55 protein-coding genes and 2 pseudogenes (1 of these 57 running past the window's edge) are annotated in these 55,616 nt (G+C 73.1%); 22 read left to right on the forward strand and 35 right to left on the reverse strand.

The window, feature by feature from the left end; all coding sequences use genetic code 11:
• The first annotated feature begins 174 nt into the window (after positions 1-174).
• Positions 175-580: pseudogene (locus tag ACFW48_RS11780) on the forward strand (DUF3224 domain-containing protein).
• A gap of 67 nt (positions 581-647) precedes the next feature.
• On the opposite strand, the gene ACFW48_RS11785 reads toward ACFW48_RS11780, so the two are convergent.
• On the reverse strand, positions 648-2,012 hold the full coding sequence (locus ACFW48_RS11785; protein ID WP_386313082.1) for an FAD-dependent oxidoreductase: 1,365 nt from the start codon (positions 2,010-2,012) through the stop codon (positions 648-650).
• A 217-nt stretch (positions 2,013-2,229) separates the two neighbouring features.
• Here ACFW48_RS11785 and ACFW48_RS11790 point away from each other — a divergent pair, with 217 nt between their 5' ends.
• Positions 2,230-3,714, forward strand: a complete 1,485-nt coding sequence (locus ACFW48_RS11790) for an MFS transporter (protein WP_386313948.1) — start codon at positions 2,230-2,232, stop codon at positions 3,712-3,714.
• Positions 3,715-3,751: 37 nt separating this feature from the next.
• On the opposite strand, the gene ACFW48_RS11795 is transcribed toward ACFW48_RS11790, so the two are convergent.
• On the reverse strand, positions 3,752-3,898 hold the full coding sequence (locus ACFW48_RS11795) for a hypothetical protein (protein ID WP_121745416.1): 147 nt from the start codon (positions 3,896-3,898) through the stop codon (positions 3,752-3,754).
• A 157-nt stretch (positions 3,899-4,055) separates the two neighbouring features.
• Between ACFW48_RS11795 and ACFW48_RS11800 the strand changes: the two genes are divergently transcribed.
• Positions 4,056-4,229, forward strand: a complete 174-nt coding sequence (locus ACFW48_RS11800; protein ID WP_073728798.1) for a CsbD family protein — start codon at positions 4,056-4,058, stop codon at positions 4,227-4,229.
• A 336-nt stretch (positions 4,230-4,565) separates the two neighbouring features.
• On the opposite strand, the gene ACFW48_RS11805 is transcribed toward ACFW48_RS11800, so the two are convergent.
• The gene (locus ACFW48_RS11805; protein ID WP_386313085.1) at positions 4,566-7,175 is read right to left on the reverse strand and encodes a SpoIIE family protein phosphatase; all 2,610 of its coding nucleotides are present in this window, start codon (positions 7,173-7,175) and stop codon (positions 4,566-4,568) included.
• 232 nt (positions 7,176-7,407) lie between these two features.
• Positions 7,408-9,954 carry a SpoIIE family protein phosphatase gene (locus ACFW48_RS11810; protein WP_386313087.1) on the reverse strand — a complete coding sequence of 849 codons (2,547 nt, stop codon included), beginning with the start codon at positions 9,952-9,954 and terminating at the stop codon, positions 7,408-7,410.
• A gap of 225 nt (positions 9,955-10,179) precedes the next feature.
• On the opposite strand from ACFW48_RS11810, the gene ACFW48_RS11815 reads away from it, so the two are divergent.
• Positions 10,180-11,529 carry an endo-1,4-beta-xylanase gene (locus tag ACFW48_RS11815; protein WP_386313089.1) on the forward strand — a complete coding sequence of 450 codons (1,350 nt, stop codon included), beginning with the start codon at positions 10,180-10,182 and terminating at the stop codon, positions 11,527-11,529.
• 265 nt (positions 11,530-11,794) lie between these two features.
• Entirely contained in the window at positions 11,795-12,223 is a 429-nt protein-coding gene (locus tag ACFW48_RS11820) for an ATP-binding protein (protein ID WP_386313092.1), read from the forward strand.
• 6 nt (positions 12,224-12,229) lie between these two features.
• Here ACFW48_RS11820 and ACFW48_RS11825 read toward each other — a convergent pair whose 3' ends face one another.
• Positions 12,230-12,595: an STAS domain-containing protein gene (locus tag ACFW48_RS11825; RefSeq protein WP_386313095.1), complete on the reverse strand. Its 366-nt coding sequence runs from the start codon at positions 12,593-12,595 to the stop codon at positions 12,230-12,232.
• Between the two features lie 160 nt (positions 12,596-12,755).
• Between ACFW48_RS11825 and ACFW48_RS11830 the strand changes: the two genes are divergently transcribed.
• Positions 12,756-13,034, forward strand: a complete 279-nt coding sequence (locus tag ACFW48_RS11830; RefSeq protein ID WP_345628937.1) for a hypothetical protein — start codon at positions 12,756-12,758, stop codon at positions 13,032-13,034.
• A 33-nt stretch (positions 13,035-13,067) separates the two neighbouring features.
• Here ACFW48_RS11830 and ACFW48_RS11835 read toward each other — a convergent pair whose 3' ends face one another.
• Together ACFW48_RS11835 and ACFW48_RS11840 are read right to left on the reverse strand one after the other, a co-directional pair.
• Positions 13,068-14,657 (reverse strand): glycerol-3-phosphate dehydrogenase/oxidase, encoded by a 1,590-nt coding sequence (locus ACFW48_RS11835; RefSeq protein WP_386313096.1) that lies wholly within the window; start codon positions 14,655-14,657, stop codon positions 13,068-13,070.
• Positions 14,654-15,271 carry a TetR/AcrR family transcriptional regulator gene (locus ACFW48_RS11840; RefSeq protein WP_386313099.1) on the reverse strand — a complete coding sequence of 206 codons (618 nt, stop codon included), beginning with the start codon at positions 15,269-15,271 and terminating at the stop codon, positions 14,654-14,656. The genes ACFW48_RS11835 and ACFW48_RS11840 overlap by 4 nt, the downstream gene beginning before the upstream one ends.
• Before the next feature lie 94 nt (positions 15,272-15,365).
• Between ACFW48_RS11840 and ACFW48_RS11845 the strand changes: the two genes are divergently transcribed.
• Together ACFW48_RS11845 and ACFW48_RS11850 are read left to right on the forward strand one after the other, a co-directional pair.
• A complete protein-coding gene (locus tag ACFW48_RS11845; RefSeq protein WP_386313102.1) occupies positions 15,366-16,964 on the forward strand; it encodes an FAD-binding oxidoreductase in 1,599 nt (532 codons plus the stop codon).
• 73 nt (positions 16,965-17,037) lie between these two features.
• Complete coding sequence (locus ACFW48_RS11850) at positions 17,038-17,919, forward strand: YegS/Rv2252/BmrU family lipid kinase (protein WP_386313104.1); 882 nt, start codon at positions 17,038-17,040, stop codon at positions 17,917-17,919.
• Between the two features lie 54 nt (positions 17,920-17,973).
• Here ACFW48_RS11850 and ACFW48_RS11855 read toward each other — a convergent pair whose 3' ends face one another.
• The 21 genes from ACFW48_RS11855 to ACFW48_RS11955 all read right to left on the reverse strand — a co-directional run bounded on the left by ACFW48_RS11855 (position 17,974) and on the right by ACFW48_RS11955 (position 35,670).
• On the reverse strand, positions 17,974-20,253 hold the full coding sequence (locus ACFW48_RS11855; RefSeq protein ID WP_386313107.1) for a catalase: 2,280 nt from the start codon (positions 20,251-20,253) through the stop codon (positions 17,974-17,976).
• Between the two features lie 136 nt (positions 20,254-20,389).
• The gene (locus ACFW48_RS11860; protein ID WP_386313110.1) at positions 20,390-20,620 is read right to left on the reverse strand and encodes a hypothetical protein; all 231 of its coding nucleotides are present in this window, start codon (positions 20,618-20,620) and stop codon (positions 20,390-20,392) included.
• Between the two features lie 157 nt (positions 20,621-20,777).
• Positions 20,778-22,673 (reverse strand): DUF2264 domain-containing protein, encoded by a 1,896-nt coding sequence (locus tag ACFW48_RS11865; protein WP_386313112.1) that lies wholly within the window; start codon positions 22,671-22,673, stop codon positions 20,778-20,780.
• Complete coding sequence (locus ACFW48_RS11870) at positions 22,670-23,701, reverse strand: hydroxyacid dehydrogenase (RefSeq protein ID WP_386313115.1); 1,032 nt, start codon at positions 23,699-23,701, stop codon at positions 22,670-22,672. The genes ACFW48_RS11865 and ACFW48_RS11870 overlap by 4 nt, the downstream gene beginning before the upstream one ends.
• Complete coding sequence (locus tag ACFW48_RS11875; RefSeq protein WP_386313117.1) at positions 23,698-24,561, reverse strand: carbohydrate ABC transporter permease; 864 nt, start codon at positions 24,559-24,561, stop codon at positions 23,698-23,700. Before ACFW48_RS11875 ends, ACFW48_RS11870 begins: the two co-directional genes overlap by 4 nt.
• Entirely contained in the window at positions 24,558-25,544 is a 987-nt protein-coding gene (locus tag ACFW48_RS11880; RefSeq protein WP_386313119.1) for a carbohydrate ABC transporter permease, read from the reverse strand. Before ACFW48_RS11880 ends, ACFW48_RS11875 begins: the two co-directional genes overlap by 4 nt.
• A 25-nt stretch (positions 25,545-25,569) precedes the next feature.
• Positions 25,570-26,901: an ABC transporter substrate-binding protein gene (locus ACFW48_RS11885; protein WP_386313122.1), complete on the reverse strand. Its 1,332-nt coding sequence runs from the start codon at positions 26,899-26,901 to the stop codon at positions 25,570-25,572.
• 145 nt (positions 26,902-27,046) lie between these two features.
• A complete protein-coding gene (locus ACFW48_RS11890; RefSeq protein WP_386313124.1) occupies positions 27,047-28,150 on the reverse strand; it encodes a substrate-binding domain-containing protein in 1,104 nt (367 codons plus the stop codon).
• 102 nt (positions 28,151-28,252) lie between these two features.
• Positions 28,253-28,546 (reverse strand): gas vesicle protein K, encoded by a 294-nt coding sequence (locus tag ACFW48_RS11895; RefSeq protein WP_310869532.1) that lies wholly within the window; start codon positions 28,544-28,546, stop codon positions 28,253-28,255.
• Complete coding sequence (locus tag ACFW48_RS11900; protein WP_386313127.1) at positions 28,543-28,791, reverse strand: gas vesicle protein; 249 nt, start codon at positions 28,789-28,791, stop codon at positions 28,543-28,545. The genes ACFW48_RS11895 and ACFW48_RS11900 overlap by 4 nt, the downstream gene beginning before the upstream one ends.
• Positions 28,788-29,729, reverse strand: a complete 942-nt coding sequence (locus tag ACFW48_RS11905; RefSeq protein ID WP_386313129.1) for a GvpL/GvpF family gas vesicle protein — start codon at positions 29,727-29,729, stop codon at positions 28,788-28,790. Before ACFW48_RS11905 ends, ACFW48_RS11900 begins: the two co-directional genes overlap by 4 nt.
• On the reverse strand, positions 29,726-30,070 hold the full coding sequence (locus tag ACFW48_RS11910; RefSeq protein WP_386313132.1) for a gas vesicle protein: 345 nt from the start codon (positions 30,068-30,070) through the stop codon (positions 29,726-29,728). The genes ACFW48_RS11905 and ACFW48_RS11910 overlap by 4 nt, the downstream gene beginning before the upstream one ends.
• Positions 30,071-30,088: 18 nt before the next feature.
• Positions 30,089-30,985, reverse strand: a complete 897-nt coding sequence (locus ACFW48_RS11915) for an SRPBCC family protein (RefSeq protein WP_386313135.1) — start codon at positions 30,983-30,985, stop codon at positions 30,089-30,091.
• Complete coding sequence (locus tag ACFW48_RS11920) at positions 30,982-31,548, reverse strand: hypothetical protein (RefSeq protein WP_386313137.1); 567 nt, start codon at positions 31,546-31,548, stop codon at positions 30,982-30,984. Before ACFW48_RS11920 ends, ACFW48_RS11915 begins: the two co-directional genes overlap by 4 nt.
• Entirely contained in the window at positions 31,545-31,823 is a 279-nt protein-coding gene (locus ACFW48_RS11925) for a gas vesicle protein GvpG (RefSeq protein WP_386313139.1), read from the reverse strand. The genes ACFW48_RS11920 and ACFW48_RS11925 overlap by 4 nt, the downstream gene beginning before the upstream one ends.
• 4 nt (positions 31,824-31,827) lie before the next feature.
• Positions 31,828-32,601, reverse strand: coding sequence for a GvpL/GvpF family gas vesicle protein (locus ACFW48_RS11930; RefSeq protein ID WP_386313142.1), 774 nt, complete (start codon positions 32,599-32,601; stop codon positions 31,828-31,830).
• Positions 32,598-33,107: a gas vesicle structural protein GvpA gene (locus ACFW48_RS11935; protein ID WP_386313144.1), complete on the reverse strand. Its 510-nt coding sequence runs from the start codon at positions 33,105-33,107 to the stop codon at positions 32,598-32,600. Before ACFW48_RS11935 ends, ACFW48_RS11930 begins: the two co-directional genes overlap by 4 nt.
• Positions 33,108-33,143: 36 nt before the next feature.
• Complete coding sequence (gene gvpO, locus ACFW48_RS11940; RefSeq protein WP_386313147.1) at positions 33,144-33,461, reverse strand: gas vesicle protein GvpO; 318 nt, start codon at positions 33,459-33,461, stop codon at positions 33,144-33,146.
• A gap of 112 nt (positions 33,462-33,573) precedes the next feature.
• The gene (locus ACFW48_RS11945) at positions 33,574-34,230 is read right to left on the reverse strand and encodes a class I SAM-dependent methyltransferase (protein WP_386313150.1); all 657 of its coding nucleotides are present in this window, start codon (positions 34,228-34,230) and stop codon (positions 33,574-33,576) included.
• Between the two features lie 178 nt (positions 34,231-34,408).
• Entirely contained in the window at positions 34,409-35,209 is an 801-nt protein-coding gene (locus ACFW48_RS11950; protein ID WP_386313153.1) for an SDR family NAD(P)-dependent oxidoreductase, read from the reverse strand.
• A gap of 11 nt (positions 35,210-35,220) precedes the next feature.
• Complete coding sequence (locus tag ACFW48_RS11955) at positions 35,221-35,670, reverse strand: hypothetical protein (RefSeq protein ID WP_386313156.1); 450 nt, start codon at positions 35,668-35,670, stop codon at positions 35,221-35,223.
• 158 nt (positions 35,671-35,828) lie between these two features.
• Here ACFW48_RS11955 and ACFW48_RS11960 point away from each other — a divergent pair, with 158 nt between their 5' ends.
• The 10 genes from ACFW48_RS11960 to ACFW48_RS12005 all read left to right on the forward strand — a co-directional run bounded on the left by ACFW48_RS11960 (position 35,829) and on the right by ACFW48_RS12005 (position 46,905).
• Positions 35,829-36,266: an ATP-binding cassette domain-containing protein gene (locus ACFW48_RS11960; protein ID WP_386313952.1), complete on the forward strand. Its 438-nt coding sequence runs from the start codon at positions 35,829-35,831 to the stop codon at positions 36,264-36,266.
• Positions 36,267-36,337: 71 nt separating this feature from the next.
• Positions 36,338-38,449, forward strand: coding sequence for a DUF1996 domain-containing protein (locus ACFW48_RS11965; RefSeq protein ID WP_386313159.1), 2,112 nt, complete (start codon positions 36,338-36,340; stop codon positions 38,447-38,449).
• A 234-nt stretch (positions 38,450-38,683) separates the two neighbouring features.
• Positions 38,684-39,355 carry a lytic polysaccharide monooxygenase gene (locus ACFW48_RS11970; RefSeq protein ID WP_386313162.1) on the forward strand — a complete coding sequence of 224 codons (672 nt, stop codon included), beginning with the start codon at positions 38,684-38,686 and terminating at the stop codon, positions 39,353-39,355.
• Positions 39,356-39,492: 137 nt separating this feature from the next.
• Positions 39,493-39,741, forward strand: a complete 249-nt coding sequence (locus ACFW48_RS11975; RefSeq protein WP_386313165.1) for a hypothetical protein — start codon at positions 39,493-39,495, stop codon at positions 39,739-39,741.
• Positions 39,742-39,819: 78 nt separating this feature from the next.
• Positions 39,820-40,206, forward strand: a complete 387-nt coding sequence (locus ACFW48_RS11980; RefSeq protein WP_386313168.1) for a BlaI/MecI/CopY family transcriptional regulator — start codon at positions 39,820-39,822, stop codon at positions 40,204-40,206.
• 6 nt (positions 40,207-40,212) lie between these two features.
• Complete coding sequence (locus tag ACFW48_RS11985) at positions 40,213-41,145, forward strand: M56 family metallopeptidase (protein WP_386313170.1); 933 nt, start codon at positions 40,213-40,215, stop codon at positions 41,143-41,145.
• Positions 41,146-41,628: 483 nt separating this feature from the next.
• Complete coding sequence (locus tag ACFW48_RS11990; RefSeq protein ID WP_386313173.1) at positions 41,629-42,312, forward strand: fasciclin domain-containing protein; 684 nt, start codon at positions 41,629-41,631, stop codon at positions 42,310-42,312.
• Positions 42,313-42,555: 243 nt separating this feature from the next.
• On the forward strand, positions 42,556-43,299 hold the full coding sequence (locus ACFW48_RS11995; protein WP_386313176.1) for a response regulator transcription factor: 744 nt from the start codon (positions 42,556-42,558) through the stop codon (positions 43,297-43,299).
• Positions 43,300-43,423: 124 nt separating this feature from the next.
• A complete protein-coding gene (locus tag ACFW48_RS12000) occupies positions 43,424-45,253 on the forward strand; it encodes a flavin-containing monooxygenase (protein ID WP_386313178.1) in 1,830 nt (609 codons plus the stop codon).
• A complete protein-coding gene (locus tag ACFW48_RS12005) occupies positions 45,250-46,905 on the forward strand; it encodes a hypothetical protein (RefSeq protein ID WP_386313180.1) in 1,656 nt (551 codons plus the stop codon). Before ACFW48_RS12000 ends, ACFW48_RS12005 begins: the two co-directional genes overlap by 4 nt.
• Before the next feature lie 153 nt (positions 46,906-47,058).
• Here ACFW48_RS12005 and ACFW48_RS12010 read toward each other — a convergent pair whose 3' ends face one another.
• Complete coding sequence (locus ACFW48_RS12010; protein ID WP_386313183.1) at positions 47,059-47,511, reverse strand: flavodoxin family protein; 453 nt, start codon at positions 47,509-47,511, stop codon at positions 47,059-47,061.
• Between the two features lie 232 nt (positions 47,512-47,743).
• Here ACFW48_RS12010 and ACFW48_RS12015 point away from each other — a divergent pair, with 232 nt between their 5' ends.
• The gene (locus ACFW48_RS12015) at positions 47,744-48,979 is read left to right on the forward strand and encodes a phosphatidylserine/phosphatidylglycerophosphate/cardiolipin synthase family protein (RefSeq protein WP_386313185.1); all 1,236 of its coding nucleotides are present in this window, start codon (positions 47,744-47,746) and stop codon (positions 48,977-48,979) included.
• Between the two features lie 7 nt (positions 48,980-48,986).
• Here ACFW48_RS12015 and ACFW48_RS12020 read toward each other — a convergent pair whose 3' ends face one another.
• The 3 genes from ACFW48_RS12020 to ACFW48_RS12030 form a co-directional block, all read right to left on the reverse strand.
• Positions 48,987-50,582, reverse strand: a complete 1,596-nt coding sequence (locus tag ACFW48_RS12020) for a hypothetical protein (protein WP_386313187.1) — start codon at positions 50,580-50,582, stop codon at positions 48,987-48,989.
• Positions 50,583-50,746: 164 nt separating this feature from the next.
• On the reverse strand, positions 50,747-51,301 hold the full coding sequence (locus ACFW48_RS12025) for a GNAT family N-acetyltransferase (protein ID WP_386313190.1): 555 nt from the start codon (positions 51,299-51,301) through the stop codon (positions 50,747-50,749).
• A gap of 162 nt (positions 51,302-51,463) precedes the next feature.
• Entirely contained in the window at positions 51,464-51,739 is a 276-nt protein-coding gene (locus ACFW48_RS12030; RefSeq protein WP_386313193.1) for a hypothetical protein, read from the reverse strand.
• A gap of 30 nt (positions 51,740-51,769) precedes the next feature.
• On the opposite strand from ACFW48_RS12030, the pseudogene ACFW48_RS12035 reads away from it, so the two are divergent.
• Positions 51,770-52,290 (forward strand): annotated as a pseudogene (locus tag ACFW48_RS12035) (DUF1365 family protein).
• A 43-nt stretch (positions 52,291-52,333) separates the two neighbouring features.
• On the opposite strand, the gene ACFW48_RS12040 reads toward ACFW48_RS12035, so the two are convergent.
• Together ACFW48_RS12040 and ACFW48_RS12045 are read right to left on the reverse strand one after the other, a co-directional pair.
• Positions 52,334-53,086 (reverse strand): anti-sigma factor domain-containing protein, encoded by a 753-nt coding sequence (locus tag ACFW48_RS12040; protein WP_386313195.1) that lies wholly within the window; start codon positions 53,084-53,086, stop codon positions 52,334-52,336.
• Positions 53,086-53,670: a sigma-70 family RNA polymerase sigma factor gene (locus tag ACFW48_RS12045; RefSeq protein ID WP_386313197.1), complete on the reverse strand. Its 585-nt coding sequence runs from the start codon at positions 53,668-53,670 to the stop codon at positions 53,086-53,088. The genes ACFW48_RS12040 and ACFW48_RS12045 overlap by 1 nt, the downstream gene beginning before the upstream one ends.
• A gap of 309 nt (positions 53,671-53,979) precedes the next feature.
• Between ACFW48_RS12045 and ACFW48_RS12050 the strand changes: the two genes are divergently transcribed.
• On the forward strand, positions 53,980-54,507 hold the full coding sequence (locus ACFW48_RS12050; RefSeq protein ID WP_386313200.1) for a copper chaperone PCu(A)C: 528 nt from the start codon (positions 53,980-53,982) through the stop codon (positions 54,505-54,507).
• A 203-nt stretch (positions 54,508-54,710) separates the two neighbouring features.
• Positions 54,711-55,223, forward strand: a complete 513-nt coding sequence (locus ACFW48_RS12055; protein WP_386313203.1) for a GNAT family N-acetyltransferase — start codon at positions 54,711-54,713, stop codon at positions 55,221-55,223.
• A 329-nt stretch (positions 55,224-55,552) separates the two neighbouring features.
• Here ACFW48_RS12055 and ACFW48_RS12060 read toward each other — a convergent pair whose 3' ends face one another.
• Positions 55,553-55,616: the final stretch of an MDR family MFS transporter gene (locus ACFW48_RS12060; RefSeq protein ID WP_386313955.1), read on the reverse strand. It continues 1,511 nt past the right edge of the window; 64 of the gene's 1,575 nt are visible here — the last part of the coding sequence; the start codon falls outside the window, past its right edge — the gene reads right to left on this strand; its stop codon occupies positions 55,553-55,555.

The raw sequence follows: 55,616 nt of genomic DNA on the forward strand, positions 1-55,616 counted from the left end.
CGCCGCGCGCCGCGCCACCCGGGCGAGGGCCCCCCACCACCGGCGCCGGATCGAGACCGCGGTGGCGGTCGCCCCCCGGCAGCACCCCCCCGGGCCGGGGGCCGGGGGGGCACCCCCCGCGGGCCCCCGGCCGTTGTGACCGCCGCTGTCAGTGGCGGGCGATACGGTCGCCGGATGAAAGCGACCGGAACGTTCTCAGTGAAAGCCTTCACCCCGGCGGACGTGACGCCGGATCCCGCCGTGACCACCGGGCTCGGTGGGGGTGGCGACGATGGAGAAGCGGTTCGAGGGGGAGGTCGCCGGCCGCTCGGCGACCGTGTTCACCGCCGCCTTCGACCAGCAGACCGGTGTCGGGACCTATCTGGCCATGGAGTCCTTCGAGGGCACGCTGAACGGCCGGGACGGCGCGTTCAACTTCGTGCACTCGGCGACGACGACCGGCAGTGACCGCTCCGCCGAGTTCTTCACCGTCGTACCGTCCAGCGGCACCGGGGAACTGGCCGGCATCTCGGGGGCCGGCGGACTGGCGGTCGACGCCGACGGCACGCACCGGGTCTGGTTCGAGTACGAGCTCGGCTGAACCCGACCCGGGACGACCGGTGCCGGGGCCTGGACCGGCCCCGGCACGCGCGTCACGACGGCACGGCTCAGGCGCCGCTCTCCCGGAGCATGTCCTCGCGCTCGACGAGCTTCACGCGCTCGCGGCCCTGCGGCTCGCCCAGTGCCTTCTCCGCGGCGTCGAGCTTGTACCAGCCGTCCCAGGTGGTGAAGCGGACGTTCCGCTCGGCGAGGAAGGCGTCCACGGCCTCCGGAGCGGGCGAGGCGGGCGTCTGCAGCCGACCGTTCGCGAAGTCGTCCAGCAGGTTGGACACCGTCTCGTTGGCGTCGCCCTTGGTGTGACCGATCAGGCCGACCGGGCCGCGCCGGATCCAGCCGGTGACGTACGTCGACTGCAGGTGCTCGCCGGACTCCTGGATCACCCGGCCGCCCTCGTCCGGGACCGTGCCCGAGTCGATGTCCCAGGGCAGCTTGGGCAGTTGGTCGGACAGGTAGCCGACGGCCCGGTAGACCGCCTGGACGTCCCAGTCCTTGAACTCGCCAGTGCCCTTGACGTTGCCGGTGCCGTCCAGCTCGGTGCGCTCGGTGCGCAGGCCGACGACCTTGCCGTCCTCCCCGAGGATTTCGGAGGGCGACTCGAAGAAGTGCAGGAACAGCTTGTGCGGCCGGTCGCCGACGTCGCGGATCGCCCAGTTCTCCAGGGTCTTGGCGACCATGTCGGCCTGCTTGTTGCCGCGCCGGGTGGCGATCGAGCCGTCGTCGTAGTCGATGTCCTCGGGGTCGACGATGACCTCGATGTTGGGGGAGTGGTCCAGCTCCCGCAGCTCCATCGGGCTGAACTTCGCCTGCGCCGGGCCGCGGCGGCCGAAGACGTGGACCTCCAGCGCCTTGTTGGCCTTGAGGCCCTCGTAGACGTTCGGCGGGATCTCGGTCGGCAGCAGCTCGTCCGCCGTCTTGGCGAGGACGCGCGCGATGTCCAGGGCGACGTTGCCGACACCGAGGACGGCGACCTTCTCCGCCTCCAGCGGCCAGGTGCGCGGGAAGTCGGGGTGGCCGTCGTACCAGGCGACGAAGTCGGCGGCCCCGTACGAGCCGTCGAGCTCGATGCCGGGGACGGAGAGCGCCCGGTCCGCCGTGGCCCCCGTGGCGAAGATCACACCGTCGTAGAAGGCGCGCAGATCGTCCAGGCTGACGTCGGTCGGGTAGTCCACGTTGCCGAAGAGGCGGATCTGCGGCTTGTCGAGCACCTGGTGCAGGGCCGTGATGATGCCCTTGATCCGCGGGTGGTCGGGGGCGACGCCGTAACGGATCAGTCCGAACGGGGCGGGCATGCGCTCGAAGATGTCTATGGACACACCGGGGTCGGCGGCCACTTCGGACTTGAGCAGGGCGTCGGCGGCGTAGATCCCGGCCGGGCCCGATCCGACGATGGCTACCCGCAGAGGGCGGGGCATGTTCAGGTTCCCTTCGAGCGGTGATAGATCGACTCGTGGGGAAGCCTAAGCTAAGGCAAGCCTAAGTCGGTACGCGGGTCCGGTCTATGAGGGCATAAGGGCGGCTTATGGGCTCTCATGGTCCGGCTTTGTGGTCCGACTCTGTGGCCCGGGTTTGAACCCCCGGTCACGGGTGACGCAGGCGTGGGGCGCGGTCACCGCGACCCGCGTCCACCTCATGAGGGGAGTCTGCGTGCACCGTCCGGACGACCACCCGGACCCGAACCGCTGGCGGGCCCTCTGGGTGACCCTGGTCGCCGGTTTCATGACCCTGCTGGACGTGACCATCGTCGCGGTCGCCCTGCCGTCCATGCAGCGGGGGCTGCACGCCTCCGCGGCGTCCGTGCAGTGGGTCGTGTCCGGCTACGCCCTCGCGTTCGCCCTCACCCTGGTGACGGCGGGCCGGATCGGCGACGCGTTCGGCAGGCGCCGTGTCTTCCTCGTCGCGCTGGCCGCCTTCGTGCTCTTCAGCGCCGCCGCCGGGGCGGCACCGGGCATCGAACTGCTGGTGGTCGCCCGGCTCGCCCAGGGAGTCGCCGCGGGCTGCGTCGCGCCGCAGAACTCGGCACTGATCCAGCAGATGTTCCGGGGCGCCGAACGCGGGCGCGCGTTCGGTCTGTTCGGTGCCACCGTGGGTGTCTCCAGCGCCGTGGGACCGGTCGTCGGCGGTCTGATCCTGGCGCTGGCCGGCCCCGAGGGCTGGCGGTGGATCTTCTACGTCAACGTGCCGGTCGGCGCTCTCGCCCTCCTGCTCGGCTTCCGTCTGCTGCCCCGGGTGGCCCCCGGGGGCCGGGGGCGGCTGGATCCGGTGGGCGTGCTGCTCCTCGGCGCCGGAATCCTGGCCCTGATGCTGCCGCTCGTGCTCGCCGAGGGCGGCGGAGTGGGCAGGGTGTGGTGGCTCTTCCCGGCGGGACTGCTCGTCCTGTTCGCCTTCGCGCGGTGGGAGCGCCGCGTCGCCCGCCGCGACGGGCAACCGCTGCTGGAGCCCGGCCTGCTCACCGAGACCCGCGGCTACGTCACGGGCGCGGCTCTGGCCGCGTTGTACTTCGTCGGGTTCAGCGGGGTGTGGCTCGTGTTCGCGCTCTTCTTCCAGAACGGGCTGGGCTTCTCGCCCCTCATGTCCGGTCTGGCGGTGACCCCGTTCGCCGTGGGCTCCGCCGCCGCGGCGGCCGTGGCGGGGCGGCTGGTCGACCGGCTGGGGCGGCTGCTGACCGTCTGGGGTCTCGTCGCCGTCATGCTGGGACTCGGCACGACCGCGCTGGTGCTCTGGCTCGCACCCTCCGACCGGGCCGCCTGGATCGCGGCCCCGGCCCTGCTCGTCGGCGGGCTCGGCAGTGGCTGTGTGATCTCCCCGAACATCACGATGACGCTGCGGGACGTCCCGGTGCGGATGGCGGGCGCCGCCGGGGGCGCGCTGCAGACGGGACAGCGCCTCGGCGGCGCCGTGGGCACCGCCGCGCTGCCGGGGCTGTTCTACCTGACGCTCAACGCCACCCACGGCGACTACCACGAGGCCGTGGCCCTGTCGGTCGGCTCGGGGGTCGCCGCCATGCTGTGCGCGCTGACCGTCGCGGTCCTCGACTGGCGACGGGACCGCTCCGAGAACGCCGGACGCTGCCCGCCGGAGACGTCCCACAGCCACACCCACGCGGGTCAGGGCTGAGACGCTCCCGACACGACGGCGAACCGGCCCGGCGCGCTCAGCGGCGCTTGCCGAACTTCCGGAGCATCTGTTGGGCCTGCGCGCGGCGGCGGGGGTCCGAGGCGGCCCGGCGTACCTGCTCCGTCGCCCGGCGGCCCTGCGGGCTGCGCGCGAAGCGCTTGATCCGGTCCAGCATTCCGGCCATGACGTTCCTCCGAGTCGACGAGTGACGTGCTTGTCCGTCCTCCTACCCCGCGGCCCCGCGCTCACCCCGGCGGCCGTCGCCGGGTTTGACCCGGCGGTCACGGGCGACCCGCAGTGCAGGACATCGGAAGCGAATGAACGCCGTGAGGTGAGCAACTGTGGCCGGCAATCAGAAGTCCAAGGCCAAGATGGAACAGGCCAAGGGGAAGGCCAAGGAAGCGGCCGGCCGGGCCGTCGGCAACGAGAGGATGACGGCCGAGGGCCGCGCCGAGCAGTCCAAGGGCGACGCCCGGCAGGCCAAGGAGAAGGGCAAGGACACGTTCCGGCACTGACACCGGGACCGGCACCGACACCGGAACCGATGGCGGCACACGGGCCGCGGAACCCGGCACACGGCCGGTTCCGCGGCCTACGTCGTGCCCGGCGTCGCGGCCAGCCGGCGTGGTGGGCGTCCCCGTACACGTGCCAGGCCGGCGGCGGGTCGAGGTCGAGGTCGCCCGCGGTACAGCCGCGGCTGTCCTCGACGTGCTCGCACTGCGCCTTCCGGTCGAGCGAGGGGTTCTCCGCGCTCGACACCGACCGCATGGCGATCTCCTTCTTCGCCGGGCACCCACCATGCGCGAATCGGTACGGACCGGCGAAGTGGCCGAGGTCGGCGTCCGCGCCCGTCAGGGCACCGGCTGCTCCGCCCAGATGACCTTGCCACCCGGCGTGTAGCGGGTGCCCCAGCGCTCCGCGAGCTGCGCGACGAGGAACAGCCCGCGCCCGCCCTCGTCCGTCATGGCCGCGTAGCGCAGGTGGGGTGAGGTGCTGCTGCTGTCGAACACCTCGCAGATCAGGCTGCGGTCGCGCAGCACCCGGACATGGACGGTCTCGCCGCCGTAGCGGATCGCGTTGGTGACCAGCTCGCTCAGGATCAGCTCCGTCGTGAACGTCAGCTCGTCCAGCCCCCACTCGGCCAGCCGTCGGGTGACCTGGGCGCGTACCTCGCCGACCGCCGCCGGGTCGTTCGGCACCTGCCACTCGGCGACCCGGTCCGGACCGAGCGCGCGGGTGCGGGCGACGAGCAGGGCGATGTCGTCGCCCGGCCGGTCCGGGAGACGGGCGTCCAGGACGGTCCGGCAGGTCTCCTCGGGCGACTCGCCGGCCGTCTCCAGCGCCTGGCGCAGGTGTTCGAGGCCGACGTCGATGTCGTGCTCCCGGTCCTCGACGAGCCCGTCGGTGTACAGGACCAGGCGGCTGCCCTCCGCCAGGCGCAGCTCGGTCGTCTCGAACGGAAGGCCGCCCAGGCCCAGCGGGGGACCGGCGGGCACCTCGGGGAACTCCACACCTCCGTCCGGCCGGATCAGCGCGGGCGGGGGGTGGCCCGCCCGCGCGATCACACAGGAACTGGAGACCGGGTCGTAGATCGCGTAGAGGCAGGTCGCGCCGGTGACCGGGGCGGTGCCGTCGTCGGCCGCCTCGTCCTGGTCGATGCGGCCGACCAGCTCGTCCAGCAGACCGAGCAGCTCGTCGGGCGGCAGGTCGAGGGCGGTGAAGTTGTGCACCGCCGTCCGCAGCCGCCCCATGGTGGCCGCGGCGTGCAGTCCGTGTCCGACGACGTCGCCGACCACGAGCGCCACCCGGGCCCCCGACAGCGGCAGCACGTCGAACCAGTCCCCGCCGACCCCGGCCTGCGCGGGCAGGTACCGGTAGGCGATGTCCAGGGCGTTCTGCTCGGGCATCCTGCGGGGCAGCAGACTGCGCTGGAGGGTCACCGCCATGCTGTGTTCGCGGGTGTAGCGGCGCGCGTTGTCGATGGAGACCGCGGCGCGCGCGACCAGTTCCTCGGCGAGGACCAGCTCGTCCTCGTCGAAGGGCTCGGGCTTCTCCGAACGCCAGAAGCTGACCACCCCGAGCACCAGGGTGCCCGCGCGCAGCGGTGCGGTGATCAGGGAGTGGACGCCGTACTCCACCACCTGCGCCGAGCGTTCGAGGTCCTGCGCCTGCCAGCCCCGGGCCTCGCCGAGGCGGGGCTCCAGCACGGGCCGGCCGGTCTGCAGGGAGCGGCCCTGCGGAGAGGAGGTGACGAAGCGGATCTGCCGCCCCACGGGGTAGAGCGGGACCTCTTCACGGATGCCGCCGAGCGCGGCGCGGCGCAGCGGGGTCACGCCTCCCGGCTGGCCGCCGGCCAGCACGGTGTCGAACAGGTCCACGCTGACGTAGTCCGCGAACCGGGGTACGGCCAGCTCCGCCAGCTCCTCGGCGGTACGGGTGACGTCCAGGCTCGTGCCGATGCCCACGCCGGCGGCGTACAGGATGTCCAGGCGTTCCCGGGCGGTCTCGGCCCGGCCGGACAGGGCGCGCAGCTCCGTGGAGTCGCGGAGCGTGGCGACGCTGCCTGCCGGGCCGCCCCGTACGTCCGTGGGCCGCTGGTTGACCGCCAACAACCGGTCCTTGACCAGGTGCACCTCGTCGGTGGCGACCCGTCCGGAGGCCAGCAGCTCCGCCGTGTCGTCCGGGAGCCCGAGGCCGAGGACGTGCCGTCCCTCCGCGTCGTCGGGCAGGTCGAGCAGGCGCTGTGCCTCGTCGTTGGCGAGCAGCAGTCCGCCCTCGCCGCCGACGATGAGCACGCCCTCCCGGACGCTGTGCAGAACCGCGTCGTGGTGTTCGTACATCCGGGTCATCTCGTGCGGTCCCAGGCCGTGCGTCTGCCGCAGCAGCCGCCGGCTGACGAGCGCCGTGCCCGCCGTCGCCAGGGCCAGTCCGACGCCCGCCACGATCAGCACCAGCGGCAGCTGCCGTTCGGCCGCCCCGCCCACGTTCTCCGTCGTGATGCCGGCCGAGACCAGGCCCACGACCGTCCCGTCGGGCGCCTCGACGGGCACGACGGCCTGGACCAGCGGGCCGATGGTCCCCTCGATCTCCTCCGTCACCGTCTCCCCGGCCAGCGCGGGTGCGGTGTTCCCCACGAACTCCTTGCCGATGCGGTCGGGTTTGGGATGGGTGTAGCGGATGCCGTCGGTGTTCATGACGACGATGAAGTCGACGCCCGTCGCCCTGCGCGCCGCCTCGGCCCGGGGCTGGAGCACCGCCGTGGGGTCGGGACTGCGCAGGGCCTCGCGGATGCCGGGGGAGTTGGCGAACGTCGCGGCCACGGCGACGGACCGGTTGCGGGCCTCGACCGTGCTGTCGTGACGTACCTGGAGCACCAGCGCGACGGCCGCGGCCACCACGAGCAGCAGCACGATGACCACGTTCATGGCGAAGACCTGGCCGGCGACGCTGCGTCCGGACATGGCCGAGCGCAGTGCCGCGGCACGCCGCCGCCGTCCCGCGTCCGCCCCCCGCCGTGACCGGTCCGCGTCTCGCCGGTACCGGGCGAGCGGGCCGCTGGGACGACGGGGTGACCGCTCTCCCGATCGACCCATCAGTCGGACCATGTGCCCATGTCTACACTGCCGGGCCCGAGGAGGCGAGGGGCGCCCCCGGTGACGGAGTGGCCCACCGGGCCCGGGCGTGGAGCGGTCCTCACCGCGGACTTCCGGGCCGGTGGCGGCGCGTGGCGAGCAGCAGGGCGATGTCGTCGGGGCGGTCCGTGGCGTGCCGGGCGGCGACGACGATCCGGTCGGCGACGCCCGCCAGCGAACGGCTTCCCGGCCGTGCGGCGGGCGCACCGGCCCTGGCCAGGGCCAGCCGCAGGGCGGTGATGCCGTCGTCGATGTCGGTGCCGGGCCGCTCCACCAGCCCGTCCGTGTAGAGGGCGAGGACGGCACCGGGCTCGACGCGGAACTCCGTCAGCGGGTACGGCGCGCCGGGGTCCACACCGAGCACCACCCCGCCGGGCAGGTCCAGTGCCTCGGTGCGTCCGTCCGGGTGGCGCAGGAGCGGCGGCGGGTGCCCCGCGCGGGCCGCGCACGCCCGTCCGGTGGCCGGGTCGAGCCGGATGTAGCAGCAGCTCGCGAACAGCCCCGGGTCCAGATCGGTCAGCAGGTGGTTGACGCCGCTCAGCACCTCGTCGGGCGGACGGTCGCCGAGGGCGAAGGCGCGCACGGCGCTGCGCAGTTGCCCCATCGTGGCCGCCGCCTGCACGCCGTGCCCCTGCACGTCGCCGATGACCAGGGCCATGCCGTCCCCCGAGGCGACGACGTCGTACCAGTCGCCGCCCACGTCCATGCCCTGGGTCCCCGGCAGATAGCGCCCCGCGGTCTCCAGCAGGGGATGCGCGGGCAGCCGGCGGGGCAGCAGGGCCCGCTGGAGTCCGCGGGCGAGCGCGGTCTCGGTCTCGTAGCGCCGGGCCTTCTCCATGGCGTGGGCGATCACGCCGGCGAGGGCGGTGAGGACCGCGCGTTCCTCGGTGCCGAAGCCGCGGGCCCGGTCGAAGCCGAGGATGCAGGAGCCGACCGGGCGCCCGGAGGCGATCAGCGGCAGGAAGGCGCGGGCGCCCTCGGTGGCGTCCAGCGGGATGCCCGGGTACGCGGCGGCCAGCGCCTGCATCGAGTCGAAGAAGAGCGGCCGGCCGCTGGTCAGCGTCTCGACCCCGGGCAGCCGGGCATCCAGGGCCACTCCCTCGAAGGGCGCGAGGAAGCCCGGCGGGAAGCCGGTCTCCCACGCCAGGTACAGATGCCGGTCCTGGAGCAGGTAGATGGCGAGTCGCCGGCCGCCGAACGCCGGGAGCAGTTCGCGCACGACCACGGCGGAGACCTGGCGGGCGGTGACCGCCTCGGTCAGGGCCACGGCCAGGACGATGGGGCGGTACACGGGTGCCGTGGCGGCCACGGCAGGGCCGGTGCCGGACGCCGTCTCCGGTGCGCCGTGCTCGGGCGTGAGGCAGGCGGACGCGTCGGCCACCCGGTTGGCGGGGCGGAGCGTGCCCGTCAGGAGGTCCGGCCCGGGATGCACGGAGACGGCGAGCCAGTCCCCCTCGTAGGGCTGCGGCGCGGTCCGCAGGCTGCCGTCGGGCGGGCGCCGGACATGGAAGTGGACCGGCTCGGGGGACAGCAGGGCACCGCGGAGATGATCCTCGTAGGCCACCTGGTCCAGCCAGGGCACGGCCTCCCACAGGGAGTGGCCGAGCAGCCGCGCCCGTGGCCGCCCCAGCAGCGCGGCGGCGCGCGGATTGGCGTAGACGATCGTGCCCAGCCGGTCCACGCAGAACACGCCGTCCGGAAGCAGGTCGGCCGCGGCGTCGGCCACGGCGCCGGCGGACGTGTCGCGTACGACGCCGCGCACCGGGCCGTCGGCGGGCGGCGCGGCCTGTGGTTTCCACAGTTCCACCAGGAGCAGCGCACCGTCGGCGGCACGCACGTACAGGGGCAGCGGAGGCGGCCGGCCGGCGGCCGTCTGGCGCAGCGCCGCGGCGATCCGGTGCCCCTCGTCGGGGGCCAGGGCGTCGGTGAGTGTGCCGAGTGAGGCGGTGGCGGGTCCGTCGGTGGCCGCGGTCACGCCGAGCAGGGCGCACAGCGGCTCGTCGACGGTGACGGCACCGGTGGCCGGGTCCCAGGCGAAACTTCCGGTGCGCGGCGCGTGCCGTTCGGCCGGGGGCGGCCGCAGGCACAGCGGGTCGCCGTCCCACGCGACCGGCGGGGCGTCCCGGTCCTCGTCCAGCCGTTCCAGGGCCGACCCGAGTTCCTGCGCCAGCCGCTCCATCCGGTCGAGGCCGTCCAGCGCCTCGGCGGTGTCGGAGGCGGAGGGACGCAGGACCGTCAGGACGCCGTACGTCCGCGCCGCGCCGGCGACGGGCACGTACAGGGACCCGAACGGGAACGGCAGGCCTGCCGCGAACTGCGGATACCGGCGCATCGTCTCCGTGGCGTTGGGCAGCACCACCCGGACGCCCAGCCGGTAGGCGTCGGCGACCGGGAACGGGCTGTCGGCGTGCAGTCGCCACCAGGGCCGGAAGAGCGGCCCGGGCAGTCCGGCGAGGACGGCCAGCCGCAGCAGGCCGGGGGTGCGGGAGCGCAGGTAGACGCCCCCCGCGTGGCCGCCGGTCGCGCTGATGGCCTGGGCGCAGGCGTCGATCAGCAGCGCCGTCAGCCGCCCGGGCATGCGGTCTGCGTCCTCGGCGCCTGCACTCATCGGCCCCACCTCGTCCGTGCGCCGTCACGCGGGCGACACAGCAAGAATGCGCCACGACACCCGGGTCGCGCACGCGGTCGGGCCGCGCGGGTGACCGCGACGGGCGTTGACCTCGCGGACGGCAGTCCGTAACCTCCTCCGCGACATTCGGAAATAAATCCGAAACTTTCGGAGTTTCCTGCCCTTCCGAACGGCTCCGCACACCGATTCAAGGAACGGGATGACATGCGCATGACTCTGCTACGTCTGTCGAGAGCGGCCACCGCCGGTCTCGTCGCCGCCGCGGCGCTGACGGCCGCGACCCACTCCGCCGACGCCGCCCGAGCCGCCGACACGCTCGGATCCGCGGCGGCAGGCCAGGGCCGCTACTTCGGCACCGCCGTCGCGGCGAGCCACCTCGACGAGGCCGACTACGTCTCCACGCTGAACCGCGAGTTCACCTCGGCGACACCCGAGAACGAGATGAAGTGGGACGCCACCGAGCCCAGCCGGGGCAACTTCACCTTCGGCGCCGCCGACCAGGTCGTGGACCACGCCCGGAGCCAGGGCATGGACGTCCGCGGCCACACCCTCGTCTGGCACTCGCAGCTGCCCTCCTGGGTGGGCGGCCTCGGCGCGGCCGATCTGCGCACCGCCATGAACAACCACATCAACGGCGTGATGGGCCACTACAAGGGCCAGATCCACAGCTGGGACGTCGTCAACGAGGCCTTCCAGGACGGCGGCAGCGGCGCCCGGCGCAGCTCGCCCTTCCAGGACAAGCTGGGCAACGGCTTCATAGAGGAGGCGTTCCGCACCGCCCGCGCCGCCGACCCGGCCGCCAAGCTCTGCTACAACGACTACAACACCGACGGCGTCAACGCGAAGAGCAATGCCGTCTACGACATGGTCAAGGACTTCAAGTCCCGTGGCGTGCCCATCGACTGCGTCGGTTTCCAGGGCCACTTCAACAGTGCCTCCCCGGTCCCCTCCGACTTCCAGGCCAACCTCCAGCGCTTCGCCGACCTCGGCGTCGACGTGCAGATCACCGAACTCGACATCGAGGGCTCCGGCACGGCGCAGGCCAACAGCTACGCCAACGTGGTCGAGGCATGTCTCGCCGTGGACCGCTGTACCGGCATCACCGTCTGGGGCGTCACCGACAAGTACTCGTGGCGCAGTGGCGGCACCCCGCTGCTCTTCGACGGCGACTACCAGGAGAAGCCCGCCTACGGCGCCGTCCTGACCGCCCTGGGCGGTGACGGCGGCGGCGACCCGGGCAACGGCACGGCGAGCTGCACCGCCACGTACACCAGGACCGCCGACTGGAGCAGCGGCTACAACGGCCAGGTCACCATCACCGCGGGCGGCGAACCGATCGCCTCCTGGACGACGACCGTCACCTTCGCCTCGCCGCAGCAGGTCCAGGCCACCTGGAACGCCACGCCGACCTGGGACGGCGGCGGCAACGTCATGACGGCGCGGCCGAGTTGGAACGGCTCCCTGGCGGCCGGCGCGTCGACCAGCTTCGGGTTCACCGTGTCGAAGAACGGGAGCGACGCCACACCCGCGGTCGGAGCCTGCACCGCCTCCTGATCGGGGCCTGTCCGGCGCACCGGGGCGCCCCGAAGTCCACGAGGGCTCGGGGTGACCCGGTGCGCCTCGTCACGAGACCCGGCCGTGCCCGTCGCCGACCGGGACGGCGCCCTTTCCGGCGCACTCGGCCCGAGCCTGTCCGAAAAACGGCGCGTCCGGCGGAAGTTGGGGCAAAGAGATCGTGAAAACCGCCCGGGTGCGTATCGTGAAGGAACAGGGGCATGCGCTCCCCTACTCGGCCCCGGACCGGACGGTGAGGCTCTGTATGACTCCGGCGCACAGACCCGATGCCGCGGACGCCTCGGTCGTGTCCACGGCGGTGGAGTTCAGGGGCGGATCGGCGATGATCCCGGCCTCCCGGGACGTCGTGCACGGCTTCGTCGCGGGACTGGGCGACAAGGGGGTGGACCTGGCCGACAGCTTCCTGGACGCCGCCCGCCTGGTCGCCAGCGAGCTGGTGACGAACGCGCTCCGTCACGCGCCCGGTCCCTGCCGCCTGGAACTGACCCTGCTGGACGACGGAGTGGAGATCGCGGTGTCGGACACGGGGGACGGGTTCCCCACGTTCCTGCCCCGCGATCCCCTGCGGGTCGGCCGGCACGGTCTGGAGATCGTGACGCGCCTGTGCGACGAGGTCATCACCAAGCCGCACGCGACGGGGAAGACGGTGTACGCGCGCCTGCCGCTGCGCTGATCCGCGTCAGGCCGCGAGGGCCTGCTCGACGGTCGGGTAGCAGGCGATGAGTGTGTCCACGCCCACGAGTCGCAGCACGCGCTCGACGGCGTGCTGCGGTGCGGCGAGCCGCAACCAGACGCCGCGGGACTCGGCGGCCCGGTGCGCGGAGATGAGCACGTTTATGCCGCTGGAGTCCAGGAAGACCACCTCGCCGAAGTCGACCACCGTGCCCGGCGCCGTCTGCACACAGGACAGCAGGACGTCGCGGAGCTGACTGCTGCCGTCGAGATCGACTTCTCCGGCGAGCAGGACGAGGCTGACGCCGTCGCCCGTGGTGGTACGGGTGATCAGCAGCCGCTCCGGTACTGCCGCTCCCTCGATGTCCGCCACGCTTCCCTCACTTCTCGCATATGCCCGGCCGTCCTCGGTGGCTCGATGTTATGGCTCTTGGGGGTCCGCGTGGGCGACTTGCGCAGACCGGCGGCGCCCGGACCGCCGGTCAAGGTCTCGACGCGCGCGATGGCGCTCCTCTGACTACGGTCGAGATGTGGTGGCTCACACATTCGAAGAGCTCGTGCACAAGCGTCGCGCGGCGGACCTGGCCCGGCACCGGGTCGAGGAGCTGCGGGACTCGTACGGGCCTCCCACGCAGCATCAGTGGACCCAACGGCAGTCCCACACGTACGAGACCGCCGTACGGGCCTGGCGCGACCTGGACCGGGACGCGCAGTCCGCGATGACGGAGTACGTCAAGGAGGGGGGTCAGTCCCGGCACAAGTTGGAGGCGAAGGTTCGCAAGGCCGTCCAGGACGGAGGGCAGGGCACCTGACCGGTCCCCGGCGGGTCCGGCACCGGACCGGTTTCAGCCCCGCCGGGCGGCCGTGACCTCGTCGACGAGGCCGCGTGCGGCCTCCAGCGCCGCCGCCCGGTCCTCGGGCACCAGCCCGATGCGGGTGCGGCGGTCGAGCAGGTCGGCCTCGTCCAGGGCCCCCTCGTGGCGCAGCGCCCAGAGCAGTTCGGCCCCGGTGACGGGGTGGTCCGGCAGGACGCGCTCGCCGAGCCGGGGGTCCCGGTCGGCGAGCGCCCGCACGGCCGGTGCCTCGGTGCCGTAGCGCTGCACCAGGCGGCGCGGCGCCCGCAGCGCGGCCAGGGTGTGCGGCGCGGCGGCGCCGACCAGTGGCAGCGCGGCGGTGGGGGACGGGCCGGCGCCGAGGCGGCGGGCGGCGACGGCGGCGTCCACGGCGTCCTCGGCCATGCGCCGGTACGTGGTGAGTTTTCCGCCGACCACGGTGATCACGCCCTCCGACGAGGTGAGCACGGCGTGCCGGCGCGAGACGTCCGCCGTGCGGGCCCCGCCGCCGGGGCGGTCGGCGGACGTGGTGTCCAGCAGGGGGCGCAGGCCCGCGAAGGCGCCCACCACGTCCTCGCGGTGGACCGGCACGTCCAGCACGGAGCCGAGCACGTCGAGCAGGAATCCGACGTCGGTCTCGGGCACCTCGGGCACGTCCGGGATCTCCCCTTCTACGGGCTCGTCGGTCAGTCCGACGTAGACGCGGCCGTCGCCCTGGGGCAGGACCAGGACGAAGCGGTTGGTCTCCCCGGGGATCGGCACGTGCAGGCCGGCGGGCAGCGGCCCGAGCCGGTCGGAGCGCAGGACCAGGTGGGTGCCGCGGGAGGGCCGGACCCGGATGCCGTCCACCAGGTCACCGGCCCACACGCCGGAGGCGTTGACCACCGCGCGGGCGCGGATCACGCCCTCCTCGCCGGTGAGCCCGTCGCGTATCCGGGCGCCGGAAGAGGTCAGCTCCAGGGCCCTCACCCGCGTCAGGATCCGGGCACCGCGCGCGGCGGCGGTCCGGGCCAGCGCGGTCACCAGCCGGGCGTCGTCGGTGAGCCGGCCGTCCCAGGACAGCAGCCCGCCGCGCAGCCGGTCGGAACGCAGCGTCGGCGCGAGGTGGCGGGTCTCCACGGCGGACAGCCGGCGCGGCGCGGGCAGCGTGGCCCGGGCCGTGCGCGCCGCCAGCCGCAGGGTGTCGCCGGCCCGGAACCCGGCCCAGGCCAGCGCGGCCTGCCCACGGGAGACCATGGGCGTCAGCGGCAGCACGAAGGGCTGCGCGCGCACCAGATGGGGCGCGGTGCGCTCCATGAGCACACCGCGCTCCACCGCGCTCTCGTGGGCGACGTCGAGCTGGGCGGAGGCGAGGTAGCGCAGGCCGCCGTGGATGAGTTTGGAACTCCAGCGGGAGGTGCCGAAGGCCAGGTCCTGGGCGTCCACGGCGACGACGCTCAGACCGCGGGCCGCGGCGTCCAGGGCGGCGCCGGCACCGGTCGCGCCGAGACCGACGACCAGGACGTCCACGACGGGGCCGCCGACGGCGTCGGTCAGCTCGCGCGAGCGCCGCCCGGCGGACAGGGAGGCCCCGGCGGCGGGGGTGCTGCTGGTGGGGCTCATGGCGTGAGGGTCCTCTCCAGGATGGTGCGCAGCTCCGCGAGGAAGGCCGCGGGGGCCAGCTCGGCGTCGTCCTCGTCGGTCATGGTCCGCAGCGACAGGGCGAAGGACTGGACGATCAGCAGCACGGAGCGGGCCTGCCGACCGGTGTGGGCCGGGCGCACCGACCCGTCGGCGTGGCCCTCGCCGAGCGCGTCGGCCAGCAGCCCCAGCAGCGCCTCCTGGCTCGCCCCGCGCCGGTCGAGGACGTAGGGCAGGAGCAGTTCGGGATCGACGTCGACGATCTTGCGGAAGAGTGGATGGGCGCGGAACGCCTCGACCCCGGTCACGAGCCCTTCGACGATGCGCGGGCGCGTGCCCAGGCCGGGCCGGGGCTCGGGGATGGCGCCGGTGGCCACCGCGATCCACTCCCGGGTCATCAGGTCGCCGACCAGGGTCCGCACGTCCGGATAGCGCCGGTACAGCGTCATCCGGGAGACGCCGGCGCGGCGGGCGACGTCGGTCATCGTCGTACGGCGGACCCCGACGGCCAGTACGCAGTCGCGCACGGCGTCCAGCACGGCGTCGTTGTCCGAGGTGTTCGGTCGGCCCGAGTTGTTGTGACGGTTAGGCGTCATGTGTAACAGTGTAACGCCAGTGGGGCCGTGCGGACCGCGTCCCGATGGCGTTCCGAAGGCACCTCTCCCGAACCGACCGTGAGGACGACAGGCAATGGACATGCTGTGGAACGGCTGGGGCGACCCGGCCCGGGCGACGCCGCTGCCCGACACGGTGACCGGGCTGCTGCGCGAGCTGCTCGGCGTCAAGCCCCGCGACGCCGCGTCCGTCCCGCTGGAGGAGATCGACGTACCCGAGTCGCCGCTGGACGAGGCCGCCCGCCGTGCGCTGGAGGCCGCCGTGGGCGACCGCGCGGACGACGTGTGCACGGACGCGGAGACCCGGATCCGCCGCACCCGCGGCAAGTCCACCCCCGACCTGCTGCGGATGCGGACCGGCGACACCGCCGGCACCCCGGCCGCCGTCGTCCTGCCGGACAGCCACGGCGAGGTGCTCGCCGTCCTGGAGGCCTGCGCCGCGCACGGTCTCGCCCTCGTCCCCTTCGGCGGCGGCACCTCCGTCGTCGGCGGCCTCGCCCCCGGCCGTGACGGCACCTTCGTCGCCCTCGACCTGCGCCGCATGAACCGCCTGCTCGACCTCGACGAGGTCTCCCGGACCGCCACCCTGCAACCAGGCCTGCGCGCCCCCGAGGCAGAGGCGCTCCTCGCCGAGCACGGTTACACCCTCGGCCACTTCCCCCAGTCCTACGAGTGGGCCACCATCGGCGGCTTCGCCGCGACCCGCTCAAGCGGACAGGCCTCCGCCGGTTACGGACGCTTCGACGAGATGGTCCTGGGCCTCACCCTCGCCGCCCCCGAGGGCACCCTCGACACGGGCCGCGCTCCGCGCTCGGCGGCCGGCCCCGACCTGCGCCAGCTCGTACTGGGCTCGGAGGGCGCCTTCGGTGTCATCACGTCCGTCACCGTGCGAGTGAAGCCCGTGCCGAAGGTCCGCCGCTACGAGGGCTGGCGCTTCGCCTCCTTCGACAAGGGCGCCGCGGCCCTGCGCCGGCTCGCCCAGGACGGCCCGCGCCCGACGGTGCTGCGGCTGTCCGACGAGACGGAGACGCTGATCGGCCTCGCCCAGCCCGACGCCATCGGCGCTTCACTCGCGCAGCAGGACGCCGGATGCCTGGCCGTTGTCGGCTTCGAGGGCACCGAGGAGGACACCGCCCACCGCCGCGACGGCGCCGCCGCCGTACTGCGCGAGAGCGGTGGCACCTTCGCCGGCGAGGAACCGGGGGAGCGCTGGGCCCACGGCCGGTACTCGGCGCCGTACCTGCGCGACTCCCTGCTGGACGCCGGGGCGCTCGCCGAGACCCTGGAGACGGCGACCTACTGGTCGCGCGTCCCCGCGCTGTACGCCGCCGTCCGCGACGCGCTCACCGGCACCCTCACCGAGGCCGGCACCCCGCCCCTGGTCATGTGCCACATCTCCCACGTCTACGAGAACGGCGCCTCCCTGTACTTCACCGTCGTCTCGGCCCAGGGTGACGACGCCCTGGCGCACTGGACTCGCGCCAAGCACGCCGCCAACGAGGCGATCCTCGCCGCGGGCGGCACCATCACCCACCACCACGGGGTCGGCACCGACCACCGCGACTGGTACGTCCGGGAGGCGGGCCCCCTCGGCATCGAGGCACTGCGCGCGGTCAAGCGGAGCCTGGATCCCGCCGGAGTGCTCAGCCCGGGCGTCCTGCTGCCCGACGGCTGAATCCCGCACAGCAGCTCGCTCCGACCGCGTGAGACAACAGTCCGGCACCACCCGTCAGCCCGGAGGCACATCGATGCGACAGTTCACCGCCGTCGTCAACCCCACCGCGGGCGGCGCCACCTCGGCCGCCGCGCTGCTCGGGGTCGCCCGGCTGCTGCGGGAGGCGGGGGCGGAGCTGGAGACGGAGTACAGCCGCAGCCTCGCGCACGCCCGGGATCTCGCCCGGCGGGCCGGGCAGCGCGGCCGGGTGGTGCTCGCCGTCGGCGGCGACGGCATGGCCGGCGGGATCGGCGGCGCCCTCAGCGGCACCGGGGCCCTGCTCGGCCTCGTGCCGGCCGGCCGCGGCAACGACTTCGCCCGCGCGCTGGAGCTGCCCACCGAGCCCGCCGCCCTCGCCGAGGTGCTGCTGCGGGGCGAGCCGCGCCCCGTCGACACCATCGAGGTCACCTCGGCCGTCCACGACCGCACCGTCGTGCTCGGCAGCGTCTACGCCGGGGTCGACGCCCTCGCCAACCACCACGCCAACCAGGCGCGCCTGCTGCGCGGCACCGCCTCCTACTACGCCGGCGCGCTGCGCGCGATCACCACCTGGCGCGCGACGCGCTACCGCGTCACCGTCGACGGCGAGGAGCACGCGTTCACCGGCTACACCGCCGTGGCCGCCAACTCCGGCTACTACGGGTCCAACCGCCTCATCGCGCCCTCCGCCCGGGTGGACGACGGCCTGCTGGAGGTCGTGATGATCCACGACGCGCCGCGGCGGCTCTTCTTCGCCCTCATGAACGAACTCGGCTCGGGCGTCCACGTCCGCAGGCCGCAGGTGCGTGTCCTGCGGGGCCGGGAGGTCCGCATCGAGGCCGACCGGGCGATACCCTACGGCGCCGACGGCGAGGTCGAGGCCGTCGTACCCGTCACGGCGAGAGTGCTTCCCGGTGCGCTGAGAGTCCTGTGCTGAACACGCCGCCGGGCCGGGCGCCGAAGACAGCGACCGGCCCGGCGGGTGGGCGGATCAGCCCCGGGGCGTGGTGAAGCGTTCCCACACCCGGTGGGCGCCCATCAGCTCCGTGACCTGCTCCAGGGCGGCGGTGCCGGACGCCGCGACGACCACGCCGGCGGCGTCGGTGGGCACACCCGACGCGTCGAGCGCGGCCTCGCCGCCCGCCCACACGCCGATCGCCTTGCCGTGCCGGTACGCCTCCGACACCATGAGGCTCACCCGGGGGTCGATCGTCCCCGGCCGCGCGGGCGGCGGAGTGGCCTTGTAGTCCCGCGGGGTGTAGGCGTCGCCGCCCATGTCCGGTGTCCCCGCCACCAGGACGGCGTCGAACTCGACGGACCGTGCGGTGACGTAGCTGCGCTGTACGGTCAGTGCCGCGTCGCCCGCGCCGATGGTGCCGCCGGTCGGCGCCACGACGAGCGGCACCATCCCGGCGTTCAGCACCGCCTCCCGTACGGCCGTCACGCCCTCCAGGTCCGCGCCGCCGGTGACGATGCCGACGACCCGGCCGTCGAGGGGCCAGGTCCGGCCGACCTGGGACAGCGCCGGGCTGGGCTCGACGTCGGCCAGCGGCACGGTCGGTTTCGGGGCGGGCAGGCCGAGGCCCTCGGCGACGCCCGCGCACAACTCCGGGTCGATGTTGGCCAGGACCTGAAGTGTCCGCTCCCTGATGGCCTGTTCGTAGCACTTGCCCAGCTCGAAGGTGTAGGCGCCGATGATGTGCTCGCGCTCCACCGGGCTCATGCTCAGCCAGAAGCGGCGGGGCTGGCTGAAGTGGTCCGCGAACGACTCCGGCGCCTCCCGCACCTTGGTCGCCTCCGGGACCCGGACCGGCGCCTCCACGAAGGCGCTCATGTCCGCCCCGGCGGTGAACGGGCAGCCGCCGTCCAGGGAGTTGGGCCGGTAGGGCGCCACGCCCCGGTGCACGGCCGTCTGGTGCATACCGTCACGCAGCATGTCGTTGACCGGCGCCTGGGGACGGTTGATGGGCAGCTGCGGGAAGTTGGGACCGCCCAGACGCGTGATCTGGGTGTCCAGGTACGAGAACAGCCGCCCCGCGAGCAGCGGGTCGTCGGTGACGTCGATGCCCGGGACGAGGTGGCCGACGTGGAAGGCGATCTGCTCGGTCTCGGCGAAGAAGTTCGACGGGTTCCGGTTCAGCGTCAGCAGCCCGACCGGCTGCACCGGCGCCAGCTCCTCCGGGACGATGTTCGTCGGGTCCAGCAGGTCGATGCCCTCGAAGGTCTGCTCCGGGTTGTCCGGGAAGGTCTGGATGCCCAGCTCCCACTGCGGGTACGCGCCCGCCTCGATCGCGTCGGCGAGGTCCCGGCGGTGGAAGTCCGGGTCGATGCCGTTGATCATCTGCGCCTCGTCCCACACCAGGGAGTGCACGCCAAGCTTTGGCTTCCAGTGGAACTTGACCAGCGTGGTCTCGCCCGCGGCGTTCACCAGCCGGAAGGTGTGGACGCCGAAGCCCTCCATCATCCGGTAGGAGCGCGGGATGCCGCGGTCGCCCATGAAGAAGATGGTGTGGTGGGTCGCCTCGGTGTGCAGCGACACGAAGTCCCAGAAGGTGTCGTGCGCGCTCTGCGCCTGCGGGATCTCCCGGTCGGGGTGCGGCTTCGCGGCGTGCACGACGTCCGGGAACTTGATGGCGTCCTGGATGAAGAAGACCGGGATGTTGTTGCCGACCAGGTCGAAGACGCCCTCACTGGTGTAGAACTTCGTCGCGAAACCCCGGGTGTCCCGCACCGTGTCCGACGACCCCCGCGAGCCGACCACCGTGGAGAACCGCGTGAACACCGGTGTCTCCACGTCCGCGGCGAGGAACCCCGCCTTGGTCACGGAGGCCGCCGTGCCGTAGCTCTGGAAGACCCCGTGCGCGCCCGCGCCCCGGGCGTGCACCACGCGCTCCGGGATGCGCTCGTGGTCGAAGTGCATGACCTTCTCGCGCAGGTGATGGTCCTGCAGCAGCACGGGCCCGCGCGGCCCGGCCTTCAGCGAGTGGTCCGTGTCGTACAGCCGCGTGCCCTGAGCGTTCGTCAGATAGCTGCCGGACTGCGCCACCCGGGCCTGGTCGGCTCCCGTGGGCTGACCGGTCGGCGACACGGTGTCCGGGCCGGTCTGGTCCGGCTTCGGGGGCAGCGGCTCCCGGGGCTCGGTGGGTTCGGCGACGGGGGGCGACTCGGGGCCGGGCTTGCCGGGAATCCCCTCTGCCGGTCCGCCACCCTCGCCCTGCAGGCTCTCGGTGACCTTGTGGGCTACCCGCTTGAGGGGGTTGGCCTCGCTCATCAGCCTCTTCTCCGTTCTGGGCGGGCCGCTGCACGCGGCCGGTCGTGTTCGAGTACCGACTGCCGTGGTGGGCCGTGACCGCGTACCCAGCGAGCGGGACTCAAGGCATGGGCGCGAGGGAACGGAGGCGGCCGTCTCAGGTGACGGTCTCCCCGTCGTGCGTGCCGCCCTGACAGCGCTTCGTGAAGGAGCCCGTCCCCGACGACCCGTCCACCGAGATGATGATCACTCCGCCGCCCTGGATGCACTCGGTCGGCGTCACGTCGACCGGTACGTGCTCGGCGCGGGGTACGGCGGCCTGCGCCGGAGCGGCGCACAGTACCGACACGGCCAGGGCCGCGATCACGGTCCACGACGACTTGCGCATGGGGGGCTCCTTCTCACCGGTGCCGTACCAGCGTCACCGGGCCGGGGGCGACGCGCCACCGGAGGCGCGCGCACGGGGGAGGGCCCACGGGGGAGGGCCCCGGCCCGGTGAGGTACCGGTCGGGGCCCTCGCGGGCCGTGGCTCGCCCCGGGACGCCCTAGCTCACCTCGTGCGTCACCCCCACCGGTTCGAACGAGACCCGGGTGCGCCCGCCGCCGTCCGCCCAGACCACCTCGACGCCGGTGTCATCGGCCACGACCTCCGTGACCGCCTCCGCGAGCGGACCGGGACCGGGCTCCCCCGTGAGCGCGGCCAGGCAGGCGTGCAGGGAGGTGCCGCCCGCGTCGCCGGACAGCCGGGGCAGCTCGGCCCACGGAGCGTAGGCGGTGCCCTGCGGGGCGCGGACGGTCTCCGGCTCGGGGCGCCAGCCGTGCAGGCCGTGCAGCGCCGAGACCAGGGGCTCCTCCGGGCCGGTGGCCCACCCGGTGTGTGTGAGGCGGGCCTTGCCGGGTGCCCCGACCACCCGGTGCACCCGCAGCTCGTACGGCCCCCGTGCCACCGTCACGCTCTCCACCCGCAGTCCCGGCACCATCGGGGGCCCGCCGGCGAAGGCGGGCCGGTGCCAGGACGCCGCCCAGCCCCAGCCGTCGCCGTGTCCCGCGCCGAGCGGGTGGACGCGGCGCCGCACGCTGCGCCGGCCGTTCACTTCCACCGAGAGGTGGTTGTCCGCGATGTTCCCGGACGCCGTGGGACCCGTTCGGGTGGAGTAGGCCTGCCGCCCGTAGTGCGGGTCGTCCTCGGCGGCCGACTCGCCCTCGTGCGGCCGGACATGGTCGCTGCCGTGGTTGTGCAGCCGTACGATCCCGTCGCCGCGCGTCGACTGCACCAGCAGCCCAGGCGCGGGCAGGGCCAGCACCCGGTCGGCCTCCTCCACCGGCGCGGCCTCCTCCGTGGCCGTCCACAGCGGGTGGCCGGCGGGGGCGAGGAGGGACACGAACGCCTTGGACGCCCAGTAGGGGGAGGCGGGACCGGAGTAGGTCTGGAGGGTGGCCTCGTGCGGGCCGTGCCAGCCCAGGCTCAGCAGCCCGTCGTCGGTCAGCGCGCCGCGTTCCATGAAGTAGCGCAGACTGCCGCTCGCCAGCCGCCGCGAGGCGCCCGGCGTCAGCGGCGTGTGCCCGGTGACCGCGCCCAGACCCACGGCGGCACCGGCGGCGAACCGGTACGACAGCGAACGGCCGTAGTGCAGCGGCGCCCCGTCCCCGCCGAACATCAGACCGAAGCCTTCGAGGTGCGCGCGCAGCCGGTCGCCGTACCGGGCGGCCTGCCCGGTGTCGCCGGAGAGGTGGGCGTCCAGCACCGGGTACAGGTGCAGCGCCCAGCCGTTGTAGTGGTCGAAGGCGCGTCCGTCGCCGTCGGCGTACCAGCCCTCGCCCCGGTACCAGCCCTCCATCAGCTCCAGCGCCCGCTCCCGGGCCGCGGCCGTCTGGGCGTCACCGCGGCCGACCGACTCCAGGAACCCGGCGACCGTGTACGGGAACAGGTACCAGTTGTTCGGCGCCGGCACGTGCCGCAGCGCCCCGCGCAGCCACTCCTCCACCCGGTCCTGGACCCCGGCGTCGAGGTTCTTCCACAGCCAGGGCGCGGTGAGCCGCAGCCCGAGCGCGACCGACGCCGACTCGACCATGGGCTGGCCCTGCACGTCGTGGTCGAGGATCAGCGGCCAGGACTCGGTGTCGTCGCGGCCGGGGGTGAGGGTGCCCGAGGCCAGGCCGCGCGCGTAGCGCTCCAGCCAGCCGTGCGGGTCCTCGCCGTCGGCGCCCGCGACGCGGAAGGCCGCCGCGAGGAACGTCCGGGCGAACCCCTCCAGCCCGTCGGAGCGCGCGCCCGAGCGCGAAGGGCGCCCCGGCAGGTCGAGCAGGGCGCGGCCCGGGGTGCTCCAGCGCCACGCGGCCCACAGCAGCCCGTCCGCGACGGCCTCCCAGTGCGCCCGGGTGTAACCGGTGTACGGGCTCAGCGCACGGTCCTCGGTGGGCAGTTCGAACGGGATGCTCATGCCAGGAACGCCAGCCTTTCGCGTCGTACGGGGTGGAGGAAGCCGGCACCGGACGCCCAGCGGGTCGTCTCGGCGAGCGCGAGGTCGGCCAGGCGGCGCCACTCGTTGCCCTCGGAACCGGCGAGGTGCGGGGTGATCAGCGCGTTCTCGCACTCCCACAGCGGGTGGTCCGGCGGCAGCACCTCGGGGTCGGTGACGTCCAGCACCGCCCGGATCCGGCCCGCCAGCACCGCGTCGGTGAGCGCCTCCTGCTCGACGACCGCACCGCGGGAGGTGTTGATCAGCACCGCGTCGGCCGGCATGGCGTCGATCAGGGCACGGCTCACCAGCCCGCGCGTCGTGGGCAGCAGCGGGGTGTGCACGCTGACGGTGTCGCAGCGCGCGAACAGCTCCGGCAGCTCGACGCGTTCGACGCCCAGTTCGGCGGCGTCCGCGTCGCTGACGTACGGGTCGTGCAGGAGGACCTCGATGTCGTGCGGCCGCAGCAGCTCGACGACCCGGCGGCCGATCAGCGAGGCCGACAGGATGCCCACCGTGCGGCGGTAGTTGCCGACGCCGCGCGGGGTGCGCAGCCAGTTGCCGCGCGTCCGGGACACCCGGTAGTCGCGGGCCCGCTCCAGCACCCGCTTGCCGGTGAGCAGAATCATGCCGAGCGTGTACTCCGCCACGGGCAGCGCGTTGGCCGCGGCGGCCGAGGAGACCTCGATCCCCCGCTCCCAGCACGCGTCGGTGACATGCCCGCGGACACTGCCGGCCGTGTGCACCACGGCCCGCAGCCGCGGCGCCGCCCGCAGCACCTCCGCGTCCAGCCGGGGGCAGCCCCAGCCGGTGATCAGCAGGTCCACGTCGGCCAGCACGGATCCGGCCCGCGGTGCGGTGAGGTCGTCCAGCACCGGGAACGGCGCCAGCTCGCAGACCCGGCGGAACGCGCCGAGGGTCTGGGGGTCGAGGACGGCCGAGGCGGCGTCCGGGGACATGGCCACGGCGGCACGGGGCCGGAAGCCGGGTCCTGGGGCGTACAGGGTCACTTGACGGCTCCGGCGGTCAGCCCGCTCCGCCAGAAGCGCTGGAGCAGGACGAAGGCGAGGATGAGCGGCAGTACGGCCAGCAGTGAACCCATGATCACCACGGGGTAGTACTCCGGCGAGACGGACGCCGCGCTGTTCCACTGGTACAGGCCGAGACTGACGGGATACAGGTCCTGGTCGGACAGCATCACCATGGGCAGGAAGAAGTTGTTCCAGATCGCGGTGAGCTGGAAGAGGAAGACGGTGATCAGGCCGGGACCGAGCATCCTGAGCGCCACCCGGGCGTACGTGGTCAGCTCGCCCGCCCCGTCCACGCGAGCCGCCTCCAGCACCTCGTCGGGCACGTAGCCCCGCGCGAAGATACGGCCGAGGTAGACGCCGAACGGGTTGAACAGCACCGGGATGAACACCGCCCAGAAGGTGTTGACCAGGCCGGCCTCGGAGGCCATCAGGTACAGCGGCAGCGCGAGGACCGTCTGCGGCACCATGACCGCCGCCAGCACCAGGCCGAACAGCTTCTCCTTGTGCCGGAAGCGGTACTTGTCGAAGGCGTAGCCGCAGGCCACGCTCACCAGCGCGCCGACGGCGGCGCCGAGCACCGCGTACAGCAGGCTGTTGACGTACCAGCGGCCGTACAGCCCGCCGTCCATGGCGAACAGGTCCGTGAGGTTCTGTCCGAAGGAGAAGTCGCTCAGGGACAGCAGGTCGCTGCTGAACAGCGCGTCCCGGGTCTTCGTGGAGGCGAGCACCAGCCACAGCACCGGCAGCAGCGTGTAGAGGACGGAGATCGCGACGACCACGTTGACCGTCGCCCGGCCCAGCAGCCTCGGGCGGAGCAGGGAGCTGTCGGTGGCACTCATCGGGCCTCCTCGGAGTCGGCGCGGCTGGTGAAGCGGGTGACGCCGTAGGACAGGGCGATGGTGCACACCAGCAGGACCACCGAGGCGGCCGCCGCGAGGCTGTAGTTGTTGCGGGTGAAGGCCGCGTCGTAGATGTACATGCTCGGCGAGAAACGGGAGCTGACCATGGGGGAGGACTGGTTGAGCAGCATCGGCTCCGTGAAGAGCTGGAGCGCCCAGATCAGGGTGAAGATGGCGACCATGACGATCGAGGCACGCACCAGCGGCGTCTTCACCTGGAGCGCCGTGCGCACCGGTCCCGCACCGTCGACCACGGACGCCTCGATCACCTCGCGGGGCACGGCCTGCAGGGCGGCGTAGAAGACCACCATGTTGTAGCCGAGGTTGCTCCACAGGGCGATGTTCACGATGGACGGGATGACCGTGTGCACGCCGAGAAAGTCGATCGTGATGTCGCCCTGGGCGAAGAGTTCGATGACCGGGCTGATGCCGGGCGTGTACAGGTACAGCCAGATCAGCGCGGCGATGATGCCGGGCACCGCGTGCGGCAGGAACAGGCCGAGTTGGGCGAAGGCGCGCAGCCGGACCACCCCGGAGTCCAGCAGCAGGGCGAGGGCGAGCGCGCCGACGACCATCAGCGGGATGTAGATCAGGCAGTACAGCGCGACCGTGCCGAGCCCGCCGAGGAAGGTGGGGTCGGTGAGCACGGCAGCGTAGGACCGCAGTCCGACGAAGACCTGGCGCTCGGGGCCGAAGCCGAGGCCGGGCTGGTCGTCACTGAAGAAGCTCAGGTAGACGGCCGTGCCGACGGGGATCAGGAAGACGGTGACCAGCAGGGCGAAGAACGGCGTCATCAGGACGCCGGCGGCGGTCAGTTGCCGCCGCCTTGCCGCTCTGCGGGCGCGCAGGCCGGATACGGAGGGCGCCGGGGCGGTGGCGCGGGACGCGCCGGCCGGCACCCGGGGCTGGGTGGTCGTGGTCATGGGGTGTCACCTGCCTTTCGTCGGCTCAGGTGCTGTGCTGGGTGGTGGACAGGCCGAGGGCCTTGAGATCGGGCATGGTGCCCTCCTGCGCGGTGCGCAGTGACTCGACGAGGGAGCCCTGGCCGGCGCCGACGCGGGCGAAGGAGTCCTGCATGACCTTCTGGGTGGCGCTCATCCGCGGCCCCCACAGCCACTGCTCGCCGATCTTCTCGGCCTCCCGCTCGAACAGGGTGTAGACGTCCTGCCCGCCGTAGTACGACCGGTCGAAGGCGTCGCGCCCCACCGAGACCAGGCCGGGAGCGGCCGGGTACTGGCTGCTGGTGCCGCTGGAGAGCCGGGCGCGCAGGGCGTCGGGGTGGGACACCTGCCACTCGATGAACTCCATCGCGGCCTCGGGGTGGCGGCTGTCCTTGGTGACCGCGAAGGTGGAACCGCCGTGCGTGCCGGCGGCCGGGCTGCCGGTGTCCCACTGCGGCAGCGGGGCGATCCGCCACTGGCCCTTCTGCCCGGGCCGCGCGTTCATCTGGGCGCCGGCGTCCCAGGCGCCGGTGAGCCGGGTGAGGACCAGCCCGTTGCCGATCTGCGCGTCGGCCTGCCTGCTCTCGACGGCGTTCACGAAGACGTCGTGCCGGTCGATGAGTCCCTGCCAGTAGTCCGCGACCCGCCGGGAGGGCGCGTCGGCGAGGGAGACGTTCCAGGCGCCGCGCGAGGTGTCGAACCACTGGGCGCCCGCCTGCCAGGCATAGCAGGCGAACTGCGTCATCCCGTCGGTGGGGAACAGCACCAGCCGCCGGTCGGGCGCCTCGCGGCGCACGGTCGCGGCCTGCTCGGCGAACTCGTCCCAGGTGCGCGCGACCCTCAGCCCGTAATGGTCGAACAGGTCGGCGCGGTAGTGCATCACCATGGGCTCGACGTCCAGCGGCACGCTGAACACCCGGCCCTCGAAGGTGGTCAGCCCGAGCGCCTGCGGCAGCAGCTTGCGGCGCAGGCCGTCGCTGACGAGGTCGGTGATGTCGCGGGCGACGCCGTCGATGGCGTACCCCGGCACCTGTGGATACTCGATGGTGGCGACGTCGGGGGCGTTGCCGGCCCGGGCGGCGTTGCTGAGCTTGGCGTAGCCGCCCTGCCCTCCGGAGGGGATCTGCTGGAACTCCACCCGGATGTTCCGGTGCGTGCGGTTGAAGGCGTCGACCACCTCCTGACTGCCGCGCAGGGCGGACCAGAAGGTGACGCGCGTGGTGGTGCTCGTGCGGGCCGACGAGGCGCCGTTCCCCCCGCTGCAGGCGCTCACGGCTCCTGTCAGGGGTACGGCGGCCATCGCGGCGAGCACGGACCGACGGCTGGGTCGTCCGGGCATGGCGCCTCCCGCGGCTCCTGCGGTCCGCGTGGGTGCGGACACGACTGTTCGGGACACGGGAATCCTGAACGCTCCGACTCAAACGGTCAATAGATCGATCAAAAGAAAATAAAGCGATCAAACGCTCACGCGATCGGGCGGCCGGTCAGGCGGTCGGGCGGGTCGGTCGGGCGGTCGACCCGCGCACCGTCAGCCGCGGCAACAACTCCACCCGTCGGCCCGGCCGGCTGCCGGGCGCCTCGGACAGCCGCTGGAGCAGCAGCTCCGCGGCCGTGCGCCCGACCTCGGTCTTCGGCGGAGACACGGCCGTCAGCGGCGGCGAGCCCAGCCCGGCCACGACATCGTCGTACGCCACGACCGAGCAGTCCTCCGGCACGCGTACCGCTTCCTCCGCCAGCCGCTGGACGATCATCAGCGCGTCCACGTCGCCGTGCAGCACCATGGCCGTCGCGCCCACCTTGCGCATCAGCGCCGGCAACTCGGCCGTCTCGTCCGCCGAGTACGGCCCGTCGGCCCCGGCCTCCGGCGCGACGAGCGTCCACGCCCACTGCTCCACCAGCGGATGCGCCTCGGCGATCTCGGCGAAGGCGGCACGCAGCGAGCGCGCGGTGGGACTGTCGTGGCGCGTGGCGAACACGATGCGCCGGTGACCGAGCCCCACCAGGTGCTCCACGGCCAGATGCGCGCCGTACCAGTGGTCCGAGCACACCGAGTCCAGCGCGTGCAGCGCGCTGCCGCGCCACGGGCGGCGTTCCATCAGCACCGTCGGCACCCCGAGCGCGGCGAGCCACTCGTGGTCGGCCTCCTCCTCGGCCCGGCCGCGCCAGCGGGGGGCGATCAGCAGCCCGTGCGCCCCGTCCGCCAGTGCCCGCTCCACCAGCGGGCGTTCGGCACCGGACGCCTGCGGCGCGAGGTGCAGGGCCATGCGCACCCCGGCGTCCTCCAGGACGGTGCGGGCACCGTGCAGCGCCTCGGTGAGGTACGAGTGCCGCACCGGGACCACCACGGCCACCCGGTCCCCGGCCGCCGCCCCGGCCACGTCGGAGGGTGCCTCCTCGGCGGCCAGGGTGGACCGGACGACACCGTGCCCGCGGCTCAGCCTGCCCTCCCGCGTCAGCTCCTCCACGTCACGGCGCACCGTCACCACGGACACCTGCAACTCGTCGGCGAGATCGCGCACCCGCGCGGTACCGCGCGCCTGGACCGCCGCCAGAATCCGCTGGCGCCTGAGATCGACCGGCTCCCGCATCAGGTCTCCCCACCCGAGAATGTTCGTTTGAGCGATTCGCCGTCATCATAGCGATCGCTTGTCCCGGGTGGGTGCCCCGCCGTCCCGCCCGGCGGGCGGCCGCTACGGTTCCGGGTCCGCCAGGAGCGGTCCCAGCGGGCCCAGATCGAGGTTCAGGTCACTGCGGCTCAGGCCGTGCTGCGCGCACAGGTCGTCCATGCGCTCGTCGAGCAGCATGAGCGCCGTGCCGAGCCGGTCCTCCTGCTCCGTGCTCAGCGTGCCCTCGTCGAAGCGGCGCACGGCCTGGCGTTCCATGAGCTGGCGCAGCAGCTCCACGACGGTGAGGACCAGGGCGGCCAGGTCGTTCGTGACCCGTTCGGGGTCCAGGTCGAGGGCGTGTGCCCGGGGCGCGGTCACAGCGGCCCGCTGTCCGGCCAGGGGGCAGGCACCCGCTCGTTCACCGACGACAGCAGGGCGTGCAGGGAGATCCGCACCAGCGGCACGTCCGCGATCGCCAGGACCAGGTCGCCGCTGACGACGACACCGGTCGCCAGCACCCGGTCGAGGAGGTCGACCAGGGGCACCCCGACCGGTGCGTACGGCTCCGGTCCGCCCCAGGGCACGGGGGCCGGGCCCGGCGTGCGGGTGTCCAGGGAGGTCATGAGCGGGTCTCCTGCTCCATGGGGCGCTGTTCCGCGCGATCCGGTGCGGTGCGGTGCGGTTCCGTGGGGCGCGGCTCCGTGGCGTCCGGGTCCGTGGCGTCCGAGGCCATGACGTCGGGGGCCGCGTCCCAGCGGGCGAAGGAGTACGGGATCCACGGGCCCGAGGCGCTGACCTCGACGGCCGTGTGCCGGCTGTCGGCGGCGAGCCGGGCCAGGGCGCGCTCGAAGGCGGCGGTGTCCGCGTCCTCCACCAGGTAGGCGGCATTGAGCAGTTGCGGGGCACGCCGGCCCGTCAGCCGCTCGCTCTGCGGGCGGTGCCGCGTCGCGTCGACGGCGTACCGCCGCAGCTCCGTGTCGACGGCGTCCGCCTCGGCCAGGGCCCTCCCGTGCGCGTTCTGCCGGTCGCGTCGCCGCGCGCTGGCCCGGCTGAGGTAGGCACGCCCACGCGTTGCCGTGCCGGTACCGGAGTCGGCAGGGGCGCCGGCAGCGGCGGCGGCGTTCGTCGCACCGTCGGAGGCGTGCACCTTCACCGCCCATTCCGTACGGCCCCGGAGACGGTCGAGCAGCGCGCCCAGTACCGCTTCCCGGGCGGCGACGGCCTGCTCCGCGCTCCGGTCGCCGCGGTACAGGGTCGCCATCGGCAGCGGAACGACCGGGCCCCGCCGGGCCGCGGCCTCGACGCCCCGGTGATGGGCACGGGCGCAGCGTTCCAGGTCGTCGGGCCGGTTGAGCCGCTCCGCCAGCGCCTCCTCGTCGAACAACGCCGCGGGGACGTCCTGGACGACCAGGCACAGGCGGCCCGCGCGCAGCACGCGCAGCGGACCGCCCTCCTCGTGGCCGGTCGCCGCGGCCGACGTGGCGAGGTCCGGCGGAGTGCGGGTGACGGCGAACGCGCAGACCAGGACGGGGGCCGCCGGTCCGGCCGGGGGCGCGTTCACCGGGCGGCTCCCGGCGTCTCCTCGGCGGCCCCCTCCAGAGCGTCGAGCCGGGCCCGCAACCGCTCGTTCTCCTCGGCGAGCGCGTCCCGCGCGGCCCTGGACGAAAGCGCCGGGTCGGTCTCCCACCAGTCGATGCCCGCCTTCTTCGCGGTGTCCACCGAGGCGATGAACAGGCGCAGGCGGATGGTGAGCAGTTCGATGTCGAGCAGGTCGATCTTGATGTCGCCGGCGATGACGATGCCCTTGTCGAGGACCCGTTCGAGCAGGTCGGCGAGGTTGCCGGTGACAGGCGCGTAGGGCTGTGTCTCCGGGCTCGCGAACCGGTGGTCGACGTCTGTCACCGCACACTCCCGGCGGCGTCAGCGATGCGGGCGGGCGCGTTCGTCGTCCTCATACGCCTCTTCCTCGTCGTCGTACTCACCTTCCTCGTCCTCGTCGTCGTAGTCGGAGCCTTCGTCGCCGTCCTCGTACTCGGCGTCCTCGTCCTCCTCCTCGTCGTCCTCGTACTCGGCGTCGTCGTCGGAGGCGTTCTCCTCCTCCAGCGCTTCCTCGTGGCTGCGCACGACCTCGCCGTCGCGGATCTCGCCGCGCCAGCCCTCCACCTCCTCGTCGCCCATCAGGGTCACCTGGCGCGCGAAGTGCTTCAGATCAAGGCGCAGCCGCCGCCCCTGGGCGCGCCAGAGGTTGCCGGTCTTCTCGAAGAAGCCCGCCGCGTAGTACTCGACGACCACGACGACCCGGGTGAGCCGGGGCGCCAGTTCGTGGAAGGTGACCGCCCCGCGGGTACTGCCCTTGGCGCCCTCGGAGGTCCAGACGATCCGTTCGTCGGGAACCTGTTCCTGGACGGTCGCCTTCCAACTGCGGCTCGAAGGGCCGACCTTGACGTTCCAGTCGGACGTCACCTCGTCGTTGGCGCTGACGCTGCGGACTCCCTTGGTGAAGCCACTGAAGTCCTGGAGCCGCGTCCACTGGTCGTAGACGGTGCGCAGGGGGACGCCGATGTCGACGGTCTCCATGATGTGCGTCGCCTTGACACTGCCGCCGCTGCTCCCGGAACCGCCCAGACCGCCGGAACCACTCCTGCTGCCGGAACCACCGCCCTCGGCGGATTCGGTCAGACGGTCCGTCAGGCCGCCGATCCGTTCGCCCGCCTTGCCGACGAGGCTGTGCCCCGTGGCGGAGAGGTAGCCGCCGAGAGCGTCCTTGAGATCGCCGAAAGGTGAGGGTCCGCCGTCGCCCTGCCGGTCGGGGGTCATCCGCGCCCACCTCCGTGCCGGCCCGAGCTCATGCTCCTCTTCGTCGGCACGGTCTTCTTGGTCGTCTTCTTCGCGGTCTTCTTCGCAGCCGTCGGGGGAGGCGTTGCCTTGCGCGGGGGAGCCTTCTTGGCCGTCTTCCGGGGCGGCGCCGACGCGGCCCGCCGGGCCTCCGCCCGGTCCTCCTCGTCGAAGTAGGCCTCCTCGTCCGGGCCGTCGTCCTCGTAGTCGTAGTCGCCGTCGTTCCGTCGGCCCGCGCCGGTGAGCGCGTCGGTACGGTCGCGAAGGGTGTCCGCGAGACCGGTGAGTCTGCGGTTCGCCGCGGCGGTGACGGCGGTGCGCCCGGCGGTCAGCAGCTCGCCGCGTACCTGGTCCGTCAGCTCCTGGAGCTGCGGTGTCCGCTGGAGGCCGGCCAGGCCCTGGGACAGCACCTGGCCGGGGGACAGGCCGACGCGCCGGCCCATGAGGTACGAGCCGACCACGAAGGCGAGTTTCGCCTTCTTGGTGCGGCCCAGGAGATACCCGCCCGCCACGGCCGCCGCCATGGCCGCCTTGCTGTCGCTCATACGTGCCTTCTCTGCGCTCGTTCCATGGTTGTGGTGCGGCCGGTGGGCCGGTACGGCCGTTCGAGGAGGGTGAGCAGGCGCTCCTCCTCCCGCTCGAAGGCCGCCTCGTCGATGGCGCCCTCGTCCAGGGCTCGGTTGAGTGCGGCCAGACGCGCCTGGACGGCACGCGGGTCGTGGGCCTGGCGCCGGGCCTCCTGGAGCAGGTGGTCGGCGATCCACGCCGTGCCGCGCACCGGGGCGAGGGGCAGCAGCAGGAGACCGCTCACGATGCCCACCGCGTCACCGCCCGGCCGGCGCGGGACGGGGGTCGACGAAGCTGTAGCACGGCAGGGGCCCGGTCACGCTGAGTGCCAGCCGGTCCCCGCAGTCCCGTGCCCGTACGTCGACCGCCTGCCGGAACCGCCGCTCGTCGGTGGCGCGCAGCAGGAACGACGCGCTCAGCACCTGTTCGTCGTCGGTCGCACCCTGCACCGTGCGGACGGCCAGCGGCGTCAGGTGGTCGAGGACCTCCCGGGCCGCGCGCCGTGCCTCGCGGCGGACCCCGCGGGCGATCGCCTCACCCAGCCGGACGTTGGCCTCGTAGTCCGGACGGCGCCGCGTCCGCAGGGCCAGGTTCCGCAGGCTCTCGTCCCGGCGCACCAGATCGGCGAAGTGGCCGGGCACGACCGTTCCCTTGACGTTGAGTTCGACGCACCCTCGGACCTCGTCGAGCTGCCGTGACAAGTGGGCGGCGTCGGCACGCAGTTGGGAGAGCAGGGCATCCGGCCGGGGACTGAGCACCGCGAACCGCATGGGCAGCAGCGGTCCCTGCTCCGCCAGTGCGTCCAGTACGGCCTGGTGGGCCAACAGGTCACGGCGTCGGGGCCGGAGCCGTGGGGGCGCGGCCGACACCGCCGCGCACAGGCCGGACTCGGTCAGCAGCCGTACGGGGGCGCCGTCGACGCCGGGGAAGCGGGGAGTACGGACCCCGGCGGGGGTGATGCCGTAGACGTACAGGGCCTCCGGGGTGGAGGCGGTGGTGCCGGTGGTGCCGGCGGTGGCGGGCGCGGTCATTCGTCCTCCGTCTCCGTGCGCCGGCGGCTGCGCGGGCGGTCGTCCTCTTCGCGGGGGCGCGCGGTCGGTCGGCCACGTGACCGCTGTGGGCTCCGGCCGCGTGCCGCGCGCTCGCGGCTGTGCTCGCGGGGGAGGGCCTCCTCCTCTTCCGCCGCCTCCTCCTCGGGCGTGAGGACGTCCCGCACCTTGTCGGTCAGTGAGCGCGCCGTCCGCTTGGCGCCCGCCCTGCCTATGGTCTTGGCGACCGGCCCGCCGAACAGCTCGGGAACGGTCTTGGAGCGCACGTCGTGCTCCAGGTCCAGGCGGTTGCACGCCTCGGCGAACCGCAGGTACGTGTCGACGCTCGCGACCACGATGCGGGCGTCCACCTTGAGGATCTCGATGCCGACCAGCGAGACGCGCACGAAGACGTCGATCACCATGCCGCGGTCGAGGATGAGTTCGAGGACGTCGTAGAGGGTGCCGGCGCGAGGCGCGCAGACGACCTCGTCGTCGTAGGTGATCATGCGGTGGTCCTTCCGGGTGCGGGCCGCACGGCCCGGTCACTGGTCCTGGGCACCGCGCCGGTAGCGGGCGACCCTGCGGTACCGGAGCAGGTCGCCCGCCGAATCCAGCTCGACCTCGTAGGTGGCGAGCAGGCTGGTGGTGTCGGGGATACGGGCCACCTCCAGCACGTCCACGTTGACGATCCAGCCGTCGTCCTCGCTCCGGCACACCGCGGAGACCCCCTCCAGGCGGTGCCGGATCAGCTCGGACAGGGCGTCCGCGGCGCGCTGGGCGGCGTCCCGAGCGCCCCGCACGGCACGCTCGCGCGTCCTCGTGGAAGTCGTGCCGCGCCGCCGCTCGCCAGGTTCTGTCATGCTGCCCACTCTGGCCGCGGACCCGGGGCAGCGCGTGCGCAGTTACCCCATCCGGGGCTACGGGGGGCCGACGCTCACGACCGCGACGGCGTACCACCCGCGGGTGGCCGCGTCAGGTGCTCGGTGAGATGGCGGCCCGGCGCCGGCAGTGCAGGAACAGGTGCGGCTCCGGCCGCGCGTCCGGGTGGGCCGGCGTGAACAGGGACGCCTCCCGCGCCAGCACCTCCAGGCCGGCCTCCTCGGCCACGGCGGTGAGCCCCTGCGCGGTGAAGCTGGACACGCGCACCGGCTGACCCATGAAGGTGGCGTCGACGCCGTCCACGTCCAACGGCACGGTGGCCAGCACCATGTACCCCTCCGGCCTCAGCGCCCGTACCAGCAGCCGGACCAGGTCCGCCTGCTCCCGCCGGTCCAGCTGGAGCAGCGAGAAGTACACGCAGACCGCGTCGAACGAGCCGTCCGCGAGCGGTACGTCACGGACGTCGGCGCACTGGAAGGCCGCGGTCGGCACCTGCCGCGTCGCCAGGTCCACCATCACGGGGGAGACGTCGACGCCCAGCACGTCGTGCCCGGCGCCCGCGAGGGTCTCGGCGGTGGGCCGGCCCGTGCCGCTGCCCACGTCCAGCACCTTGCTGCCCGGCGCGAGCCGTCCGAGCAGCCACTCCAGCGAGCGCCGGTGCGTCTTCGAGCCGGCGAACGCCTTCTCGTACTCGGCGCCCAGCGCGTCGAACGCGGCGGCTGCTCGCGGCCGTTGCTGCTCGTCGGTCACGACGGTCCCTTCGGTGGGTGAGCCGGTGCCGTGCGCATCGTTCCACCGGGAGCGAGCCGCCGACAAGGGCCCGCCGGGCGACCGGCCGCCTCCCCCCCCGGCCCTACCGGCCTCCCCACGTCCTACCGGCCTCCCCACGTCCTACCGTCCGCCCGCCGTTCTGCCGGCCCCACCCGTCCTACCGGCCGTCGCCGTCCGGCGCCGTCCCCGGCTCCGCTATCCGGCGGTGTACGGCGGCCTTGACGCGGTCCGGCAGCACCTTGTCGGCCATGCCCTGCGCCTTGGTCTTCGCCGAGCCGGTGACCAGTTTCCCGCGGCCCTTCATGACCGCGTCGTACGCCTGCCGGGCGACCTGCGCGGGGTCGTCCTTGTCCATGGTGCCGACCTTGGTGTCCTGCATCCCGGCCCGCCGGAAGAAGTCGGTCTCCGTCGGGCCCGGCATGAAGGAGGTGACGGTGACCCCGGTGTCCTCGACCTCCTCCTGCAACGCCTGGGCGAAGGACTGCACGAAAGACTTCGAGGCGTTGTACACCGACTGGAAGGAGCCCGGCATCGTCGCCGCCACCGACGACGTGAACATCAGCCGGCCCACGCCGCGCGCCACCATGTCCCGCAGCAGCGGCTTGGCGAGCCGCACGGTCGACGTCACGTTGAGGTCGATGACGGACTGGTCGTCGGTCGGGTCGGTGTCGACGAAGGCGCCGCCCTGCCCCACACCCGCGTTGAGCGCCGCGACGTCCACGGTGAGCCCGGTCAGGGCGGCGACCAGCCGGTCCACGCCCTCGGCGGTGCGGAGATCCGCACGCACGGCCCGTACCTCGGCGCCGGTCTCCCGCAGCCGCTGGGCGGCGTGCTCCAGCCGGTCGTCCTCGGCGTTGACCACGAGGTCGTGGCCGTGTTCTGCGAACAGGGCGGCGAGTTCGTACCCGATTCCGCTGGACGCCCCGGTGACCAGGGCGAGCGGCCTGCTGCCGGCCATGGTTCCTCCGTTCAGCGAAGTGCCTGGTAGACCGATGCCGTGGTGAAGCCGTACACCACATGCGACACGATGTCCGACACCCATGACGGCCGGTCCCACGAGGCCGGGTCGGTCACTCCGAGCACCGTGGCCGGCAGATCGCTGCCCGCCATGGCGGCCGCTCCGAGCAGCGGACCGGCCACCCAGTCGGGCAGCGCGCCGCGCCCGCGCCGCAGCAGCCCGTAGGCCGCCCCGACCCCGAGGCCGGTGACGTAGCCGAGGAGGGCTCCGGCGGCCTGCTCACGGTTGGTCGTGGTCTCCTCGTCGCCCAGATCGACGCCGGCCCGGTTGACGAACCGGTCCGCGGCCTGGGCCGGCATGCCACTGGACCCCCGGCCGCGCAGCAGCATGTCGCCGTACGTGGTGAGGTTCAGCGCGACGGTGCCGGCCGCTCCGGCGACGAGGCCTTTGGTCAGTGACATCCGGTGACTCCCTCGGCGTGGGCGCTGGCGCGCGGGTGTGTACGGCGGGCCCCGGGTTCCCCGAACCCCGGCTCCTAACAGAGCCTCCCGTGCCGCATCGGACCGATCCCCCGGTCCCCTCAGCCCTTGTGTCCGCCCCCCTTCGGCGGTGACAGCAACTGTTCGCGCGGCAGGGTCAGGGCTCGGCGAGCGGGAGGAGGCCGACGCGCGGCCCCCGGCAGCTGTCGGGTGGTCAGCGGCAGCCGCTCGCCATCGCGCGGGCGCTCGCCGTGCAGCCCCGCGTGCTCGTGCTGGTCGAGGCCGTGCCAGCCCCGGACGTGTCGATCCAGGCCCAGATCCTCCCACTCCTCGACTTCGCGTGCGTGCCGTCCGTGCGGGAGCAGGCGGTCTCCGTCCCCGCGCCCAAGGGGCGGCTGGTCGTGGTGGGCCTGACCGACAAGCCGCTCACGGTCACCGACGGGACTCGCTTCAGCTACCTCCAGCAGCGCGTCCTCGGCCACTACGGCTCCGACATGCCGGTGGCGCTGCCCCAGCTCCTGCGGGTGGAGACGAAGGAGGGCGACCCGGTCCGGCTTGATCCTGCGCCCGTGAGGTGAGGGACTCCTGAGAATCCGCGAGGCGTTTGAACGCTCCGGCTCCCGACTCCGTATGGAGCCGGGGGCATTTCATGTCCGAGTCCGCCACGACACAGGAGCACGCCTTGGGACACAACAGGCGCAGACGCCCGACCGGGGCGCGCCGCGCGACCTTCGGGGCATTCGCGCTGATACTGGGAGGCGGCGGCCTGGTGGCCGTGAATGTGTTCGCCTCCGCGACCGAAGCCGGCGACACAGCCGTTCCCCTGGGCGGTTCCGGCGTGGCGGCCACCGTCGACTGCCCCGACCTGAGCGAGCGGCTGACGACGGTGCCGGAGCAGGCGAGGCCGGACGTCGACACGGAACTCGCCCGGCTCGACGAGCAGATCGCCGCGGCCTACCGGCAACTCCAGGAAGCCGCCCGCACCGCGGACGACGCCAAGCTCGACGAGGGCGCCATCCTCGACCCCTTGAAGAAGGAGCGGGCCGGGACGATCGAGCGCATCGCCGCCGTCATCGGCAAGGCCGGCAAACGCCCCGAGGGCCTGGACACCCTGGCGGAGTGCACGCTGCGCCGCACCGAGGTCGCCACGACGGACGCACCTGGCGGCAGCCCCGACCAGCAGCGGCAGCAGCAGAACGGCAAGGGCGAAGAACCCGGGAACACCGGAAACACCGGAAACACCGGGGACGACGGGGACGACGGACAGACCGGTGACGGGCAGCAGCCCGGCAACGGTGGACAGGCGGGCAACGGCCCCGTGGCCGCGGACTACGCCGACATCAACTCCGTCCGGCCGAACGTCGTGCAGGCGCCCCGGCAGAAGAACGCCTCGACCGGCTCCTTCGCCACCAGCTGCGGCGTCAACGCCGAGGGACTGTTCAACTCGGACAACCTGATCGCCGCCCCCGGCGTCAGCAACGGAGCCCACCACTTCCACGACTACGTCGGCAACCAGGCCAACGACGCCTTCTCCAGCGACGAGGACCTGGCCGCCGCCGGCACGAGCTGCGCCGACCAGGGAGACAAGTCCTCGTACTACTGGCCCGTGCTCAGGCTCCAGAACGGCACCGTCGAACAGGACGCCGAGTCACCCGGCGGCGGCATCGAGGGCAACGCCGGCGAGATCGTCACGCCCGCCGAGGTGACACTGAGGTTCGAGGGCAACGAGCGCGGCGAGGTCACGGAGATGCCGCGGTTGCTGCGCATCATCACCGGTGACGCGAAGGCGTTCGTCAACGGCGACACCAACGCGAACGCCTCCTGGAGCTGCACCGGTTTCGAGGACCGGCAGCTGAAGGACAAGTACCCGCTCTGTCCGTCCGGCAGTGACGTGGTGCGCACCTTCACCTTCCAGAGTTGCTGGGACGGCCGCAACATCGACAGCGCCAACCACCGCACCCACGTGGCCTTCGCCGCCGCCGACGGCACCTGTCCCGACGGGTTCCGGGCCATCCCGCGACTGGTCCAGCGCGTCGTGTACGACGTGGACGCGCCCAGCCTCCAGGACGGCGGCAGGACCGTTCCGCTGTTCGCCGTGGACTCCTTTCCCGAGCAGCTGCACAAGCCGGTCACGGACCACAGCGACTTCATCAACGTCTTCGACGAGGACCTGATGCGGGAGATGGCCGACTGCATCAACAGCGGCCGCGAGTGCGGTCCGGACACGCCCCCGGGATCGGAGCCCGGCCAGGGCGAGAACCCGCAGGAGCAGCCGACCGAGAACCCTACGAAGGATCCGCAGGAGCAGCCGACCGAGAACCCTGACGCCTCCGACCCCCCGGCCGAGCGGACCGCCACAGCCTCGGCACCCGCGGTCCCCGGGCAGGACGGCCGGGACGACGGAGAGAGCGAAGGGAAGGGCGGAGGGAGCGGTGCCGGGCGGAACGACGGGCAGGCGTCCGCGCCCCCAGCCCAGGAACGGGACGACGACGCCTCCCCGCGCGCCGAGCCCAGGGCCGCCACGACACCCGCCGACGACACACCGGACGACGCGAGCGGCGCCGCGCCCGCACCCGGGGCGACGCAGGGTACGGGCGGCGGTGAGGACGCCGCGGCCGGGTCGGCGACCGAACCGCAGGCGACGCGCGGCGGCCTCGCGGAGACGGGATCCGGCCTGGGCCTGTGGCCCGCGGCCGCCGGAGGCGTCCTCTTCGCCGGTGGCTGTGTGCTGCTGATCCGCTCCAGGCGGCGCTCCATGTGACACCGGCATGACGCCGTCGTGACGGCGGGCGGGGGCAGGGCCAGGCCTTGTCCGCCCGCCGCACGACCGCATCGAACGCGCCATCGCCGGGCGGGAACTGGCGCATTTCAACTATTGCCATTCCGTTTGCCCGGGCGCAGCCTGTTCTCCAAAAGGCATTGGGAGCGCTCCCAATGGTGGCGCTTCCGATCCTCGACCCTCCATCGCTGTCCCCCCACGCGAAAGAAGGACGTCGTGACTTGTCATGATCGCAACAAGGGAATCCGGCGTGCGTCGACCGTGGCCCTCGGCACCCTGACCGCGGCACTGCTCGCCCTGATCCCCTGGAGTGGCACCGCCGTCGCCCACGGCTCGGTCGTCGACCCCGCCTCCCGGAACTACGGCTGCTGGCAGCGCTGGGGCGGCGACTTCCAGAACCCCGCCATGGCGCAGGAAGACCCCATGTGCTGGCAGGCCTGGCAGGACAACCCCAACGCGATGTGGAACTGGAACGGCCTGTACCGCAACGGCTCCGCGGGCAACTTCGAGGCGGTCGTTCCCGACGGCCAGCTGTGCAGCGGCGGCCGGACCGAGGGCGGGCGCTACAACTCCCTGGACACCGTGGGCGCCTGGCAGACCACGGACGTCACCGACAACTTCACCGTCAAGCTGTACGACCAGGCCAGCCACGGCGCCGACTACTTCAAGGTCTACGTCACCCGGCAGGGCTTCGACCCCGCCACGCAGGCCCTCGGCTGGGACGACCTCCAACTGGTCGCGAGCACCGGCAGCTACGCCCCCAGCCAGAACTACGAGATCCCGGTGAGCACCTCGGGCCTGAGCGGCCGGCACGTCGTCTACACGATCTGGCAGGCGTCGCACATGGACCAGACGTACTTCCTGTGCAGCGACGTCGACTTCGGCTGATCCGCGCCATCCCCGCCCCCCACCCCCGCCGGGCGCAAACGCGTCCGGCGGGGACACCGGTCGGTGCGACCGTCCCGCGAAGTACTTCGTGGCCGTCCCGGAGTGCGGTACACGTCCCCGCATGGACGCATGGACGCATGGACCCCATGGACTACTACGACCTCGGCACCCACGGTCGTCCGGCGGCCGAAGCGGTCTACCGGGCCGACCTGGGCCCGGACGACACCCTGCCCCGCGCCCTGCGGCACCCCGGCAACGCCCGCGCGCGCCGCTTCCACGCCCGCCAGGGCTGGACCGACGAGGGCCCGTTCGACTACGCCGCGCAAGGTCCCGACGGGCCCCTCCCCGTCCCGTGCCACCGGTACGCCAGACGCCTGGGCGGCTGACGGGGCCGGCGCGTCTATACGATGTCGGCTCGGACAGACATCGGACAGGCGTGGGACTGCGGCGGAAGGAGACGGGCCGTGACCGATCACCGGCGTCCGCGGCGGCGGGGGCAGGGCGAGCTGGAGGCGCTGGTGCTGTCGGCGCTGCGCGAGGCGGACGGCCCCGCGACGGCCGGCTGGGTGCAGGAGCGACTGGGCGGCGACCTCGCCTACACCACGGTGATCACGATCCTGACCCGGCTGCTGGAGAAGGGCGCGGTCGGCCGCGAGCGCGCGGGCCGTTCCTTCACCTGGACACCGGCCTCGGACCAGGCGGGCCTGGCCGCGCGGAAGATGCGCAAGGTCCTGGACGGCGAGAGCGACCGGGAAGCGGTGCTGGCCAGCTTCGTCACCGGCCTCGACCCGGAGGACGAGCGGCTGTTGCGCGAACTGCTCGCTCACGCACGCGACGCGGGGGACGGCTGACGCCGCATGGGGGTATTCGTCTTTCTGCCGCTGGTCCTGCCGCTGACGGCATGGCCGATCGCCCGGCTGGCGGAACAGCACCTGCACCCGCGCACCGCGACCCGGCTGCTCACCGCCGTGGCCGCGGTGATGGCCCTGTGCAGCACGGTGTGCCTGGCCCTGGTGATGGTGGTCGGCACCGCGCAGCTGCCGGGCAACCCCCTGCCGGACGGCTGGTCCGACCCGGAGGTGCGGGCGGCGGTGCCGTACGACGAGGTCGTGGGCAAGGCGGCGATCCCCGCGCTGTGCGCGGTGGTCGCGGCCTCGGCACGAGCCCTGTGGCGGCACGGCAGGGTCCGTCGCCGTGCCCACCGCGCGCTGGCCGGCCTGCCGGGCACCGGGGTGGCCGTGCTGCCGGACGACGTGCCCTACGCGTACGCGCTGCCCGGCGGACGCCGGGACCGGGTGGTGGTGACCACGGCCCTGCTCGACTGCCTCGCACCGGCCGAGCGGCGCGCGCTGTTCGCCCATGAGCGGGCTCACCTGACCGGCCGGCACCATCGCTTCCTGCTCGCCGTCCGGCTCGCCGCCCTGGCCAACCCGTTCCTGCGGCCCCTGCGTACCGCCGTCTCCTACACGGCGGAGCGGTGGGCGGACGAGGCGGCCGCGCGGGCGGTCGGCAGCCGCCGCGCGGTGGCGACCGCGATCGGCAAGGCGGCCCTCGTCTCCCGGGGCACCCCGGTCGCCACCCTCGCCGGTCTGGCGGCGCCCGGCCCGGTACCACGCAGGGTGGCGGCCCTGCTGGGCCCCGCTCCCGCGGTCCGCACCTGGCCCTCGGTCTTCACCTCGGTGGGCCTGGCGGCATGGGCCGCGGCCGCCGGAACCGCCGTGTCGGCGATGTCGTCCGCGAACGCCGCCGTCACCATGTTCCTCATCCTCCGCGCCGCGACGCCCCTCTGAGCGTCCTTCGCGCCGCGACGCCCCTCTGAGCGTCCTTCGCGCCGCGACGCCCCTCTGAGCGTCCTTCGCCGCTGAAGAAGACCCCAGGTCGCAGGCGTACTTGCGAAATATCTTCGCTCGATCGGGTGGTCGGCCAATCCAGAGCCGGACCGGCTCCGGATTCCCCATGTGAGGGAAGAACCGAGGACACACCGATACCGATACCGGCCCGCCCGCCCGCGCACCCTGCCGTCCATACGCGCGGGGCGGCTCGACCCCCACACGCCCGCGCCGGGCCCCCGGCCGAGCGGGGCCACCCCCGCGGCGAGCGCGGGACCTTCGAGCGTGTTCGCCGCGACGAGTGATGCCGACCGGGACCGGCGCGGGTCCGACGACTGACGACGAGCGGGGCCGCGCACCCCTTCGACCGACCACCACTTCACCGCCGTAACGGCAATCCGCACCAACGCAGCCTTCGTGCTGCCCCTTTATCCGGGAGAACCCATGAACGCCCGTATTCGCCGCTCCGCCGTCGCCGTCGCCGCGGCCGCCATCCTGCCCCTGGCCCTGGTCGCCTGCTCCGACGACGGCGACAGCGGCTCGTCGGACTCCGCCCAGGCGGCCTCCTCGGCCCCCGCGGCAGCCGACGACCAGTCCGCCGACGCCGACGCCGACGCCGACGCGGACGCCGGCGGCGACACGGTCGGCACGGACGAGCCGTTCGGTCCGGCGTGTTCGTCGGTGCCGAAGGACGGTGCCGGTTCCTTCGACGGCATGGCCAAGGCCCCGGTCGCCACCGCCGCCTCGAACAACCCGGCGCTGTCCACGCTGGTGACGGCGGTGAAGAAGGCCGGTCTGGTCGACACGCTGAACAACGCCGAGAACATCACGGTGTTCGCGCCGACCAACGACGCCTTCGCCAAGATCCCGAAGGCGGACCTGGACAAGGTCCTGGGCGACAAGGCGATGCTCACCGACATCCTGACCTACCACGTCGTGGGCCAGAAGCTCGCCCCCACGGTCCTGGAGAACGGCTCCTTCGAGACGCTGCAGAAGTCCAAGCTGACGACGTCCGGCTCGGACGAGTCCTACACGGTCAACGACTCGGCCAAGGTCGTCTGCGGCAACGTCAAGACCGCCAACGCCAACGTGTACATCATCGACACCGTCCTGATGCCCAAGAGCTGACGGGCGAGCGGGCGGACGGTGCCGGGGGCGGTCGGGCAGAGGGCCGCCCCCGGCACCGTGCGGTGGGTCGCCATCCCGGCCCGCACCGTCCTCGAACCCGAGGAGGCCCCGGTGGGCGTGGTGACCTCCCTGATCGGCGGGGCCCCCGAGCCGGCCCCGGCTCGTCGGGGTGGCCGAGAACGACCGCTGGCCGAGAACGACCGTATTGCTTGAGTAACGCAAGCGACGGCTAAAATGGCGCGCATGCCCAAGCCGCCGTTCGCCCCCGCGGCCCCGGCCGACCCGTACGCGCGCGAGTCCCGCGGCGGGGGATCCGCACGCCGTGCGGGCGTGCCGCACGTCCTGCTCACCGTCGGTGACGACCGCACCGCGGAGCTGCTGCGGAGTACGCTGCGGCTGGCGGGCTACCGGGTCGTCCTGGCGCGGGGCGGCGCCCAGGCCATGGCCCGACTGACCGAGCGGTGCTTCGATCTGGTCGTCCTCGACGTGACGCTGCCGGACCTGCACCGGCTCGGGGGCCGGACCGGCAGCCTCGCCGAGCCCGTCCGTCCGCCCGTGCTCCTGCTCGCCGGCGGCGAGTTCCTCGGCAGCATGCGGTCCGGCGCCGGGGGCGGACCGGTGCAGACGGCGGAGATCCTCGCCACCGCAGAGCGGCTGGTCCGGGCCGCCGAGCCGGCCGGACCGGCCCCCGCCCTGCGCTACGACGATCTGGTCCTGGACGAGGCGTCCCGCCGGGCGCGGCGCGGACGGCGCCCCATCGCGCTCACCCCCAGCGAGTACCGCCTGCTGCGCTGCCTCCTCCAGCACGCGGAACGGGTGCTGTCCAAGGAGCAGCTCGGCCGTCACGTGTGGTCCGACCTGCCGACCTCCGGCGCCGTGGAACGGCTCGTCTCGCGGCTGCGCCGCAAGGTCGACGAGGAGGGAGACACGCTGATCCACACCCGCCGGGGATTCGGCTACTGGCTGGGGCGGCCCGCCCGTCTCTGACCGTCCCCGACCCTGTGACGTGCACCACGTCCGGTCGTCGACGGCCGACTGTCAGGGAGTTGTCCGACTGGTTCGCTTGACTGTGCGCGACCGGCACCGCCCGCAGAGAGGAACCAGGACGCGCATGTCCGCCCCCCACGCCTCACCCCTCACTCCCGGCCCCCACGAGCTGGGCTTCGACCCGGAAGCCCTGCGTGCCAAGTACCGCGCGGAGCGCGACCGCAGGGTCCGCCCGGACGGCAACTCCCAGTACCGGCGCACCACCGGCGCCTTCGACTCCTTCGACACCGACCCCCACGCCGACCCCGAGTACACCAGGCCGCCCCTGGCCGACCGCGTCGAGGCACTCGTCATCGGCGGCGGATTCGGCGGTCTGCTCGCCGGGTCGCGGCTGCGTCAGGCCGGCGTGGGCTCGATCCGGGTGATCGAGCAGGGCGGCGACTTCGGCGGTACCTGGTACTGGAACCGCTACCCGGGCATCCACTGCGACATCGAGTCGTACGTCTATCTGCCCCTGCTGGAGGAGATCGGCTACGTCCCGAAGTGGAAGTACGCGCCGGGGGAGGAGATCCGGCAGCACGCGCAGGCGATCGCACGGCACTTCGGCCTCTACGACGACGCCTGCTTCCAGACCCGGGCCACCGGCCTGCACTGGGACGAGACCGAGGCGGAGTGGACCGTCACCACCGACCGCGGCGACCGGATCAGGGCCCGCTGGGTGGTGGTCGCCAGCGGCACCCTCAGCCAGGCCAAACTCCCCGGCATTCCCGGCATCGAGACGTTCAAGGGCCACGTCTTCCACACCAGCCGCTGGGACTACGACTACACCGGCGGGGACGCGAGCGGCGGCCTGCACGGCCTCGCGGACAAGCGTGTCGCCCTCGTCGGCACCGGCGCCACGGCCATCCAGGCGGTCCCGCACCTCGGAGCGGACGCCCAGCACCTGTACGTGTTCCAGCGCACGCCCTCCTCTGTCGACGTCCGGGGCAACGGCCCCACCGACCCGGAGTGGGCGAAGTCCCTGGAGCCGGGCTGGCAGCGGCGCCGCCGGGACAACTTCCTGGAGATCGTCACCGGCGTCGGGACGGACGAGGACATGGTCGGCGACGCCTGGACCAGTACCGCCCGCCTCCAGCAGAAGCTGATCCCGACCGACGGCTACGCGGACCTCCCGCCCGAGGAACGCGAACTCGCCTACGAGATCGCCGACTTCCAGAAGATGAACGAGCTGCGGGACCGTGTGGACGCCGTCGTCCAGGACCCGGCGACGGCCGAGAGGCTCAAGCCCTGGTACCGCTACATGTGCAAGCGGCCCACCTTCAGCGACCACTACCTCCAGACCTTCAACCGCCCTAACGTCACCCTCGTCGACACCGCCGACAGCCACGGCGTGGAGCGGATCACCGAGCACGCCGTCGTGACCGGGGGAGTGGAGTACGAGGTCGACTGCGTCATCTTCTCCACCGGATTCGAGACCGGGGTCTCCGGCGTCCTGTCCGGCAGGCTCCCGGTGTACGGCAGGGGAGGCGTGCCGCTGCTGGAGGCCTGGAAGAGCGGCCCGAAGACGCTCCACGGCTTCTACAGCCACGGCTTCCCCAACTTGTTCCAGCTCGGACCGCTGCAGAACGCCAGCGCGGTCAACTACGTCCACATCCTCGACGAACAGGCCACCCACGTCGCCGAGATCGTCGCGCAGGCCCGGGGGCGCCGCGCCCGGTACGTCGAACCGACCGCCGAGGCCCAGGACGCCTGGGTCGCCACCATCCGCGAGAAGGCGGCCGACCTGTACGCCTTCCAGGCCGAGTGCACCCCCGGCTACTACAACAACGAGGGCAGGCCACGGGAGCACAGCCAGGCGTACGGCGACGGCCCGGTCGCCTTCCACGAACTCCTCCGCCGCTGGCGCGCGGACGGCGGCATGGCCGAGGTCATCGTCGAGGACGGGCAGCGGTGACGGCCGCGCCCAGCCGCTTCGACCCGACCGGCCACCACCGCGTCACCAGCCCGCGCCGGCGGGTGAGCCGCCTCAACCGGCCCAACCGGCTCTGGGGTTCCAACGGTGTCGCGTTCGGCCCCGACGGTCGGCTGTACGTCGCCCAGTTCCTCGCCGGGCAGATCAGCGCCGTCGACCCCGCGACCGGCGACGTCGACGTGGTCGTGCCGATGGACGGCCCGATCCAGTCGCCGGACGACCTCGCCTTCGGCGCGGACGGTTCGATGTACGTCGCCGACCTGGTGCCCGGCCGGGTGTGGCGCCGCGACCCCGCCGGCGAGTACAGCCTCGTCTCCGCGGCCGTGACCAACCCCAACGGCATCACCTGCGTCGGCGACCGGCTCTTCGTCAACGAGATGAAACCCGACGGCCGCCTCCTGGAACTCTTCCCCGACGGTGGCGACCCGGCCGTGCTCACCGGCGGACTCGCGCTCGGCAACGCCATGCAGCTCGGCCCGGACGGTCACCTGTACTACCCGCACATGATCACGAACCAGGTCTGGCGCATCCCGCCCGACGGCGGCGTGCCCGAGGTGGTCGCCGAGAACGTGCACGAACCGGTCGCCGTCCGCTTCGACCAGGGCGGCGTCCTCCACGTCCTCTCCCGGGGCGTGGAGGGCATCGTGACCCGTGTCGACCTGCACGGCACCGGCTCCCGCACCCTCGTCACCAGCGGACTGACCGGTCTGGACAACGCCGCGTTCGACGCGGAGAACCGCATGTTCGTCTCCAGCTACGCCAGCGGCGGCGTCACCGAGCTGCACCCCGACGGCCGGACCCGCGACATCGTGCCGCGCGGACTCGACGGACCGTACGGCGTCACGATCGACCTGGGCGGCACGGTGCACGCGGCCGACCACTACCGGGTGGCGAGCCCGGAGCCGTCCGGCGAAGGCACCGGCGGTGACGTGACGACCCTCGCCCTGCTCACCTTCGCCCACGGCGTCACCGCCGACGGCGACCTGCTGCACCTCACCTCGCAGTACGGCACCGTCGTCACGTACGACCCCGCGCGCCGGAGTTCCCGGACACGTGCGACCGGGCTCGACCGGCCCCTCGGCATCGCGGTCGGGCCGGACGGCTCCCTCGTCGTCGCGGAGGCGGGGGCAGGCCGGGTCGTGGCCATCGACTCCGGGGACGCGGTCACCGTGGTGGCGGAAGGGCTCGACCACCCGGTCGACGTGGCGTTCGACGAGGCGGGCCGCTGCTACGTGAGCGACGAACGGGCCGGATCGGTGCTCCGCGTCGACCATGGCGACGGCGACGGCGGCGAAGGCCGGACGGTGACCCTCGCGACCCTCGCGGACGGGCTGGGCGCACCGCAGGGCCTGGCAGCCCTCGGCGACGACCTGTTCACGGTGGAGACCGCCCACCGCACGCTCCGGGCCATCTCGCTCACCACCAAAGAGACCCGCGTCGAGGCGGAGCACCTGCCCGTGGGACCGCCCCCGGGCGTCGCCCCCCGCATCGAGCCCGCGCTGTTCGCGGGCGGCATGCCGGGCCTGGCGCCCCGCTTCGCCGGACTCGCCGCGGCCCCGGACGGCTCACTCCTGCTGTCGGCCAACGGGGAGGGGACGGTCCTGCGCCTGTCTCGGGCGCCGGCCGACGACTGACGGGGGCGGGGCGCGTCAGCGTCCCTGCCCGCCTCCCCGCGTCCGGGGCCTTCGACCCGCTCCGAGGCCCGCCCCGGCCGCCCGCCCGTGGCCGCCCGCCCCCGGCCGCCGTGCGCGACGGACGGGCGAACCGCAGGACAGGCGCCGGGCCGGTCAGTCCATCAGCCCGGCGGCGAGCGTGGCCCCCAGTTCCCAGCAGGCCTCCAGATCGTCCTTGCCGGGCCCACCGGCCACGCTCACCGCCGGCGCCGCGCGCTGCCAGGCGAGGCCCGTCGTGACCGACTCGATGGCGCGCACCGCGCCGGTGGTGTCGCTGCCGCCGTGCACGTAGTAGCCGAAGGGCCGGCCCCGGGTCTGGTCCAGGCAGGGGTAGTAGACCTGGTCGAAGAAGTGCTTCAGGGCCCCGGACATGTAGCCGAGGTTCGCCGGGGTGCCCAGCAGGTATCCGTCGGCCTCCAGCACGTCGACGGCGGTGGCCGCCAGCGCCGCGCGCCGGACCACCCGCACCCCCTCGATCTCCGGCGCGGTCGCCCCGGACACGACGGCTTCCAGCATCGCCTGGCAGTTCGGCGACGGCGTGTGATGCACGATCAGCAAAGTGGCCACACCCGAAGCCTGCCGTCCGGCACCCACCGGCCGCAAGAAACACCACCGGGCCGGCAGTGGCAGGCGGCGTCCGACGGGCGCCGGACAGCATGTAGCCCCCGCCGGCCCGGGCGAGTGGGCAGCGTCCGCGCAGGCCCGGTGGCCGGGGGTACAGTCGGCTCGCCGCCCTGCCCGTGCCGGACCGGGTGCCGCGGCCCGACGTTTCCTCGTCGTGATCCGGCCAGGGAATGCCATGACCAGTACGCAGGAGCCGCCCGAAATGCCCCCGCCGGCCCCGGAGGCGCCGGGGACGGCCTCCGCCACCGCCTCGGCCGACGCCCGCGTCACGCGGATACGGCGGCGTCTGGAACGGCTGATCGGGATCGCGGCGACCGAGGGCAACGCGCTCACCGCTCTGCGCAACGGGGACGAGATCTTCGCCGCGATGCTGGCCGGTATCCGCCGTGCCGAGCACACGGTGGACATGATGACGTTCGTGTACTGGAAGGGCGACATCGCCCGCCGGTTCGCCGAGGCCCTCGCGGAGCGGGCCCGTGCCGGGGTACGGGTTCGGCTGCTGCTGGACGGGTTCGGCAGCAGGCTGATCGAGGCCGAGCAGCTGCGGACGATGGAGCGGGCCGGGGTGCAGGTGGCGTGGTTCCGCAAGCCGCTGTACCTGTCGCCCTTCAAGCAGAACCACCGATGTCATCGCAAGGTCCTCGTCGTCGACGAGGAGACCGCCTTCACCGGCGGGGTGGGGATCGCCGAGGAGTGGTGCGGTGACGCGCGCAACCCGCACGAGTGGCGTGACACCCACGTCGAGGTCCGGGGGCCCGCGGTGGACGGCGTCGCCGCGGCCTTCGCGCAGAACTGGGCGGAGTGCCACGACGAACTCTTCGACGACCGGGACCGGTTCGTCACGCACCCACGCCCGGGCGACGCGGTCGTTCAGGTGGTGCGCGGTTCGGCGAGCTTCGGCTGGCAGGACATGCAGACCCTGATCCGCGTGATGCTGGAGTCGGCCGAGGAGCGCGTCCGCCTGGCCACCGCGTACTTCTCACCGGACGCGTACTTCGTCGAGCTGCTGTGCGCCGCCGCTCGCCGTGGGGTCGAGGTGGAGATCGTGCTGCCCGGGCCGCACACCGACAAGCGGGTCTGCCAGTTGGCCGGGCAGCACTACTACGAGGACCTCATCGCGTGCGGGGTGAAGATCTACCAGTACCAGCCGACGATGATGCACGCCAAAGTCATCACCGTCGACCGCGTCGCCGCCCTGATCGGCTCGACCAACTTCAACCGCCGCTCTCTCGACCACGACGAGGAGGTCATGCTGGCCGTGCTGAACCCGGAGTTCACCGCGACACTGGACGAGCACTTCGAGGCGGACATCGCGGCCAGCACACTGATCAGGGCGGGCCGGTGGAAGAGACGCTCCGCCGTCCAGCGGGTGCGTGAGGCCGCCGTCCGGCCCGCCCGCCGGTTCCTGTGAGCCCGGGCTACGACCGGTCGTCCAGCCGGCTCATCCTGTGCCCGTAGAGCACACGCTGGCAGTAGTCCGTACCCGCCGGATCGGCGGAATCCCGGTTCGCCGTGCAGTCGGACGCCACCCCCGGGCGGTGTTCGGAGACGGACCACAGCCGTCCCGCGCCGCGCTCGACGTAGAGGTCCTCGGCGCCCCGGGCGGTCTTGACGGCCTGGCCGTCCTGGACCAGCCGGCCGTCGCTCCAGCGGTAGCGCCACAGGTTGCCCGGCTCGTCCGTGCCCTTGGACTCGTTCACGTACAGCGTGCCGTTGTACGCCGCCGCGCCCTGGCCGCCGCCGTCGGTCATCGGCAGGTAGTTGGCCCAGCCTTCCGCGGTCACGTCCGCGGAGCGCCCCTCCAGGGCCGCGACCGGGTACGAGGCGATGCGGCCGGTGGAGGGACGGCCGCTCTCCGGACGGCAGTACTCACCCATGATCAGGCGGTCCGGGACGGTGCTGCGGTCCAGTGAGATGTAGGAGGCCTTCGGGGCGCCGGTGGCGACACAGGCGTAGGAACCCTTGGGGTTGCTCTGCGTCGCCTTGAACTTCCACGCGGCCACCTGCGGCATCACGTAGCGGTAACCGAAGCTGTACCAGACGTTGTTGTGCCGGCCGACCTTCGTCTTGTCCTGGACGTTGGCGGTGGTCTTCACACCGTCGGTGTCGGATCCCATCGCGTCATGTGTGCTGGGGTTGCTGTCCGGATCCAGGTCCATGATGTAGCGCATGTCGAAGACGCGCAGGCCGTTGCGGGTGTCCGCGACGTAGAGGTAGTTGCCGTACCACACGATCCCGCCGGCGTGGACGCCTTTCTGGATCGGGTACTCGGCGGCGTGCAGCCCGTCGAAGGAGACGTGGTCGGCGGAGTTCACATAGGTCCAGCCCAGCAGGACGTGCCGGTACTTGATCTCGGGGCTGCCCGTGGCCGGGTTGGTCCGGCTCTGCACGAAGGTGATGCGGACGCCCTTCTGATTGCAGGCGTCGTTGGCCTCCGCCTCGCTCGCGGTGCAGTCACCGGTCGACGGGTCCGGGTCGTCCTCCCGGCCCGGGTCCCAGCCGTCGTAGGAGGCGAACAACTGGATGTCGCCGGCTTCGCCCCACAACTCGTTGTCCTTGGCGTCGGAGACGCCGGTGAAGCCCTGCGGGACCCACTCCCGGGAGACGGAGTCGTCGTTCTGCAGGCAGTACTTGATGTCGGGGTCCGGGGCGGTGCCGAACGAGTCGCGTGAGCACCACGGCTGGACGGTGCGGTTCGCCCCGGCCAGCAGGTTCTGCACGCCGGATTTGGGCAGCACCGAGTCCAGGCGGGTGACCCGGGTGGTGGTCTCGGCGTTCATCCTGCCGGGCGACAGCGTGAAGTCACCGGGTGAGGCCGCGCCACCGGGAGCGGTCCAGGCGCGAGCGCCGTACGGCGAAGGGGTGCCCTCCGTCGCGCGGGGTTCCTGGATCCAGGACTCCGGTACATCCGGCGGAAGGTCCTCCGCCTGGGCCGGCGCCGCAAGGCCGGTGAACGCGAGCGCGGCCGCGGCGGCTGCCGTGAACAGAGCGCGGCGTATTCGGCGTTCGGGCATGTGGGGGTCCCTCCGCTACTCGTGCGACAACTGAGTCGAACGGAGGTTTGCAGAACGCTTATGCGAGACGCAAGCCCATTTGTTTCGCCAACCGCCCCGAACCACAACGCCGTTGGGGAGGATGCCAGCATGTCCCACCCGCCCTGGCGGGCGGGCATGCCGGCCTACTCGTCCCGGCCGGGCGTCCCGTACGCGTCACTCGGCCGGGCCCCGCCCTCGGGCCGGTCCGCGCCGGTGCTGAAGGAGATCCAGACATCCGGTGGCAGGTCCGGGCGGTGGGGCACCGGCCTGCGCTCCTCGGCCCATGCCTCACCCGCGATCTCGGCGGCGACGTGGCGCCAGAAACGCGCCGCGGCCGGGTTGGCGTCCTGGAAGGCGACTTCCCACCGCCCCGGGTGCCTGGCCACGATCTCCTGGACGGCCCGCAGCCCGATCCCTCTCCTGCGCCCCCCGCGGACGACGAAGAAGCTGTTCAGCACGCGGACCCGGCCGGTCAGGTTGCGCACGAACGCGAAACCGGCGGGGCGGTTTCCACTCGTCAACAGGTACGGCGCCCAGTCGGCGTCGGTGAAGGCCGCCCGGAGCCGATCGGCGCGGAAGGTTCCGTCCGGGTCGGGCAGCAGGCCGTCCGTCTCCGACATGTCATGGCGGAACATCAGCCACAACCGTTCCACTGTGGGACGGTCGGCAGCGGTCGCGGGGCGTACAACGACTGGCATGGGACTCCTTCGCGGTGACTGATCGGCCGGCGGGCGGCCGTACCCGCGTCAGCGGTGGCCGGCGGCGGCGAAAATCCTCCAGGGCATGAAAAAAGCCTCCCCGGCGGATACGTGTCCGAGCCCGGGAAGGCGTCACTTCTCTGATGATCTTAACAGGCGCGGTCACTCGCGAGCGACGACCACGAGGCCCTGGCGCAGGACCGGAGGTTCGACGGCCGAAGTGGCGAGCGTGAAGAGCGGGGAGGGGGACGTCTCGGGGGCCACCAGATGGGCGACGGCCGAGGCAGCGGGGCGGTGCCAGCCGTCGTGGTGGCGGAGCATGGCGTGGTCGCCGTTCTCCACGATCAGCATGCCGGCCCGGGCACCGGCGGTGCGGGCGCGGGCGACGTACGCGGCGGATTCCCCGGGACCGGTGATCCGGTCACGGCTGCCGTGCACCCTCACTTCCCCGTCGACGGCGCCTACCGCATGCGGCTGCCACTGCCGGCCGACTGCCTCGACCCGACCGTACGACTCGACCGGCCCGGAGCCCGGCCGTTCACCGCGACAGTCCGAGGCGTCCGGCGCGAGCCGACCGGGGCACTGCTGCGCCTCGCACTGCGGCACCCCTTCTCGACCCTCGCGGTGTCGGCCGGTATCCGCAGGCACGGCATCCGCCTCTACCTGCGCGGTCTGCCCGTCCAGGCGGCCTCGTACGGCCCCGGCCCGATGACGGCCCCGGCCTGGACCGGGGCCGCCGTACGGGCCGTCGGTCTGGGCTTCGAGGCGGTCGGGGACGCCCAGCTGGCCCGGTTCAAGGCGGACCCGGCCAACCGGGGCCGCATCATGGACCGCGGCCTGTGGAGCTGGGCCCGCCACCCCAACTACTTCGGTGACCTCCTCGTCTGGTGGGGCCTCTTCCTGATCGCATGGCCGGCCGCCCCGGCTGGGCGGAGTACGCGGCACGCACCAGCGGCTTCTTCCCGCGCCCGCCGCGCCGGAACCCGTAGAGGGTCTCTGGAGGGTGGGGGCCCACGCGGGCCCCCACCCGGTTCACGCCGGCATGTTCAGCAGCGCCATCGGCGTGGTGGTCGGCTGCTCCGAGCCACCCGCCGGCTCCACGGTGATGCCGACGCCCGCCGCGCCGTCCACGTCACCCTCCATCAGCACCGCCTGGCTGCCGCGACCGGGGTCCATCAGGCCCGCCGACCGCATCGTGCCGTGGTCGTCGAACCAGAGCTGGTAGACCTTGCCGGCCGGCGGCTCGGCCATGCCCGAGGCCAGGAACACGGCGCGGTCCTGACGGTCGGAGACGACCAGCGTCCCGCTCGCCCCGCCGCCCAGGCGCACGGTGCGCGAGGCGGCGTCGGGCGCGGCCAGCACCCCGGCCAGTTCCTCGGCCTGCTGCTGTGCCCGCGCGGCCCGGTTCCCGGCGTCCTGCGCCCGTTCGTACTGCCACACCGCCGTGCCGCCGAGCCCGGCCGCCGCGGCCACACACGCCGCCAGCGCCCACCGGGCCAGGCCACGCCCCCGGGGCACGACGCGACGCGCCCGCTCCACGGTCCCGCCGCCCGGCGGCACCTGGCGCACGGTGGTGATGCGGTGCAGCACCCGGTCCTTGAGCACGGGACCGGGCGAGACCGTGGCGGCCAGCCCCAGCCGCGCCGCCGCGGCGGCGAACTCCAGGCTCTCCTGCTCGCAGGAGCCGCAGCCCGTCAGATGGCGTTCGAAGGCCGCCCGCTCGTCGTCGGGCAACGCGTGCAGGGCATAGGCGCCCGTCAGGCTGTGCAGGTCCTCGGCGCGCATCACGCGCTCACCCCCAGGCAGTCACGGAGCCGGATGAGACCGTCGCGCAGTCGCGTCTTGACGGTGCCGAGCGGCAGCGCGAGCGCCTCGGCGACCTGCCGGTAGGTCAGGCCGCGGTAGTAGGCCAGGGTGACGGACTGGCGCTGGATCTCGGTCAGGGTGCGCAGACAGCGCCGCACCTGCTCCCGTTCCAGCCGTGTCTCCACCTGTTCGGTCACTTCGTCGTACTCGGGCGTACGGTCGAGCAGTGCGGCCTTGTGGTCGCGGGCCGCCGCCGCCTCCACCGAACGCACCCGGTCCACGGCCCGCCGGTGGGCCAGGGTCAGGATCCAGTTGACCACCGTGCCGCGCTCGGGCCGGTAGCGGGGCGCCGTGCGCCACACCTCCACCAGCACCTCCTGTGCGACCTCCTCCGACTGCGCCTGGTCCCGCAGCACCGCCCGGGCGACCCCGAGAACGGGCCCCGCCACGGCGTCGTAGACCGCGGCGAAGGAGTCCTGATCGCCCAGGGCCACCTCATGGATGAGCTTTTGCAGATCTGGCTGGGCCGATGGATTTCTGCCGATGTGCACGGCTTCCTTCACGACGGTTTCTCCAAAAGAACGCGACGGGCGGGGATGTCCCCACGTAATCCGAGGCCGCGTGGCCCGCGGATTGGTCGGGATGCCGCCCGGAGGCGCCGGTGTCCTCGCCCGTGGGCCGGGCACGGTGTCCCTTACGACGCGTCGGCTCCCCACCCTCCCATGCGGGCCGTCGCACCGGCCGTCCGTTCCCGGCCCCGACGGCCGGTGCTCCCCGCCGACTGTTGCCTGACCTGCCGTATTACCAGTTGTTTGCGGTCCGGCCCCGGGGCAACCCGGATGCGGATACCGGACCGCTGTACTGGAGGCGCCATGGTGCTCACCCGTGGGAGAACCGCCCGTTCCGCCGCCGCTGCCGTGCTGGCCGCGACGGCTCTGGCGGTGAGCGGCTGCGGTGGGGACGACAGTTTCGAACCGCAGGACTGGCACGCGCCCGGCCAGAACGCGAGCGTCGGCCCCGTCCTGATCCGCTACGCCCACGTGGCGGAGCCCAAGGGAAACCCGTGGCAGCCCGGTGCCGACGTGCCGGCCTACGTCTGGCTCATGAACGAGGGCGACAAGGCCGACCGGCTGGTGGGCGCGAGCAGCCCCAACGCCGAGTCGGTGAGCATCGTGGACGCGGACGGCAAGACCCTGCCGGACGGGGTGGAACTGCCGCCGAACAAGTTGCGGCAACTGGAGCCGACCAACGACCACCTGCTCCTGCGCGACGTACGCGAGGTCGTCCGCGGCGGTGACTTCATGAAGATCACCCTGAACTTCGAGAGGGCGGGCTCCGTCACCTTCAACATCCAATCGCAGGTCCCCGTCTACGACTCCAGCCCTTCCCCCAGCGAGTGAGCCCGCCCGTGCCCCCAGGGTCTGGTACGGAGTAGGCTGATGCCGTTCGCGTTCGATCAGGACCGAGAAGACCAGGACGAAAGGGAGGTGAGGTCGATGACCGTGCTCGAAGCCGCGCTTCGCGGTGCCCGGGTCTCCCTCGCGTCCCGGGCCATGGCCTGACCCAGTCGAACGCAACCCCGGAAACGGATCCTCACACCGTCATGACCCACACCTGGAACACGCGCGCCGAGACCGGCGCCGACGTCCCCGTCATCCGTGACATCGTCCGCACCGCCTTTCCCACGCCGGAGGAGGCCGCCCTCGTCGACGCCCTGCGCGCCGACCCCGGGGCCTGGATCGACGGCCTGTCCATCGTCGCGGTGGACGACGACGACCGCCCCGTGGGCCACGCCCTGCTGACCCGCTGCCACATCGGGGACAGCCCGGCGCTCTGCCTGGCACCCGTCGCCGTCCGGCCCGATCGGCAGAACGGCGGCGCCGGCGCGGCGGCCGTCCGGGCGGCGCTCGCCGCGGCCGAGCGTCTGGGCGAGCACCATGTCGTCGTCCTCGGGCACCCGGAGTACTACCCGCGGTTCGGCTTCGGCCGGGCCTCCGCCCACGGCATCGGCCTGACCATCGACGTCCCGGACGAGGCGCTCATGGCCCTCACCCTGGACGCCGCCCACCCGCTGCCCGCCGGCACGGTCCGCTACGCGGCACCGTTCGGCATCTGACGGCAGCGGGCCCCCACGCCGTACGGCAGCAGGGCCCACCACGCCGGACGGGCGGCGGGGCTTCCTCCCGCCGCCCGTCGAACTCGGCCCGGGACTCGGCGCCGGTGGCGTGCTCGACACCCGCAGTGCCGCACCGGAGAACGGCCGCGCGGCCTCGCCGTCCTTCGGCACGGACGGCAGCGTCCCCTACATGATCTAGAGGCGGGGGAGCGCCTGGGCCGGTTGATCGCGGTGGCCCGCGGCTGAGACGGGCCGCACACTCCGACGGGGCCGCCCACCGATCGCGGTGGGCGGCCCCGTCGGTGCGCGCGGGTACTGCCTGCCGGCGGTCAGCCGACCGGCGCCGCCGGGCCCTTGCCGGCCGGAACGGCGGCGGCTTCGCCGGACTCCTCG

It is taken from the genome of Streptomyces sp. NPDC058812, assembly GCF_042744565.1.
Classification (GTDB): Bacteria; Actinomycetota; Actinomycetes; order Streptomycetales; family Streptomycetaceae; genus Streptomyces; species Streptomyces thinghirensis.

Excerpts from the sequence above, each read along its gene's own strand:
- ACFW48_RS11785 (WP_386313082.1), bottom strand. The coding sequence starts at position 2,012 with ATGCCCCGCCCTCTGCGGGTAGCCATCGTCGGATCGGGCCCGGCCGGG.
- ACFW48_RS11790 (WP_386313948.1), top strand. The coding sequence starts at position 2,230 with ATGAGGGGAGTCTGCGTGCACCGTCCGGACGACCACCCGGACCCGAAC.
- ACFW48_RS11795 (WP_121745416.1), bottom strand. The coding sequence starts at position 3,898 with ATGGCCGGAATGCTGGACCGGATCAAGCGCTTCGCGCGCAGCCCGCAG.
- ACFW48_RS11805 (WP_386313085.1), bottom strand. The coding sequence starts at position 7,175 with ATGTCCGGACGCAGCGTCGCCGGCCAGGTCTTCGCCATGAACGTGGTC.
- ACFW48_RS11810 (WP_386313087.1), bottom strand. The coding sequence starts at position 9,954 with ATGAGTGCAGGCGCCGAGGACGCAGACCGCATGCCCGGGCGGCTGACG.
- ACFW48_RS11815 (WP_386313089.1), top strand. The coding sequence starts at position 10,180 with ATGCGCATGACTCTGCTACGTCTGTCGAGAGCGGCCACCGCCGGTCTC.
- ACFW48_RS11820 (WP_386313092.1), top strand. The coding sequence starts at position 11,795 with ATGACTCCGGCGCACAGACCCGATGCCGCGGACGCCTCGGTCGTGTCC.
- ACFW48_RS11835 (WP_386313096.1), bottom strand. The coding sequence starts at position 14,657 with ATGAGCCCCACCAGCAGCACCCCCGCCGCCGGGGCCTCCCTGTCCGCC.
- ACFW48_RS11840 (WP_386313099.1), bottom strand. The coding sequence starts at position 15,271 with ATGACGCCTAACCGTCACAACAACTCGGGCCGACCGAACACCTCGGAC.
- ACFW48_RS11845 (WP_386313102.1), top strand. The coding sequence starts at position 15,366 with ATGGACATGCTGTGGAACGGCTGGGGCGACCCGGCCCGGGCGACGCCG.
- ACFW48_RS11850 (WP_386313104.1), top strand. The coding sequence starts at position 17,038 with ATGCGACAGTTCACCGCCGTCGTCAACCCCACCGCGGGCGGCGCCACC.
- ACFW48_RS11855 (WP_386313107.1), bottom strand. The coding sequence starts at position 20,253 with ATGAGCGAGGCCAACCCCCTCAAGCGGGTAGCCCACAAGGTCACCGAG.
- ACFW48_RS11860 (WP_386313110.1), bottom strand. The coding sequence starts at position 20,620 with ATGCGCAAGTCGTCGTGGACCGTGATCGCGGCCCTGGCCGTGTCGGTA.
- ACFW48_RS11865 (WP_386313112.1), bottom strand. The coding sequence starts at position 22,673 with ATGAGCATCCCGTTCGAACTGCCCACCGAGGACCGTGCGCTGAGCCCG.
- ACFW48_RS11875 (WP_386313117.1), bottom strand. The coding sequence starts at position 24,561 with ATGAGTGCCACCGACAGCTCCCTGCTCCGCCCGAGGCTGCTGGGCCGG.
- ACFW48_RS11880 (WP_386313119.1), bottom strand. The coding sequence starts at position 25,544 with ATGACCACGACCACCCAGCCCCGGGTGCCGGCCGGCGCGTCCCGCGCC.
- ACFW48_RS11885 (WP_386313122.1), bottom strand. The coding sequence starts at position 26,901 with ATGCCCGGACGACCCAGCCGTCGGTCCGTGCTCGCCGCGATGGCCGCC.
- ACFW48_RS11890 (WP_386313124.1), bottom strand. The coding sequence starts at position 28,150 with ATGCGGGAGCCGGTCGATCTCAGGCGCCAGCGGATTCTGGCGGCGGTC.
- ACFW48_RS11900 (WP_386313127.1), bottom strand. The coding sequence starts at position 28,791 with ATGACCTCCCTGGACACCCGCACGCCGGGCCCGGCCCCCGTGCCCTGG.
- ACFW48_RS11915 (WP_386313135.1), bottom strand. The coding sequence starts at position 30,985 with ATGACCCCCGACCGGCAGGGCGACGGCGGACCCTCACCTTTCGGCGAT.
- ACFW48_RS11920 (WP_386313137.1), bottom strand. The coding sequence starts at position 31,548 with ATGAGCGACAGCAAGGCGGCCATGGCGGCGGCCGTGGCGGGCGGGTAT.
- ACFW48_RS11930 (WP_386313142.1), bottom strand. The coding sequence starts at position 32,601 with ATGACCGCGCCCGCCACCGCCGGCACCACCGGCACCACCGCCTCCACC.
- ACFW48_RS11935 (WP_386313144.1), bottom strand. The coding sequence starts at position 33,107 with ATGATCACCTACGACGACGAGGTCGTCTGCGCGCCTCGCGCCGGCACC.
- gvpO (WP_386313147.1), bottom strand. The coding sequence starts at position 33,461 with ATGACAGAACCTGGCGAGCGGCGGCGCGGCACGACTTCCACGAGGACG.
- ACFW48_RS11950 (WP_386313153.1), bottom strand. The coding sequence starts at position 35,209 with ATGGCCGGCAGCAGGCCGCTCGCCCTGGTCACCGGGGCGTCCAGCGGA.
- ACFW48_RS11955 (WP_386313156.1), bottom strand. The coding sequence starts at position 35,670 with ATGTCACTGACCAAAGGCCTCGTCGCCGGAGCGGCCGGCACCGTCGCG.
- ACFW48_RS11965 (WP_386313159.1), top strand. The coding sequence starts at position 36,338 with ATGTCCGAGTCCGCCACGACACAGGAGCACGCCTTGGGACACAACAGG.
- ACFW48_RS11975 (WP_386313165.1), top strand. The coding sequence starts at position 39,493 with ATGGACCCCATGGACTACTACGACCTCGGCACCCACGGTCGTCCGGCG.
- ACFW48_RS11985 (WP_386313170.1), top strand. The coding sequence starts at position 40,213 with ATGGGGGTATTCGTCTTTCTGCCGCTGGTCCTGCCGCTGACGGCATGG.
- ACFW48_RS11990 (WP_386313173.1), top strand. The coding sequence starts at position 41,629 with ATGAACGCCCGTATTCGCCGCTCCGCCGTCGCCGTCGCCGCGGCCGCC.
- ACFW48_RS11995 (WP_386313176.1), top strand. The coding sequence starts at position 42,556 with ATGCCCAAGCCGCCGTTCGCCCCCGCGGCCCCGGCCGACCCGTACGCG.
- ACFW48_RS12000 (WP_386313178.1), top strand. The coding sequence starts at position 43,424 with ATGTCCGCCCCCCACGCCTCACCCCTCACTCCCGGCCCCCACGAGCTG.
- ACFW48_RS12015 (WP_386313185.1), top strand. The coding sequence starts at position 47,744 with ATGACCAGTACGCAGGAGCCGCCCGAAATGCCCCCGCCGGCCCCGGAG.
- ACFW48_RS12020 (WP_386313187.1), bottom strand. The coding sequence starts at position 50,582 with ATGCCCGAACGCCGAATACGCCGCGCTCTGTTCACGGCAGCCGCCGCG.
- ACFW48_RS12025 (WP_386313190.1), bottom strand. The coding sequence starts at position 51,301 with ATGCCAGTCGTTGTACGCCCCGCGACCGCTGCCGACCGTCCCACAGTG.
- ACFW48_RS12040 (WP_386313195.1), bottom strand. The coding sequence starts at position 53,086 with ATGCGCGCCGAGGACCTGCACAGCCTGACGGGCGCCTATGCCCTGCAC.
- ACFW48_RS12050 (WP_386313200.1), top strand. The coding sequence starts at position 53,980 with ATGGTGCTCACCCGTGGGAGAACCGCCCGTTCCGCCGCCGCTGCCGTG.
- ACFW48_RS12055 (WP_386313203.1), top strand. The coding sequence starts at position 54,711 with ATGACCCACACCTGGAACACGCGCGCCGAGACCGGCGCCGACGTCCCC.